This window comes from Streptomyces sp. NPDC004542 (genome assembly GCF_040610035.1).
In the GTDB taxonomy this organism is placed as follows: Bacteria; Actinomycetota; Actinomycetes; order Streptomycetales; family Streptomycetaceae; genus Streptomyces.
On the sequence record NZ_JBEXLP010000059.1, the window covers coordinates 1 to 47,104 of the forward strand.

The 47,104-nt window shown below is 69.3% G+C and carries 30 protein-coding genes and 1 pseudogene; 15 read left to right on the top strand and 16 right to left on the bottom strand.

The window, feature by feature from the left end:
• Nucleotides 1–302 precede the first annotated feature (302 nt).
• The 5 genes from ABZX30_RS26450 to ABZX30_RS26470 all read right to left on the bottom strand — a co-directional run bounded on the left by ABZX30_RS26450 (nucleotide 303) and on the right by ABZX30_RS26470 (nucleotide 8,031).
• Nucleotides 303–1,865 carry an alpha-L-arabinofuranosidase B gene (locus tag ABZX30_RS26450; RefSeq protein WP_355937690.1) on the bottom strand — a complete coding sequence of 521 codons (1,563 nt, stop codon included), beginning with the start codon at nucleotides 1,863–1,865 and terminating at the stop codon, nucleotides 303–305.
• Nucleotides 1,866–2,306: 441 nt separating this feature from the next.
• Nucleotides 2,307–4,304: a glycosyl hydrolase gene (locus ABZX30_RS26455; RefSeq protein ID WP_355937692.1), complete on the bottom strand. Its 1,998-nt coding sequence runs from the start codon at nucleotides 4,302–4,304 to the stop codon at nucleotides 2,307–2,309.
• A gap of 509 nt (nucleotides 4,305–4,813) precedes the next feature.
• On the bottom strand, nucleotides 4,814–5,668 hold the full coding sequence (locus ABZX30_RS26460; protein ID WP_355937694.1) for a carbohydrate ABC transporter permease: 855 nt from the start codon (nucleotides 5,666–5,668) through the stop codon (nucleotides 4,814–4,816).
• Complete coding sequence (locus tag ABZX30_RS26465) at nucleotides 5,665–6,624, bottom strand: sugar ABC transporter permease (RefSeq protein ID WP_355937695.1); 960 nt, start codon at nucleotides 6,622–6,624, stop codon at nucleotides 5,665–5,667. The genes ABZX30_RS26460 and ABZX30_RS26465 overlap by 4 nt, the downstream gene beginning before the upstream one ends.
• Before the next feature lie 87 nt (nucleotides 6,625–6,711).
• Nucleotides 6,712–8,031 (bottom strand): ABC transporter substrate-binding protein, encoded by a 1,320-nt coding sequence (locus ABZX30_RS26470; RefSeq protein ID WP_355937697.1) that lies wholly within the window; start codon nucleotides 8,029–8,031, stop codon nucleotides 6,712–6,714.
• A gap of 285 nt (nucleotides 8,032–8,316) precedes the next feature.
• Between ABZX30_RS26470 and ABZX30_RS26475 the strand changes: the two genes are divergently transcribed.
• From ABZX30_RS26475 to ABZX30_RS26500, 6 genes and pseudogenes are all read left to right on the top strand, one after another.
• Nucleotides 8,317–10,722, top strand: a complete 2,406-nt coding sequence (locus ABZX30_RS26475) for a glycoside hydrolase family 2 protein (protein ID WP_355937699.1) — start codon at nucleotides 8,317–8,319, stop codon at nucleotides 10,720–10,722.
• Nucleotides 10,719–11,750, top strand: a complete 1,032-nt coding sequence (locus ABZX30_RS26480) for a LacI family DNA-binding transcriptional regulator (RefSeq protein ID WP_355937700.1) — start codon at nucleotides 10,719–10,721, stop codon at nucleotides 11,748–11,750. Before ABZX30_RS26475 ends, ABZX30_RS26480 begins: the two co-directional genes overlap by 4 nt.
• 364 nt (nucleotides 11,751–12,114) lie before the next feature.
• The gene (locus tag ABZX30_RS26485) at nucleotides 12,115–13,527 is read left to right on the top strand and encodes a GH1 family beta-glucosidase (protein WP_355937702.1); all 1,413 of its coding nucleotides are present in this window, start codon (nucleotides 12,115–12,117) and stop codon (nucleotides 13,525–13,527) included.
• A 437-nt stretch (nucleotides 13,528–13,964) separates the two neighbouring features.
• Nucleotides 13,965–14,090 (top strand): hypothetical protein, encoded by a 126-nt coding sequence (locus ABZX30_RS26490; protein ID WP_355937704.1) that lies wholly within the window; start codon nucleotides 13,965–13,967, stop codon nucleotides 14,088–14,090.
• Between the two features lie 198 nt (nucleotides 14,091–14,288).
• Nucleotides 14,289–14,897, top strand: a complete 609-nt coding sequence (locus tag ABZX30_RS26495; protein ID WP_355937706.1) for a hypothetical protein — start codon at nucleotides 14,289–14,291, stop codon at nucleotides 14,895–14,897.
• Nucleotides 14,898–14,943: 46 nt separating this feature from the next.
• Nucleotides 14,944–15,490: pseudogene (locus ABZX30_RS26500) on the top strand (AAA family ATPase); the annotation flags it as partial.
• A 120-nt stretch (nucleotides 15,491–15,610) separates the two neighbouring features.
• Here ABZX30_RS26500 and ABZX30_RS26505 read toward each other — a convergent pair.
• The 4 genes from ABZX30_RS26505 to ABZX30_RS26520 form a co-directional block, all read right to left on the bottom strand.
• Nucleotides 15,611–18,481: a DUF3962 domain-containing protein gene (locus tag ABZX30_RS26505; RefSeq protein WP_355937707.1), complete on the bottom strand. Its 2,871-nt coding sequence runs from the start codon at nucleotides 18,479–18,481 to the stop codon at nucleotides 15,611–15,613.
• An 84-nt stretch (nucleotides 18,482–18,565) separates the two neighbouring features.
• A complete protein-coding gene (locus ABZX30_RS26510) occupies nucleotides 18,566–22,003 on the bottom strand; it encodes a signal recognition particle (RefSeq protein ID WP_355937709.1) in 3,438 nt (1,145 codons plus the stop codon).
• On the bottom strand, nucleotides 21,996–23,171 hold the full coding sequence (locus tag ABZX30_RS26515) for a hypothetical protein (RefSeq protein WP_355937711.1): 1,176 nt from the start codon (nucleotides 23,169–23,171) through the stop codon (nucleotides 21,996–21,998). The genes ABZX30_RS26510 and ABZX30_RS26515 overlap by 8 nt, the downstream gene beginning before the upstream one ends.
• Nucleotides 23,168–24,814, bottom strand: coding sequence for a PD-(D/E)XK nuclease family protein (locus tag ABZX30_RS26520; RefSeq protein WP_355937713.1), 1,647 nt, complete (start codon nucleotides 24,812–24,814; stop codon nucleotides 23,168–23,170). The genes ABZX30_RS26515 and ABZX30_RS26520 overlap by 4 nt, the downstream gene beginning before the upstream one ends.
• Nucleotides 24,815–24,950: 136 nt before the next feature.
• On the opposite strand from ABZX30_RS26520, the gene ABZX30_RS26525 reads away from it, so the two are divergent.
• The 7 genes from ABZX30_RS26525 (at nucleotide 24,951) to ABZX30_RS26555 (ending at nucleotide 38,854) form a co-directional block, all read left to right on the top strand.
• Nucleotides 24,951–25,826, top strand: a complete 876-nt coding sequence (locus ABZX30_RS26525) for a hypothetical protein (protein ID WP_355937715.1) — start codon at nucleotides 24,951–24,953, stop codon at nucleotides 25,824–25,826.
• 90 nt (nucleotides 25,827–25,916) lie between these two features.
• Nucleotides 25,917–27,035 carry a hypothetical protein gene (locus ABZX30_RS26530; protein WP_355937717.1) on the top strand — a complete coding sequence of 373 codons (1,119 nt, stop codon included), beginning with the start codon at nucleotides 25,917–25,919 and terminating at the stop codon, nucleotides 27,033–27,035.
• Nucleotides 27,032–28,549 (top strand): hypothetical protein, encoded by a 1,518-nt coding sequence (locus ABZX30_RS26535; protein ID WP_355937719.1) that lies wholly within the window; start codon nucleotides 27,032–27,034, stop codon nucleotides 28,547–28,549. Before ABZX30_RS26530 ends, ABZX30_RS26535 begins: the two co-directional genes overlap by 4 nt.
• Nucleotides 28,546–29,910, top strand: a complete 1,365-nt coding sequence (locus ABZX30_RS26540) for an AAA family ATPase (RefSeq protein WP_355937720.1) — start codon at nucleotides 28,546–28,548, stop codon at nucleotides 29,908–29,910. The genes ABZX30_RS26535 and ABZX30_RS26540 overlap by 4 nt, the downstream gene beginning before the upstream one ends.
• Nucleotides 29,911–29,988: 78 nt before the next feature.
• Complete coding sequence (locus ABZX30_RS26545; protein ID WP_355937722.1) at nucleotides 29,989–33,207, top strand: BPTD_3080 family restriction endonuclease; 3,219 nt, start codon at nucleotides 29,989–29,991, stop codon at nucleotides 33,205–33,207.
• Nucleotides 33,208–33,212: 5 nt separating this feature from the next.
• Nucleotides 33,213–35,969: a site-specific DNA-methyltransferase gene (locus ABZX30_RS26550; RefSeq protein ID WP_355937724.1), complete on the top strand. Its 2,757-nt coding sequence runs from the start codon at nucleotides 33,213–33,215 to the stop codon at nucleotides 35,967–35,969.
• A gap of 119 nt (nucleotides 35,970–36,088) precedes the next feature.
• Nucleotides 36,089–38,854, top strand: a complete 2,766-nt coding sequence (locus ABZX30_RS26555) for an ATP-dependent DNA helicase (RefSeq protein ID WP_355937726.1) — start codon at nucleotides 36,089–36,091, stop codon at nucleotides 38,852–38,854.
• Nucleotides 38,855–39,029: 175 nt separating this feature from the next.
• Here ABZX30_RS26555 and ABZX30_RS26560 read toward each other — a convergent pair whose 3' ends face one another.
• Nucleotides 39,030–39,218: a DUF397 domain-containing protein gene (locus ABZX30_RS26560; RefSeq protein WP_355937728.1), complete on the bottom strand. Its 189-nt coding sequence runs from the start codon at nucleotides 39,216–39,218 to the stop codon at nucleotides 39,030–39,032.
• The gene (locus tag ABZX30_RS26565; protein ID WP_355937730.1) at nucleotides 39,215–40,150 is read right to left on the bottom strand and encodes a helix-turn-helix transcriptional regulator; all 936 of its coding nucleotides are present in this window, start codon (nucleotides 40,148–40,150) and stop codon (nucleotides 39,215–39,217) included. The genes ABZX30_RS26560 and ABZX30_RS26565 overlap by 4 nt, the downstream gene beginning before the upstream one ends.
• Before the next feature lie 169 nt (nucleotides 40,151–40,319).
• On the opposite strand from ABZX30_RS26565, the gene ABZX30_RS26570 reads away from it, so the two are divergent.
• Together ABZX30_RS26570 and ABZX30_RS26575 are read left to right on the top strand one after the other, a co-directional pair.
• The gene (locus ABZX30_RS26570; protein ID WP_355937732.1) at nucleotides 40,320–40,835 is read left to right on the top strand and encodes an ATP-binding protein; all 516 of its coding nucleotides are present in this window, start codon (nucleotides 40,320–40,322) and stop codon (nucleotides 40,833–40,835) included.
• 165 nt (nucleotides 40,836–41,000) lie between these two features.
• Complete coding sequence (locus ABZX30_RS26575) at nucleotides 41,001–41,795, top strand: hypothetical protein (RefSeq protein WP_355937734.1); 795 nt, start codon at nucleotides 41,001–41,003, stop codon at nucleotides 41,793–41,795.
• An 830-nt stretch (nucleotides 41,796–42,625) separates the two neighbouring features.
• Here the strand turns inward: ABZX30_RS26575 and ABZX30_RS26580 are convergent.
• The 5 genes from ABZX30_RS26580 to ABZX30_RS26600 form a co-directional block, all read right to left on the bottom strand.
• On the bottom strand, nucleotides 42,626–43,111 hold the full coding sequence (locus ABZX30_RS26580) for a hypothetical protein (protein WP_355937736.1): 486 nt from the start codon (nucleotides 43,109–43,111) through the stop codon (nucleotides 42,626–42,628).
• Nucleotides 43,108–43,437 (bottom strand): ribbon-helix-helix protein, CopG family, encoded by a 330-nt coding sequence (locus ABZX30_RS26585; protein WP_355937737.1) that lies wholly within the window; start codon nucleotides 43,435–43,437, stop codon nucleotides 43,108–43,110. The genes ABZX30_RS26580 and ABZX30_RS26585 overlap by 4 nt, the downstream gene beginning before the upstream one ends.
• Before the next feature lie 160 nt (nucleotides 43,438–43,597).
• A complete protein-coding gene (locus tag ABZX30_RS26590) occupies nucleotides 43,598–44,047 on the bottom strand; it encodes a hypothetical protein (protein ID WP_355937739.1) in 450 nt (149 codons plus the stop codon).
• Nucleotides 44,044–46,467, bottom strand: coding sequence for an AAA family ATPase (locus ABZX30_RS26595; protein ID WP_355937741.1), 2,424 nt, complete (start codon nucleotides 46,465–46,467; stop codon nucleotides 44,044–44,046). Before ABZX30_RS26595 ends, ABZX30_RS26590 begins: the two co-directional genes overlap by 4 nt.
• Before the next feature lie 219 nt (nucleotides 46,468–46,686).
• On the bottom strand, nucleotides 46,687–47,104 hold a 418-nt coding region (locus ABZX30_RS26600), incomplete at its 5' end, for an HNH endonuclease family protein (RefSeq protein WP_355937743.1).

Genomic DNA, 47,104 nt, shown 5'->3' on the forward strand with positions numbered 1-47,104 from the left:
GGCGCGGCGTGACGTAGGTGCCGGTGCTCTCGACCGTACGGTCGAGGCCCTCGTCTGCGCATCATCAGTGGTGGTGTCCGAGGGACGAATCGTGCGCTGCCGATACGCTCGTCGCCACTCGGGGACGGCTCGACCCGCGGACGCAGCTCCGCAGGAGGCTGGGTTCGCCAGGGCGGTCCGGGACGTGTGGCGGGCTGTGGTACCCCGACGCCGGCTGCAGCCCACGCTGCGACGGCATGGGGTACGGACTCAGCCCTTCGTCGTCGGCCGGAACCTCCCGCAGCGCATCGGGCACGTCCTGGTCAGGCCCAGGGGCCGGCCACCACCCAGCTCGTGTCGTCGGCCCAGAGGGTGGCGGCGTCCCAGGTGTGGGAGCCGCCGTGGCTCGCGACGTAGGCGTCGTTGTTGTAGTGGCGGATGAAGTCGCTGGGGTAGTTGGCGGAACGGAGCGAGATGCCCTGGCCGTTGTGGCTCGCCTGGGGGCAGAACGTGGCGTCCTGTGTGAACAGCGCGCTGCCGTCGTCGCTGTCGATGCGCAGCCGGAAGTCGTAGTGGCGCAGGTACTGGCCCGGTTTGTCGACGGACTCGAAGGAGAAGCAGGAGGAGTCGCCCAGGCCCGCCCGTACGGTCCAGGTGGCCGCGCTCTTGTCGGCGGAGGCACTGGACGAGGACACCGTCGCGATGGCTGCGTAGGCGTCGGCGCTGTTGTGCTTGAGGTACTCGGTGGTGCAGCAGGAGGTGGTCGCCCGCAGCGACACCTTCGAGCCCGGTGTGAGTCCGCCTGCCGTGGAGGACGCCGCGTAGCCGACCGAGTTGATGTTGGACTGTACGGCGTTCTCGGTCGCGTCCGACGGGTAGCCGGAGGTCATGACTCCCTCGTAGAAGGTGCCGGCGGAGCTGTTGCTGTTGTCGCCGCCGATGCCGAGGATGATGGCCCCTTCCTTCTTCATCGGGTTGTAGCCCGAGACATTGGGGCGCGTGCCGTTGTAGTAGGTGGACAGGCCCCCGGACTGCGCGTTGCCGCCGCGGATGGCCCAGTGGTTCGGCTCGCCCTTGACGATGGCGGTGAGAAACCGGTGGCTGACGCTGGGGTCGTTCGCGTTGTAGCCGGCGTTGACTCCGGAGAAGAGGCCGTTCTCCAGGTCCGCCATCACCCAGGGGCCGTTGCCGGTGCCGTAGCCCCAGGCCTTGATGTTGCCGAAGTAGACGGCCTCCATCGTGCCGTTGCCGTTGTCCCGGCTGTTGGTCTCGGCATTGCCGTAGTCGAAACAGCAGCCGCCGTTGTAGTGGCTGCCGTCGAGGATCGCGTACATGCCTTCCGGCTGGTCCCCGGTGGCGATGCCGCTGGTGCTGTTGTCGCGGTATCCGGTGCCGGGGGCGATGAAGACGCCGTATGCCTTGTGACCGCCCACGGTGACCGGTGCGGCTGACGCTTCGGCGAGGTTGTCGTAACCGCCCGAGGCGGGGCCCGAGAAGCCTCCGGGCGGTGCCTGGGTGAGGTGGTTGCCGCGGCCGGACTGGTCGTAGACGACGGTGATCAGGCAGCTCGTTGCGGCGCAGAACGAGTCCTGCGCGGCGGCGTCGGCGTAACCGCCCGCGCTGAGCACGCCGATGTCGCGGGTGGCGCCGTCGGAGGCGCGTTTCACCTGGTAGAGGCTGCCGTTGTAGGAGGAGTACAGGGCACGGGTCGTACTGTGCGCGGCCACGCAGGGCGTACCGCCCAAGGCGTACAGGTCGCAGGGGAGCGAGCCGGCGGCCTCGGCGCTGCTGCCGGCGGAGGTCTGCGCGCCGAACAGGGCCGCTGTCAGCGCCAGCGGGGCAAGCCATCTGCTCCACCGTCGTGAGCGGGCGGAAGTCACAGGCATGGATCATCTCCTGGGAACGAGGGGACTCGACGGCGTCCCACCGTCGAGGACCGGACGCATCGAAATGTCAAGAACATGTCATTCCTGCCTGCATCTTCGGAGCGGGTCATGGAACTGCCACTGTGCGCGTCCGGAACCGTCGCGGCGACGATCAGAGTGACGAAAATTCGAACAATGGTCGCAGTGACGGACAAGCATCGATGATAGGAAGCCCCTGAAGGGTGTCAACATCTCGCGCACACCGGATCCTCCTCAGCAAGGCGCCGGTCGCGGTGAGGTGCGGGGCTCCGGCCGAGCCGGGCGGCGAGTTCGGCGACGGTGCTGCGCAGGACCGGCCGCGCGCGCCGCAGTCGGTCGGCTCCTCGGCGAGGACCGCGGGGAGACCCGCGGGACCGCCGGCCTCCCCGCCCGGAACTGCCGCCTGCGGCGACGCGGTTCACGTCATTCGGCCCGGATGTCGTCCACGTACACCACGCCCTTGGTCGCCGCGTCGTTTCCGTGGCCGAGGTACAGGTTGAACGTCGTCACCTTGGCGAGGTGGGCCGCGTCGAGTACGGCTCCGGCGTGGGCGGTGTCCCAGGGTGCGGGCGCGAACGCGCTGAAGGGCGCCTTGATCTCCTGCCCGCCGGTGTCGGCCAGCGGGACGTTGTACTCGAAGTAGACGCCGTCGGCGACGATCTGGAGCGTCGCCCCGTTCCCGGAACCGTCGCCCCGCAGCCACAGCGCCATGGACGTGAAGGCGGACCAGTCCGCGTCGACCGACTTGCCGATGCCGGTGTACCCGGCGCCGGTGAAGTCGTACGCGTAGGCCAGCCCGTAGGTGCCCGAGGACTTGTGGTCGGCCGACAGGGTGGTGGTGTTGGAGTTGACATGGCTGTACGCCTCGTTCAGGGAGACGTCGTCCCCGGCGTACCCCTCGAAGTCGTCGACCCATCCCGCGGGCAGGGGCGCGACCTCACCGAGCAGGACCTGCGCCGAGTCGGTGAGCGTCTCGCCGCCCACCCGCGCGCTGACCGTGAGGTCGACCATGCGGTTGTCCAGCCAGGCCGGGTCGATCGGCCAGACGCCCGAGTAGAAGCCGTCGGCGTCGAGGTGCAGTCGCCGGGCGGGTGAGCCGTTCACGGAGTAGGTGACCCGGCCCGCCCGCGCGGGCGTGACACGCACCCGGACGGTGGTCTCGGAGTCCGTCACGCGCTGCCGGTCCGTGGGGGTCACGAGGTGCATGAACGGAGCGTTCCCGACGGCCCTGGTGCGGGCGGAGAACACCCCCTTGAGATCGGCGGCGAAGACGGTGTACGGGTCCTGGTGGTACGTGACGAAGTCCGGCAGCAGGACGTGGCCCGGGTACGGCACATAGGCGCGGTTGCTGCCGCCGAAGTTGGCCCAGGTGAGCATGTACGTCGCCTGCCGGGCCAGCGGGTCCGCCTTGATCGCCGCCAGCAGCCCGGTGAACCAGTTCGGGTCGCGGCCCTCGGTGCCGCTCTCCCCGAACTCGGAGTACGCCGGCACCTTGCCCCGCTCGTTCGCCAGCCGGACCACCATCGCCAGGTCCTTCACCAGCGCGTCCAGCCAGGCGTCCGATCCGGCGGAGCCGTCGTAGGCGTCGTAGCCGAGGACGTCGACGAACGCGTCGCCCGGGTAGGTCTTGAGGTAGCCGGTCGGGTCCCCGTCGAAGGCCGAGTTGGGCGAGTAGGCGTAGAGCAGGTTGTGCACGCCCTTGGTGTCGCGCAGGTACTCGACGGTGTAGCGGTACACCTCGATGTACTCGGCGGAGGTGGCGTGCCCGGCGCCCCACCAGAACCAGCCCCCGTTGTTCTCGTGGAAGGGGCGGAAGATCACCGGGATCGGGGTGCCGTCCGCCCGCCGCGCGCCCTTGACCGCGCTCGCGATGCGGTCGAGGAAGGCGTTGAACTCCGCGTGCTTCGAGCCGCCGGGGAGGATGTGGCCGACCACACGCCCCGAGGTGTCGTAGAAGTTCTCTCCGGTCACGAAGTTCGGCATGTGGGCGCTGAGGGTGTTGATCCCGCCGCGGGCGTCGCCCTGTCTGAGGGACCGGCTGAGCGCGGCGATGTTCTCGGCGTCGGTTCCACCGGGCACGCCGGGGCGTTCGTCACCGTCGAGGATCAGGGTGTCCCAGCCGAAGACCGCGGGGTAGTCGCCCACCGCGGCCTTGGTGTCGGACGCCTTGCCGTCGGCAGTGGTGAAGGTGAAGCCGTAGGAGAGGTCGTGCTGGTGTCCGAAGAGGATGCCCTTGCCCTGCTGCCGCTTCAGGTAGGCGAACAGCGCGCGGGTGGCGGGGGTCGCCCTGTCGTCGACGATCCGGACCGGCGTCGGCGCGCCGGCGGGCGCCGCGGAGGCCGGCGGTGTCCCGCCGACCGCGGCCAGGGCGACCGTGGTGCCGATGATGAACGCGCGTCGGTCCAGGGGGGAGTTCGGCATGTACGTCTCCTTCGACGTGGCGATTTCTCGTACGAGGACGTGCGGAGAGGCGCGGGAACGTGTGGGACGTGCGGAGAGGCGCGGGAACGTGCGGAACTGCGGGACCTGCGGAGAGGTGACTCGCCCGCCGGGGCGGGCAGCCCCCACGGCGGTGCGGGGTGCCGTCGGGCACGGGCCGGCGCCCCCGCCGCGAGCGGTGGCCGGTGCCGGGCGGGGCGGGGCGGGGACGGGGTGCCGTCCGTCCGCCAGGGCGTGGTCCGGAGCGGTGCACCGGGGCGTACGGTCGAGCGGGCGGGGCGGCCAGCGGGCGGTGCGGCCAGCGGGCCGGACCGGAGCAGGCACGACAGCCGGTGTCGCGGGTCGACGGCCGCTGTCGCAGTGGCCACGCCCGGCGTCGCCCGGTGCGAGCGCCGGTGTCGCGGGTGGGACCGGCCGACGCCCTCGGCCGGCCCCGCCCGCAGCTCGAAGCGGGCCGAGCGTGGGCCGAGCGCGGGGCGTACCGCCCCGGTTCACTTCGTGGCGCCCCGCGCGAACCCGTTGTAGATGTAGCGCTGGAGGAAGAGGAAGACGACGAGCGTGGGCACGATGACCAGGATCGCGCCGGCCGAGATGTCCTCCCAGTGGGCACCGAAGGGGCCCTTGAAGCGGAACAGAGCGGTCGACATGGTGCCCAGGTCCTCGGAGGGCATGTAGAGGAACGGGATGTAGAAGTCGTTGTAGACCGTGATGCCCTTGATGATGACGACCGTGGCGATGGCCGGCTTGAGCAGCGGGAAGATGATCCGCCAGTAGATGGTGAGCGCGTTCGCGCCGTCGAGCCGGGCGGCCTCGTCGAGGGAGACCGGTATGCCGCGGATGAACTGCAGGAAGATGTAGATGGACACGATGTCGGTGCCCATGTACAGCAGGATCGGCGCCCACCGGGTGTCGAAGAGGCCGAAGCTGTTGACCACCTGGAAGGTGGCGACCTGCGTGGTCACACCCGGCACCAGGGTGGCGACCAGGAACAGGGCCATGACCAGCTTCTTGCCGCGGAAGTCGAAGCGGTCGATGGCGTACGCGGTCATCGAGCCGATGATCACCGTGCCGGTGATGGAGAACAGCAGGATGAACGCGGTGTTCCCGAACGCCGTCAGCAGCTGGCCGTCCCGGAACGCGGTGACGTAGTTGGAGAAGTTCAGCCAGTTGCCGGGGAGCTGGAACGCGCCGCCGCCGTTCGTCGCCTCCTTCGCCGTCTTCAGCGAGGTGAGGAACACGACGGCGAGCGGGATCAGGACCACCAGCGAGGCCAGGACCAGGGAGAGATAGATGAGGGCCGAGCCGATGCCCCGGGGGCGGCGGCCGTCCACCGCGTTGGCGCTCATACGAGATCCACCTTTTCGTCGGGCACGAGGCGGCGCTGGATCCAGGTGATCAGCAGGATGATCAGCAGCAGGACGACGGCGGCGGCGGAGGCCAGCCCCGTCTTGTTGAACTGGAACGCCAGCTTCACCGTCTGGATGACGAAGGTCGTGGTGCCGGTGGCGCCGCCGGTCATGATGTAGGGGATCTCGAAGACCGACAGGGAACCGGACACGGCGAGGATCACGCTCAGGCTGACCACGGGCCGTATGCTCGGCAGGATCAGGTAGCGGAACTGGTGCCAGCGCGAGGCGCCGTCGAGCTCGGCGGCCTCGTACAGCTCGCCGGGGATGGACTGGATCGCCCCCAGGAAGAGCACGAAGTTCAGACCGGTGAAGCGCCAGACGGACACGCCGGCCAGGGAGACGTTCGCGGACGTCGGTGTACCGAGCCAGGCGTGGTCGGTGCCCGCGCCGAACCAGGACAGCACCGAGTCGAGGGTGCCGCCGTCCTGGAAGAAGTACAGGAAGACGAACCCGATGGCGACGCCGTTGATGAGGTACGGGAAGAACAGGATTCCCTTGAAGAGGTTGCGCAGCCGCAGGTTGAAGCTGAGGACGGTCGCGAAGTACAGGGCGATGACGATCTGCACGGCGGACGCGGCCAGATAGTAGAAGCTGACGAAGAACACCCGGAACAGCTCGGGCCGGGTGAACAGCTCGACGTAGTTGTCGGTCCCGGTGAGGTGGATCTCCGGGCTGACGCCGTCCCAGTCGGTGAAGCTGTAGTAGATCATGTTCGCCACGGGCACGTAGGTGAACGTGATCAGCAGCACGAGCGGGACCAGCAGGAACAGCCACGGGGTGGCCCTGCGCAGCGCTCCGCGGCCGGGACGGGAAAGGGAACCGCCCGTCGTCCGGCCGGCGCCGGTGCTCTCCTTGTCCACGCGTGCGGTGGACCTGTGGGTGGTGTGGGTCATGTCGGCCTTTCGGTCGTCCGCGGAGGCGGTCGGCGGGCCGGGCCCGGTGCGGAGAGGTCCGTCACCGGGCCCGTGCCCCGCTCTCCGTCAGGAACCCGCGGTCTTCTCCGCCTCGCTCCACTTCTTGTCGAGCTCGGCGAAGTAGTCCTTCAGGCTTCCGCTCTGGACACCGCGCGCCATGTCGACCAGCTTCTGCCGGTAGTCGGGCTTGGCCAGGCCGATCTCGGCCGCGTTGTCGATGGCGTTGACCTGGGTGCTCTTGGCCTCGGACCGCTCCAGCAGGGTGACACCGTTGTCCTCGAAGGGCTTCAGGGTGTCAGGCAGGGCGCCGGACTTGAGCGTCGGTATCGAGCCCTCGTTCTGCGCGAAGCCTGACTTGTCGGCGAACCAGTCGACCCACGCCCGCGCGGCGGCCTTGTTCTTGGAGTGGATGCTCACCGCTTCCTGGTAGTCGGGCGAGAGCATGCTGCAGAACTTGCCGTTCGTCTGCGCGGGGAACGGCATGAAGCCGATGTCGTCGGGGTTCTTCCCGGCCGTCTTCGCCGCGGCCTGCATCTGGCTGATGGCCCAGGAGCCGAGCTGCATGGTGGCGATCTGGCCGCGGGCGATCATGCCCTTGGAGTTCTCCCAGTTGGTGGTCGTGGGGTCCTTCTCGATGAGCTTGTCGTGGACCACGTCGTAGAGCAGCGTGTCGATGGCGTTGAGGTCACTGCCCGCGGCCCACGGGGCGGTGGAGGTGGCCAGCTTGTCGTTGGCCTCGGCGTCGCAGGTGACCGAGCCGACGCTCGCGGCGCCGGCGGTCAGCGGCCACTGGTCCTTGAAGTTGGTGTAGTACGGCACCGCGCCGGTCTTGGCCTTGATGGCCTTGAGGTCGGCGACGAACTCCTGCGGGCTGGTGGGCCAGTCGGTGATGCCGGCCTTCTTCCAGACGGCCTTGTTGTAGACGAAGCCGTCGGCGTTGCCGACGGTGGCGAGGCCGTAGACCTTGCCGCCGACGGTCGCCTTGCCGGTGAAACGGTACTTCTTGCCCAGTTCACCGGCGTTGCCGAGGGAGGCGAAGAAGGAGGGGTAGTCCTTCTTGGCGATCGCGTTCGGGATCATCAGCACGTCACCGTAGTTGTCGGTGTTCATGCGGATCTTGACTTCACCCTCGTAGTCGGTGATGCCGTCGAACTTCACCGTCACCTTGGGATAGATCTTGTTGAAAGCGGCCGCGTACTTCTTCAACGTGCCGTTCTGCACCAGGTCCGTGCGGTGCGTCAGGACCGTGATGGTGCCGGACACCTTCGCCGGGTCGGTCGCCGCGTCGGCGGACTCGCCCTTCGTCGCCGCCGCTCCGGTGCACCCGGTCGCGGTGAGCGCCGTGACGGCGATCAGTGCGGCGACGGCCAGCGTCTTCCTCCCCATATACCCCAGCTCCTCTGTCTTGCGGCTCAGGCCCGCCTTTGGGCTGTCGGCACTATGGCACCGACCAATTGAACCGGTAAAGCTCATCCCCTCGGCGTGATACCTAATCGTTACGCGAGGGTTTCGGATGGGGCGGAATTCGACCAGTTAGACACGTACAGAACCGGTCAAAGAGGCATATACCGCAGAGGACTATACCGGTTTATGGACATCGCTTCCCAGGACAGCTAGGTTGGCGTGCGCCACGACCAGAAACGACCTTGCATCAGGTGAGGGGAGCCGCACATGAAGGACGTCACCCTGCTCAGCGACGGGTGGGGGCTGAGCCATGAGGACACGGTGCTGCCCGCCCGGGTACCGGGCTGCGTGCACACCGATCTGCTGGCCGCGGGACTCATCCCGGACCCTTTCATCGGCACCAACGAACACGAGGTGGCCTGGGTCGGCGACCGCGCCTGGACCTACGTCGCCCGGCTCACGGCCGACACCGCGCACGAGCGCACCGACCTCGTCTTCGACGGTCTGGACACCGCGGCCGAGATCACCCTGGACGGGGAGACGCTCGGCCGGACCCGCAACATGCACCGCACCCACCGGTTCGACGTCACCGGCCGTACCGGAGAGCTCCAGGTGCGTTTCGCCCCGGCCCGCGAGGAGGCGGAGGCGGTACGGAAGACGGTCGGCGACCGGCCCAACGTCTATCCCGAACCGTCCCAGTACATCCGCAAGATGGCGTGCAGCTTCGGCTGGGACTGGGGCCCGACCGTCGTCACCGCCGGGATGTGGCGGCCCGTCCGCCTGGAGCACTGGTCGACCGCCCGGATCTCCCAGGTCCGGCCCCTGGCCACGGTCGACGGGACCCGGGGCCGCGTCGAGATCCACCTCACCGTGGAACGCACCGCCGCCGGCACCGGCCGCCCGCTGACCGCGCGGGCGTCGGTGGCCGGGGTGGACAGCGAGGTCGTCTTCAAGGACGGCCACGCGGTGCTCGCACTCGACGTGCCCGACCCGAGGCTGTGGTGGCCGCGCGGCTACGGCGAACAGCCGCTGTACGACCTGACCCTCACCCTCGCCGACGGCGACACCACGCTGGACACCTGGCAGCGCCGGATCGGCTTCCGCACGATCGAGCTCGACCGCAGCGCCGACGAGCACGGCACCGGCTTCACCCTGGTCGTCAACGGCGTACGCCTCTTCGCACGCGGCGTGAACTGGATCCCCGACGACGTCCTGCCCTCCCGCGTCACCCCGGAGCGCTACCTCCGCCGCCTCACCCAGGCCGCCGAGGCGAACATCGACCTCGTCCGCATCTGGGGCGGCGGGATCTACGAGGACGACGCCTTCTACGACGTGTGCGACGAACTCGGGCTGATGGTCTGGCAGGACTTCCTGTTCGCCTGCTCCGCCTACCCCGAGGAGCAGCCGCTGCGCGGCGAGGTGGAGGCCGAGGCGCGGGAGAACGTCGTACGCCTGATGCCGCACCCGTCGCTGGTGCTGTGGAACGGCAACAACGAGAACCTCTGGGGCTTCCGGGACTGGGGCTGGGAGCCCGAACTCGCCGGTGACTCCTGGGGCGAGGGGTACTACCTCGGTCTGCTGCCGCGTGTCGTCGCCGAGCTGGACCCGACCCGGCCGTACACGGCGGGCAGCCCCTGGTCCGGGTCCTGGGACCACCACCCCAACGACCCGGCGCACGGCACCCACCACTCCTGGGAGGTGTGGAACCGCCGCGACTTCGCCGAGTACCGCGACAGCGTGCCCCGGTTCGTCGCCGAGTTCGGCTGGCAGGCGCCGCCGGCCCTGGCCACCCTGCGCCGCGCGCTGCCCGGCGAGGACCTCGCCCCCGACTCTCCCGGCATGCTGCACCACCAGAAGGCCGAGGACGGCAACGGCAAGCTGAACCGCGGTGTGGAGCGCCACTTCGTGCTGCCCGAGGGGACCGGGGACGGCTTCGACCGCTGGCACTACCTGACCCAGCTCGTCCAGGCCCGGGCCGTCGCCGCGGGCATCGAGCACTGGCGCTCCCACTGGCCGCGGTGCGCGGGCACCGTCGTCTGGCAGCTGAACGACTGCTGGCCGGTCAGCTCCTGGGCGGCCATCGACGGGGACGGCCGGCTCAAGCCGCTCTACCACGAACTGCGGCGCCTGTACGCCGACCGGCTGCTCACCCTGCAGCCCTCCCCCGAGGGCGTCGTGCTCGGCCTGGTCAACCAGTCGGCCGAGCCATGGCGGGCCGAGGTGACCCTGCGCCGGACGAACGCCGACGGGACGGTGGCGGCGCAGGTGCCGTTCACCGTGGAGGTGGCGGCGCGTGACGCGGTACGCACCCCGCTGCCCGTGGACGCGCTCGGCCTCCCCGGGGACGGGCAGTTCCTGGTCGCCGACGTGGACGGACTGCGCGCCGTGCACTTCCCCGTGCCGGACCGGGAATTCCCCTATCCGCGTCCGGGGTTCGACGTCCGGGTGGAACCGGTCGCCGGCGATGCCGCTACAGTCGATGTCGTGGTCACAGCGCACACCCTGGTACGAGACCTCTTCCTGCAGCCCGACCGTCTCGCCCCGGACGCGGTGGCCGACACCGGTCTCGTCACGCTGCTCCCCGGCGAGGAGACGAGGATCCGGGTCGTCGGCTGGCCCGACCCCGACGCCGGGCGGGTCCGCGCGTCGCTCTTCTGCGTGGAACCGGCGTGAGCGCACCCACCCAGCGCGTCACCATCAAGCATGTCGCGGCCCGGGCCGGCGTGTCGAAGGGAGCTGTGTCGCTCGCCTTCAACGGCAGGCCCGGGGTGTCCGAGGCCACCCGGGACCGCATCTTCGAGGCGGCCCGGGAACTGGGCTGGGCCCCCAACGCCCGCGCCCGCTCCCTGTCGACCGGCACCAAGGTGGACACCATCGGCCTCGCGATCTGCCGGCCGGCCCGGCTGCTCGGTCTGGAACCCTTCTACATGGAGTTCATCTCCGGGGTCGAGAGCGTGCTGGCCGAGCGGTCCTGCTCGCTCCTGCTGCACCTGGTGCGGGACGTGGACGAGGAGATCGCGCTCCAGAAACGGTGGTGGCAGGGCCAGCAGACCGGCGGATCGATCCTGGTCGACTTCCGCGAGAACGACCCCCGCGTCCCCGCGCTGCGCGCCATCGGGCTCCCCGCCGTGGCGGTCGGCCACCCGTCGCTGACGGGCGGCTTCACCTCGGTGTGGACGGACGACGCCACCGCCGCCACCGAGGCCGTGCGGTATCTGGCGGCGCTCGGCCACCGCCGTATCGCCCGCGTCGGCGGTCCCACCGGGCTCGGCCACAGCGCCATCCGTGCGAGGGCGTTCTCCGAGGCCACGCGGGAACTGGGCGTCGCCGACGACCTCCAGATCGCCACCGGTTACGAGGGCGAGGAGGGGGCCCGCGCCACCCGTTCCCTGCTGCTCATGGCCGAGCGGCCGACGGCCATCCTGTACGACAACGACATCATGGCCGTCGCCGGTGCCGCCGTCGCCGCGGAACTGGGCCTCTCGGTGCCGCGCGAACTCTCCCTGCTCGCCTGGGACGACTCCCAGCTGTGCCGGCTGACCCACCCGCCGCTGTCCGCGATGAGCCACGACGTGCACGGCTTCGGCGCCGACGCGGCGCGGACCCTGTTCGCGGTCATCGACGGCGGGGAACCCGCCTCCCACCAGGTCGCGACGCCCTCGCTCACCCCACGCGGATCGACGGCGCCGCCGCTGAGGTGAGGACGGAGCCGGTGCTGCCGGGGCACCGGCCGCAGGGTGCGGGCCGCGGGGTGCCGGCCGCGGTCAGGGGCGGGCGGCGGCCCCGGACCGGGCCGGGTGTCCTCGAAGGTCATGCGCCCCGGACCGCGGCCGGCGCCGGGGCCCCCGCCGTCAGGAGCCGCCGGCCACCCGACCCCGGGCGTGCAGCCAGGCCAGGTGCTCACGCGGGGTCGCGTGGCGGGGCGGGCGGGTCCGGTCGACCGGTGCCGACCGAGCGGCTGCGGGGCGGCTCCGGGGCGGTCTGTGCGCGGCCGTTGACCACTATGCCGAGCGCGTGACAACGTTGTCCACCCCTGGTTCAGCAGTCAAGCCGAGGTTCGGTCACATGTCGCTCCCCTCTCTGCCGCCCGGATTCGTCCTCGGAGCCGCCACCGCCGCATACCAGATCGAAGGCGCGGCCGACGAGGACGGCCGGGGCCCCTCGATCTGGGACACCTTCACCCGGACCCCGGGCCGGGTGTACCGGGGCGACACCGGTGACGTGGCCTGCGACCACTACCACCGGTTCCCCGAGGACATCGCCCTGCTGCGCGAACTCGGCGTCCACTCCTACCGGTTCTCGATCGCCTGGCCGCGGATCCAGCCCACGGGCGCGGGCCCGGTGAACCCGAAGGGGCTCGACTTCTACGGCCGGCTGGTCGACACCCTGCTGGAGAACGGCATCGAACCCGCCGTCACCCTGTACCACTGGGACCTGCCCCAGGCCCTCGAGGACCGCGGCGGCTGGCGGGTACGCGAGACGGCCGAGCGGTTCGCGGAGTACGCCGCCCACGCGGGTGCCGCACTGGGTGACCGGGTGCCCCGGTGGATCACCCTCAACGAGCCGTGGTGCAGTGCCTTCCTCGGTTACGGGGACGGGCACCACGCGCCCGGTGCGGCCGAGGGCACCCCCGCGCTCGCCGCCGCGCACCACCACCTCCTCGGCCACGGACTCGCCCTCGCGGCGCTGCGGGCCGAAGGTGTCCGCGAGGCGGGCATCACCCTCAACCTGGACCATGTCATCCCCGCCACCGGCTCCGCCGAGGACGCCGCGGCGGCGGTGCGCGCGGAGACACAGCGCAACCTGGTCTGGACCGAGCCGCTGCTGCGGGCCCGCTACCCGGAGACGGAGGACGAGACCTGGGCCGAGCTGATCCGGCACCAGACCTTCCGCAGGGAAGGCGACCTGGCGGTCATCTCGGCGCCGATGGACTTCCTCGGGATCAACTACTACGCGCCCGCCGTGGTGCGGGCCGCCCCGTACCGTGAGCCGGACCCGGCCCACCGTACCGCCATGGACAACGCGTTCGCCGGTGAGGCGCTGCCCGGCGCGCGCCTCACCGAGATGGGCTGGCCGGTCGCCCCGGACACACTGGAACACCTCCTGCTCTCGCTCCGCCGCCGGTACGGGGCGGACCTGCCGCCGGTGTTCATCACGGAGAACGGATCGGCCGAGGCCGACACGGTGTCCGCCGACGGCGTGGTCCACGACACCGACCGGATCGCCTATCTGGCCGGTCACACACAGGCCGTCGCCCGTGCCGTCGAGGCGGGCGTGGACGTCCGCGGCTACTACGTGTGGTCGCTCCTGGACAACTTCGAGTGGGCATACGGCTACAGCAAGCGCTTCGGCATCGTCCACGTCGACTACGCGACCCAGCGCCGCACGCCGAAGAGCAGCTTCCACTGGTACAAGCGGCTGATCGCAGCGCAGCAGGCGGCCCCCGACCGGGTCCGGGACCCGCACCCGGAGAGGTGACCGCATGCCGTTCCGGCACCCCGGAGCGATCGGCTACGGCTGTCCATTTTGGGCAGTGCTGCGACATTCCCCTTGCTAGTAGGTACGCAGCCCGACCTCTACCGGGCATTTATGTGCCGCGTCTGGCAGAACACGGGCACTAACTGCCTCCTGGCGCGCCAGCCGGGCGGCAACCCGCTCATCGACAACCGCGTCATCCAACGGTGGCCCTTCGCCGCATCCCGGAAGAACGCCGGATACCGTGCCCGCGCCACCTCCTCCTTCGGTGGCCGACGCGGCCGGCAGCGCCGTACTCGCCAGCCCTGCCGGTCCCGCCAGCCCTGCCGGTCCCGCCAGTCCGGCCAGTCCGGCCGAGGCCACCGTCGCGATGAGGAACATGTTTGCCGGTGGGGGGGGCTCCGTTGTTGCGTTGTCGGGCCATCCGGTTGGCTTCCGCTGTGCTGTTCGAGATGCACGACGAATGGATCGCCTTACCTCGCCGCCATCCCCCCGAAGGCGATATGGGCGACATCTACCGCAAACTCTCTTTTGGCTCCTCCGCGCCACCGAACGCACCGCAATGAAATCGCCAGTTGGTCCCCCACACCATGCCGAGGGACACTGCCCGGCGGGTGCGCGTTCCCGACCGAGTGGCACTCGCTTCGACATCCTTCCGCGCAGGTCGCCGGAAGCCATTTACCCAAGGATTACTGGGCAGTTGACCTCGGGGTTTCGTGGTAGCGTTCCTGCTCGGAGGGACAGTGCGACCTGAAAGGGAAATCGTGAACACGGAGAAGATCGCCGCTCGCCGCCTCTCGCTGGAAGAGGTGACGAAGCTCGGCGTGAAGGACAGGATCTTCGTTTCCGCCGACACGGCAGAACTCAAACTTCCCGACTGCTATGCCCCTGCTTTCCTGACCAAGTCCGGTGGGGATTTCGAGGGCGGCTCGATCACGGCGAGAACCGTATTCCAGGAAGAGGTCTCCTGCCTTCCCGACGACGAGAACGAAGCCGGAATCTACGTGGCCGACGAGAACGGCTCGGTGACCATCGAGGTCCTCCAGTCCGCCGGCGTCGTGCTGGACCTGGCACTCTTCGTCCCCGGTGGGGACAAGGGGGCCCTCACGGCCCTTTACGCTGCGGCCCGGCAGGCGTTCGGCGCCGACATCGTGCAGATCTGGCGCCAGGGCCTCAAGGAGGTTCCCGACGTGAAGGTCGACATCTTCGAGGAGCAGATTCCCCGGGGGCGCAAGGGGAGCGACAGCCCCAAGCGTGACCGTCGCGCGATCGACACCTACCCCACCCGTGCGGACTTCATCGAGTTCTCCGCGGGGTGGAAGCCGGTCGTCGAGGTTCACAGGCCGGTTGTCGACGACACCCCGACCATCTGACGCGGCGTTGCCTATCGGCTCGAACCGGGACGGCAGGGGAACGCGGTACACCCTGTCGCGTGAGGAGAGCTTCGCGTTCACACGCAAGCGGGGGCGCGGCCGGCGTATCACGATCGCCGGCGAGGAAGCGCGCGTCGTCGACGAACGGGCGGGGCAGACGAAGGACAGCGGCAGCTTCGGTATCCGCAGCCTCAGCAGCGATCTGTCCACGCTGCCCCGGCTCGGTCCCGCCGACGGCGGCGACGAGGTGACGCGGGTCGCGGACCGGCTGTCGTCGTTCCGGGTCTTCGACGTCGACGTGGCGGCGGCCAGGCAGCCGACACGGCTGCGGCCTGCGCCGGCTGACCCCGCTCGCCGACGCGTCGTACGGCACGGCCCGCCTGCTGGGACTGCTCGCCCTGCTCTACGACCCGAACCCGCCGGCGTTCACCTGTATCGAGGAGATCGACCACGGGCTGCACCCGCAAGCCCTGGAACTCGTCGTGCAGCGGCTGCGCGAAGCCGCCGAGCGGACGCAGTTCATCGTGGCCACCCACTCCCCCGCGCTCGTCAACCGGCTGCGGCCGGAGGAGTTCGTGGTGTGCGACCGCGACGTCTTCTGACACGGGCAGCCGAGCCCGTTCCTCAGCCACACCTACGCCCCTGAGGTAGTAGAGGCCTTACCCGCTGGGGAGCCGAGGGGTGAGACTCCCTCGGCTCCCCAGCAGGAAGCTTCATTCGTCGTCATCCCCGTCGTCCAGGTCGAAGTCGAAGGCCAGCTGGCCCGACAGAGCGTCGTCCGGCGTGGCCGCAGCCTGGGGCTCCGTCGGGTCCAAAGCCTCCTCGATCTCGTGAGGCAGAGCGTAATCGTCCGCGAGTCGCGCGAGGTGGAGGATCAAGGGCAGAGCCAACCCCTCGCGACCAGCACGGTAGTCCTCGCTGAAACGCTGCTGGTGGACGAATGCGGCCCATGCTTCCGCATCGTCACCGGGCTGAAGGCACGCGACGGTCAGTTCGAGGAGGTCCGGATTCCAGGCGTTCGCCGTCGGCCGGTAGGCGTTGTTGCCCGAGGCGTTGGTGTGCGGAGTGAGTTTGGCGTCGTCGTTGGTGAGATTTGGCTGCGAGCCGGACTTGCCGGTCGTGCTGTAGAAGACGCGGTCCGAGTCACCCCGCACTCCGGGCCGCCACAGCCCCATCGCGATGCCCCCACGTTGCTGGCCCTCCAACTTGGGAGAGAGTTCCTCCGCCTCGGCCCAGCACTGTGCCGTTTCGTCCCGGCTGCCATCGGCGATCCGAACGATACGAAGCTGCTTGCCGTACAGACCGATCCGCTGAAGGGGACCCCCGTCGAGGCCGAGCCTGTCCCGTTCCAGCCCGTCGTTCCTCAGCCATGGCCAGCGCTTCCGGACGTCCTGGGCGTGGGTCAGAACGAGCGTCGGGGTACTGCGCAGCTGCGCGAGGGTCTTCTTGACGAAGGCCGCCATGAGGGCCGACTGCTCCGCGCTGTTCTTCCTGCCTTCGACCCTTCCCGTCAATGACTTGAGGAGTTCGGGGTACGGCACCCATGCGTGCATGTCGGCCGACTTGCCCAGCACGCATTTCGCGCCTGGTCGGATGAGCACCGCGATCGGCGTGAACTGCTGCTTGCCCGTGGGCCCGTCAAGGCGGCGTTCCACGAGGTGGAAGGCCACCTGGTTCAGGTTTGCGGGGATGAGCGTGTCACCGAGCGTGTGCTGAGGCACCAGCCGCATGCCAGTCTGGCGCAGGCCGTCCGACCAGGCCGCGGCGGCACGCAGACCTGCATCGGCGAGAGCCTCCTCCGTCTCCGCTTCCGGTTCCGGTGGACGGATGAATTGGGTCACCAGGCCTGCGTCCGCGCAGCCGAGGCGGATCGCGTGCTTGGGGTCGGTCCGTCGCTTGGCGTGGCGGAAGGCATCCTGCCCGTCGAGCTCCACGAAGGCCAGCCGCACCCCGGGGACGGCTTCCCGCAGGGCGGCCATGGCCCGCGCGACACCGATACGGCGCTCCTCGATGGCCTTGTCGTGTTCCTGCCCCCGGCGCGGCACGCCGTCGCCTCCCAGCGGTGCACCGAGAGCGCCCAGTGGCCGCGCGTGCAGCCGGACGGTCAGCTCCTTCGCCTCCCACACCCAGGTATCGGGACCCTGCTCACGCCGGTACCCGGCCAGCCCCAGCCCAGTCTCCGCCGCTGCGATCATCTGATCGCGGATGGCGTCGTTCTGGTGGAGCACGACCGCGGTGAGGTCTTCCCCTTCGAGAGCTTCGGCCAGGCGTGCCCGCAGAACCTGAGCGTTGTGGGCCGCGTTCAGCTCACGCTGGTCCAGGATGACCGCGCGCTCTTCGGGATCCTTCTCTTCCATGTTCTTGGGAATGGACGGCAGCTTCTTGAGCTGCTTCTTGGGCGGCCGCGCGTACGCGCTGCGCTCGAGCTTCGGAACGGAGACGAACTCGGGAGCGATCGCCTGCTCCGCCCACTCGATCAGCCGTCGGCGTTCACTGGGCATCAGTCCGGTGCCGATCGTGTGCCTGCCCATGGCCGCCTGGTGCCCGATCGCGATCCGGATGCCGTCCCGGCCGTGGATCCAGTGGTCGGCCTCCTTCACCAGCCGGTCCGGGGACGGCAGTGCGTCGAGTGCGCTGATCCCGGCGAGCATTCCTTCTGCTCCGCCCTGACGCCAGTCCGTGGTGCCGTTCTTCCACTCCAGCATGGCGACGGCGAAACGCTGCGGCTGCGGGCCATCGTGGACGAGGGAGTCGTCCGGGAGCAGGTACGCGGACACGCCCTTGCCGTACGGCATGTAGACCTTGCCGGTGACGAACCGACGTACGCCGGCGGCCACGTGGACGCGCGGGACGGGTGAGAAGGGAACGGTGCGCACGGTGATGCGGAGGGTCGCCGCGTAGTAGGCCGGCTTGCCGTCGCCGCCACCACGCCGCCCGGGTACGTACTCGATCACGTTCGACATCAGCTCGGCGCCCCCGCTTCCCTGCCCCCTGGCCCCCGTGCGGCCGGCGACCTGTCGGAACGACAGCTGCTGCCCGTGGTGTTCGTACGGTCCCTGGCGCGCGATCCTTTCGGCGAGGACGTCGGGAAGCAACCGGTACACGTGGGACGCGGGCAGAGCGGTTCCTCCGGGCGACACCTTCTGCTCGAGGAGGTCGACCCTGCCGGGCCGCCAGCTGAGAGCCGCGGTGTCGAGGTCACGAAAGCAGTTCATCAGCAGGGCCGCGGTCTCGGGATCGCCGGCCTCGCGCGGGAGGCTCCTGAGCCAGGTGGCGATGTAGAGGTTCGTCACCGCCATCGGGTACGCGTCCTGGCAGTACAGCCAGGGGTTCTCCGAACCGAACCGTGCCGTGGAGTCGACCGTGACGATGTCCGGCGCGGTGGCGCGCATCAGCTGGTTGACAGCCGCTGTGGGTACGCGGCGCCGTCGCTCGGCCTGCCCCTCTGTCATTCCGCCGTGGTAGAGGCGCAGGAGTGGTTCCTCCCAGTGGGCGGGCAGGGAGAGCGTGTGCATCGGGACGACGAAGGGTTTCCGTGCCGGGTCGGGCAGGTACGCCGCCGGACGGTTGTACTGGTAGGCCATGGTGTCGGTTCTCCTCGGAGCAAGGCGTGAAGTCTTCGGACGCGACGCGAACACGTCGGGGGTGCGGTGTGGTGACGGATGCCGTCAGCCCATGTCCACCAGGGCGCGGTAGAGCGGTTCGTACAGCTCACGGACCAGGGACTTGTCGATCGGGGCAAGGTGCCGCTCCGCCGTGTTCCCGTCCTCGAAGAAGGGGGCGAGCACCTCACGCATGCTCGCCAGCAGGCTGGTGTCTGGGGTGTCCGTGTCCTGGAATCCGGCTTCTCTGGGAGAGAAAGCCGCGTCGACGAAGACCACCCGGGCCGGCACGCCGCCGCGCACCAGACGACCGATGACCTGCCACATGACGACGAGCTGATCCCAGGTGAACGCCGTCTTCTCCTCGTCCCGCAGGCTGGACCAGGCCAGCCGCCGGGTGAGGAAGCGGTTCCACTGACGGCGTGCGCGGCTGCGGAACGCCACAGCCGCCTGGTCGGGGGTGGCGGCGGCGAGCGCGTTCTGCCGGAAGGATCCGTCAGCATCCCGGAGTTGGCGTACGGCCCAGTCGTTGATGGACTGGATGGCGAGCGCGATGTCGTCGGGCCGAGGGTGTGGGCGTGCCAGGAAGTAGACCGTGCCGATGGCCGCCTTGCCATCGCGCAGGACGATGTTGTGTCCCCGCTCCACGGCAAGCAGCGGCGCGACGAGAATGTCGCCGCCGACCGAAGGGAAAGCCTTCACGTCACCGCGGGGCAGCGTCCGTGCGGCGGCGTCCTCCGGCAGCCGGGTCCAGGCGGTGTCGGAGTCCGCGTCGTCGGACACGAGTCGGGTGACGCGGCCGTTCCACTCGGGGATCTGGTTGAGGTACTCGGCGGCCCGACGTGCCTCGTCGTAGCTGCCGACGAGCAACAGGATGCGGCGGCGGTCCGGATCGTCGATCTCCTTCAGCTCGGCGTCCAGCATGCTCTCGGCGTCGGGCAGGCTCCGGTCGGGCACCGCGAGCTGGTGCAGCATGTGTAGAAGGGCCTGCGGCCGTTCTTCGGGGTCGCAGCCGGACAGGCGCAGCGGCTTGGGCCGGTCGCTTCCGGGCCAGTACAAGAACTCCTTGCGGAACTCGCTGCCCAGGACGGCTTCGACTTCCTCATCGTGAGGACGCAGAACAGCACCGACGTCGGCATGCACGTGGTACCTGCTCGACGTGCCCGCCCAGCTCGTTGCGGACATGAGCAGGACGTGCGGGCCCGGGCGGCCGTCCACGGCGCACAGGTCACCGAGCCGCATGAGCAGTTCGCGGCCCACGCCGTTGCAGTGGAAGAAGCGGAGTTCACCGCTGCGGTCACCATCGCGCTCACGGTCGTCGTGGCGGAACTGGAAGCCGAGCACGTTACCCATGGGCGACTCGGGGATGACCGCCTCGTAGTCCTTGGGGGGCCTGCGGGAGAGCACGTTCGAGGCGCTCTCGAGATTGAGGGCGGCCTCGACGCGCGGCCACAACGTGGTCATGAAGTCGAGACGGCTGTGCAGAGCGGAAAGGAGCAGGGTGAACTCGAAGCGCCGGGCCTGGAGGTCGGCGTCCGCGAGCACCGTGCTGTCGTCTCCGACGATGTCGGTGAGGGTGTCGCGCAGCATCTCACGCGTCCGTGCTCCCTGGGGCGCGTGCAGGAGTTCCAGGGCGAGGTGGACGAAGGTGTTCACCAAGGGTGTCACTTCATCGTCGTCTCCCGTGCTCTGCTGCTCGTGCAGCGGGTCGTCGCGGAACCGGCCGAGCGCACCGTCCAGCGTCCGGGCCGCCGTAGGCGGGCGTTCGCCCTCCTTCCGCCCCGGGAACCAGCTGTCCAGCAGCAGGTTGTGGAGGGTGAAGGCACTGAAGTAGTCGACGCTGATCCATCGCCTGAGCTTGTCGTCCTTGACGAGCAGGGCGAAGAGGCGGTCGGTGGCGGCGCTGACCGTGTTGACGGCGTTGGTCCAGTCGTCGACGTCACGGGCGGACAGCTGGAGCCGGCCGTCCCGGGCCATCTGCTGGAACTTGTGGACGGCGACCTCGTCGAACCAGGAGTTCGGGGCCTTGCCCACCAGAGTGCTGGCCGGCGCGAAGGCCGTGTCGAGCTGCATCTGCACCCGGTCGGCCTCGTCGACGATGATCAGGTCGCTGAGTCGGCACGCGAGTTCGAGGTACCGGAGCTGTTCCTGGTGCTGGTGCAGTGGGACGGAGCTGTGCACGAGACCGGCCGGGGTGGCGACCCACACCTGTGCGTCGACCAGATCACGAGCCCCGCGGTGGCGCGGACAGCGGTTCCACAACGGGCACAGTCTCCGCTGCGGCTTCGGGCCTTGTGCGTCACGCTGCGTGCTGTACTCCTCGTCGAGGAGGGGATCGCCGTCCGTGGCCTCCTGCTCGGGGACGGTGTACAGCGTGATGCACGGTGCTTCACGGACGCCGAGCGGGCGGCGGGCTTCCAGGCCGCGCAGCACGTCGACGGGGCAGGCGCTGCTGAGGTAGGCGAAGCCCGCGTGGTCGTGCCCGAGCATGGTGGCGGCGCCGGCCGTGGCGGTGCGGCGGTGCAGCCGGTTGATGTTGCGCTCCCTGGTGGAGTGCCCGAGGATCGGCGCCGCCCGCACACCGAGCCGGTCGAACTGCTCCACCACGGCGAGCGTCTCGGCCACGTCGCCGACGACGATGGTGACCCGGCGGGGTGTCCGGGTCACGAGATGGTAGGTCAGGATGTCCCGGAGGGTGGACTTGCCGGCTCCCACCATCCCCACGAGGTGCAGCAGCCGGTCGATCCTCAGCCGTCCCTGTTCTGTGAAGCGGCCGAGTTCCGCGTCGCGCACGAGCAGTTTCACCCGCCGGAGCCGCCCGGCCCAGCCGCCCCGCGCCCCCTCCGGTGCCGTCGCCTCGACGGCGTCCATCTCGTCGGCGGCCTTCTCGAGCTCTTCCCAGGTGACGTCGACGGGCTCTCCACGCCCGGCCGGTGGTGCGTCAAGCGCGTGGGCGCGCGGCAGGGTGTCCGTCAGCAGTTCCTCGTCGAACACCACGGAGTGGGTACGGTCCTGCACCCGGAAGGTGTGCTCTCCCTCCTCGGCGAACGGAATGGACCGCGTCGCGAACCGCGGAGCGGTGCTGAGCAGTTCTTCGAAGATCTCGAAACGGCGTGCGGCGCGCGACGGCTCGCGACGGCGTGGTACGGAGCCGGGTCCGTCGATGTCGTATCCGCGCAGGTGCTGGGGGACCTTCAGGTAGTCGATCAGCGCCTCCGACCAGGCGTGCCGTCGCCGCATGTCCCACAGATAGTGGCGGGCGCGCAGAACACGAAGCCGCTGTTCGTCGGTGCGGACGTCTCCGAACACCTCGCTGTACGGGTAACCGCCCAGCAGCGGCCAGACATCGGCGGCCGTGCGGGTGGGCGTCACGTCCTCCAGGAGGTACAGGCCCAGTTCGACGTCGAGAAGGTCGCCGGGGCGGAAGCTGCCGAGGTTCACCGGCCACACCTCGGTGAGCTGCTGCGGCGAGCAGCGCCGGTGCCATCCTCTGCGGTCACGCACGGCGTCCTCCTTCGGTACGCGGGTCCCCCGCCTTGTCACGCGGGGTGGAGATCTCATCGGCGACCAGCCGCAGGAAGGCCCGGTCGTCCAGCAGGGTGACCCGATCGGCCAGGTCCTCCGGCAGGTTGCGGCGGAACTGCCGCCCGTACGCCTCGTTGTCACGGAAGCGGTAGCGGGGCACGACGAGGAAGGCCCGGTCGTACGGCGGCTCGCTCCTGAACGGCGTGAGGGAGCGCGCCAGGAGAACGGGGTTCACCCGGTCCTTGACGTCCACCGCCCAGTGCCGTCGCCCCGGCAGGGGGACGCGCAGGTCGTACGCGTCGTAGTTGGGCCACATCTCGGCGGTGATTCCGAACTTCTTCTTCAGGGCGGTTTGCAGATCGGTCTCCGCGAGCCCGGGGCTGGTGATGAACATCCGCAGGGGGCGGCTGAGCTGGAAGACTCCGCCCTTGTCGGCACGGAGCGGCGTGCCGTCGTCCGAAGTGCCGTCGCGGCGGCACCGGTCCAGTTCGCAGCGGTGGCCGCCGTGCAGCAGCGGCACCATCAGGCAGCGGCAGCGAGCGCACTGCCGGTATGTGCCGCGCCGCAGGTAGGAGGCGGGTACGGGCTCGTAGCAGCGCTTGATCACGTCGTGCAGCAGCATTCCGCAGTCGGGATCGCCGCCGAGCAGTGCCAGCTCGGCGCCGGTCAGCACGGGCCTGGAGGTGAGCAGGGCCCGGAACGCGGTGTAGGCCTGCGGGGCCTTGGCCGCACGGCACACGGCGAGTGCTTCCCGGATGCGTTCGTTCTCGAAGAGCTCGGCGGCAGGGTCGGCCGCGCTCACCTCCCACTCCAGGCACAGCTGGTGCGGCAGCCGGGTCTCCGGATCGACGAGCAGGGCCGTGCCCGGAAAGTTCTCGGGCGGCAACTCCAACGGCCACTCGATCAGCGGCCGTTCACAAGCCCAGCGGACCATCTGCGGCACACTGCCCGGCGGTTCGTCGCCCCGGCGCAGGCAGTGCAGGACGAGGCGGTTGTACGCGTTCTGCACCTTCGCCGGGTAGACCGGGTTGGGTACCGTCCTCTGCCGGGACAGGCACGCCAGGGCGCTGGCGATCTGTCGGAGCAGGCCCTCGTCCGTGCCGACGGCGTCCTCGGACCGTGCATCCCTCATGTCGGTCGTGGTCACGCCTCCCCCTCTCTCGCGACGGCGCCGTCGGGCGCGGCAGCGGCGCTCGGACACCACCGGGACACCGGGCAGAACCGGCAATGCGGGCCGGGGCGGGCGTCCCATGTCTCGTCCTCCCGCCACGGTCCTGCGTACCGCCGCAGAACCGACAGCGCCTTCCGCTTCTGGCCGGGGTCCGTCGGGTCGATCACGTGCGGATCGGAACCGTCCGGCCGGAGGATCTCCACCTCGACACGCGAGCCGTCCGGATCGCCGCCCAGCGCGCCCTGAGCCAGGAGCGTGACCGCCAGGGCGAGTTGGGGGTAGGTGTCGAGAGGGTCCTCGTGATGGTGGCGCCGTTTCCGTGTCGTCTTGAGCTCCCGCCACACCCACGAGCCGTCCTCCTGGTAGAGCAGGTCGGGTTTGGCGATGACGACGGCCTGCGCCGCGGTGTCGTGGACGACCCGGAGGGCTTCGGGCTCGACCCGCTGGATGAGGGCGGCGTCCTGGAAGGGACAGGCGTCGACGTGGTGGAGCAGCATGTCCCGACCGGCCGCGGCGTCCTCGTCGGAGACCCGCCAGCGGCCTTCTGTCCAGTTCTCGCCCTCCGGGGGCATGTCGCCGGCCGCGCACGGCGGCCATCCCGGGCGACGGTGCAGCTTTTCGATCCAGCCGTGCACCGCCTGGCCGAGCCTGGCCGCGCTGCCGTACTCGTCAGCCTTGGGCAGGTGCAGAGAACGGAGGAATCCCTGTGCGGGGCAGGCCGCGTGATAGCGCAGATCGCTGACCGACACCTTTCTCAGCGGTGCCACCCTCGCGGGAAGGCCGAGGACACCCGGCCTGCGCGGCACGGCCTCGCAGCCCGTGAACTGCTTGCAGTCGACGCAGGATGAGCCGGGTACCGGCCTGCCGCCCGCCACGATACGGGCCACGTGCGCGTGCCCGTGCTCGGCGTAGTAGGCCTCGGCTTCCTCGGCCGTCCCGTCGAACTGCACGCGCGGCCGTCCGTCGGCGAGCCCGACTTCGACGACACGCACCCGCTCGGGCCGGGCGGCGGGTCCATACGGCTGGAACGCGCGCGCCCACTTCCGAGGCCAGGCCGCCTGGCGCCCGTGAACCGCCACGTACACGGCGATGGCGATCCCGCCGGGCTCGGAGTCCTTGGCCTCGCCGTGCCGCAGCCGCCGGTACTCGCGCAGTCGTCCGTCGGCCGACTCGTACCTGCGCCACCAGGCGTACATCTCCCAGAACTTGCCGTTCTCCCGCTGGGCCACCCAGTACGGGCGGACCGGCTGCAGCCGCTGCTCACCGTTGCCGGTGCACGCTTCTGTGTACGTAAGGAGGGCGTGCTCGGCATACGTCAGGTGACCGGGGTGGAGGGCGGGGGTGCGGGAGCGCAGCCCCGCCAGGGCCTGGTCGGGTGTCTCACCGTGGAACTCGACCCGGTCGACGGCGTCCATCACCGGCCCGAGGGTGAACGTCTCGAGTTCCGGCTTCGGAAGCCGGAGAGGCCGGGCCGGCCGCAGACCGGGCCGGGCCTTGGCAGCGGCGTGCGAGGGGCAGGTGTGCTCCTCGCTCCCGCCCGTACCGGGCCCCACGCGCACGAGGCCGTCGTCCCCCGTCAGCCAGTGCGGCTTGTGCCATGCCGTCGTGTCGTGGCTCATTGCCTCCCCCTTGTCTCAGAACAGACGGCACCCTTCGGTCGGGCCGGGTGCGCCGCCGCATTCGACCGTAGCAGGTAATCTTGGAACTCATTGGAAGTTCTTGGCACAGGTTGGTTGCTGCGCTAAGCTGCCCCGCATGGCGGCATCACTGGAGGAACTCGAGCAGCGCCTGTCCCACCTGCGCACCGAGCTGCGCGGTGCCGTGCGCGCACGGGACAAGGCCGAAACCGCGCGCATCCGTCGCGCGCTGCGCGAAGCCGAGGCCGCCTGGGAGCACGCCCTCGAGACCGAGGCGGAAGCGGACGGCGAGGCACTCCCGGCCGAGCCCCCGGCCTCGCAGACGTCGGCAACCACAGGCGCACCACGCCGCACGGAGCGCCCGACGCACGGCTCCATCCCGATCCGCGAACAGGTCCACCAGGCACTCACCCTGCTGGGTGCCCCTGCCTCCCCGAAGCTCATCTCGTCCACGTACGAGGCGTTCTTCACCGAGTCGCTGGTCGCCACCAAACTCGCGTCCCTCCGCCGCGACGAGGAGCGCTCCTTCACGGCGCAGGGCTATGCCCGCCCGTACTACATCTGCGCGGCACTGACCCACGACCGCCTGGTCCCCGCACGCGGACTCCTGGCCCTGTCCACCTGGCCCGTGGAGCGGCGGATCATCGGCCCGCTCAGCCCGCGTGCCGACTTCCTCACCCATGCGGTGGGAACCGCCGAGCAGATCCAGCGACTCACCACCGCGGGGCATCCGGCCCCCGACGCGGCCTGGCGGCTGCTGCGCCGTTTCGCCCTCACGATCCCGGGCGCCTACGACGCCGCGGCCCCGGAACCCGACCCCGCCCGCGTGATCGCAGCCGCCCACGCCGAAGCGGCCGTCCACCGGCAGGAGGACGACCAGCAGCGGCAAGCGGCCGCGCAGCGCGCCCGTACCCAACTCTCCGACGTACAGCAGCTGTTCGGTGCGGCACCGATGCGTGACGCCCTGCGCGACGCGAGTGGGACCCTGTCCTGACGACCCCTTCACGACGGCGATGACGTCGCACGCATCGCACGCCGGTGAGCTCACGAAGACGTACCCGAAGACGTTCCCGAAGTAGAGACGATGCCCTCGCAGCAGTCCGAACCTCCCGACAACCGACTCGCACGGCTGCGAGGACCGCAGCCCCCTCAGCCGTACACCGCCCGCAAGATCACCGCCCTGACCGCCAATCCCGCCTGCGGCCGCCGCGCCGTCCTCGACGCCGCCGGTGTGGACAAGGCACTGCTAGCCCAGCAGGTCGGATACGAGCCGCGCTTCGGCCAGTCACCCTTCTCCCTCGCTCGCGAACAGGCGTTCCACGACCTCGTGAAGTGGGGCAGCTACGCCGAGCTCATCCGGCTGCTGCGCGAGCAGCTCTCCGTCCCCGTGGCGGAGGCCCACGTCGCCGACCTCAACGAGGTAGGAGGCAACACGGACCTACACCTGCGCGAGTGGGAGACCCGCCGCCTCATCGCACACGTGGCCTCCGGCCAGGACGTACGGCTCATCCTCGACCGTCCCGTGCTCACCCTCGAAGTCGCCGGTCAGACGGCGTACTTGGAGCCGGACGCACTCACCCACCGCATCGGGGGGAAGTTCCACGTCGTCCTCATCCGCTCGTTCGCGGCGATCGACGGCCAGGCCAATCCGACCGCCGTCGCCGAGACGGCCAAGCAGGCCGCGGTGTACGTCCTCGCGCTGCACCGCGCCTTCGAGACGGCCGGCCTGCCCACCGAGCAGATCTCCCACGAGTTCCTGCTCGTCTGCCCCAAGGACTTCTCCAACCGCCCCTACGGCCGCCTGATCGACCTCCGGCAGGAACTCGACGCCCTGCAGTTCCAGCTCTCGCGGCTTCGGCGCGCCGAGGACCTCGCGGCCCAACTCCCCGAGACGGCGACTCTGGACACGACCCGAAGCGTGGACGAACTCTCCTCCTCCATAGACGCGTTGGACGCGTCGTACACACCCTCCTGCCTGTCCTTCTGCGAAATGGCGCGCTACTGCCGCGACGAGGCCGACGGATGCGCCTCGCCGGCCCGCCTGGGCAACGGCGTGCGCAACGACCTGCCGGGCATCGACTCCACCCGCACCGCGCTCGACTACCTGGACGGCGTCGCCGCCCCCGGAGAGGCCGAGGCGGAAGCCGCCGACCTGCTGCGCGCCGCCGCCCGGCTGCGCCGACTCCGCCGGGGGGCCGCATGAGCGTCCTGTCCACCGTCGCGACGATCACGGCATCCCGCACCGGCCGTGCCGAACCGCTGACGACCGTCCGCCACCAGCACCTGGACAAGAAGCCGTTCGTCCTGGTGCCGCTCACCCTCGCTGGCGAGGCATGCGCGCCCCTGGCCGCGCTCGCGGGTACGGACCCCGAGCACCCGACCCTCCTCACCGTCCGCCAGCCGCGCAACCGCGCCGAACGCTTTCGGTTCGCCGAGCGCCTCGCCGCCCTCCTCCTCGCGTACATCGACGGGTGCCGGACCGAGACGGAGCCCTACACCGTCGGCCGCGGCAAGGAGAAAGAGGAACGCCTGCGCTTCCAGCGGGCCCCGCAGCTCCTCGTCCCGAACGGCGAGGGCATCGCGTACGTGCGCCTGCTCGGCCGGCTGACCAGACTGCGCGCCATCGAGGGGCCGTACGCGGTCGACCCGTCCGTGCCGACCCTCGGCAAGTGGCTGACCTGGTTCGCGGACCTGGCCGAGTTCCCGGACTCCGGTGTGATGCTCGCGATGACCCGGCTGCTCGCCGCCAACTGGGCCACGGGCCAGAGTTCTTCCGAGGACTCCCACCTCGCGTCCCTGCTCGCCTGGATCGATCCGCCGGAGGGCAGCGACGGCGCGCGGGCGGCACGGGAGGCGGAGGACCCCGCCGTGTGGCCGCCGGCCGGTCCGTCCACCGACCCGGTCTTCGACCGGACCCTGCACGAGTTGATGACGCGCTACGACGAGGCGTCCGACGACCGCGGACGCGAGGCGGTCGGCCGCCAGATCGACCGTGAACTGAGCGGCCAGATGCTGCCCACCTGGCGGCTGATGTGGCGCGGCGTGGAGCTGCTCCGCGAGCTGCCGGAGGGCGCCCACGTCCCCGGCCGCTGGGCCCTCGACCGGCGCTGGTTCTCCGAGTACGCCGAGTACCTGGACGCCGACGGCCGCCCGCAGGCCCGCCGCGACCAGGCCGTCCGAGCCGCCCGCCGCCTGGCCCGGCTGGAGGACGCGGTCACCCGCTATGAAGCGCAACGCGCGTACGACGACCCGCTGGTGATGGCGGAGTACGAGCTGACCGGCGAGGCGTTCACGGGCACGGTCACGGCCAGGGACGAGGACCGCTTCGTCCCCGGCGACCGTCCCGGATCCCAGGTGTGGCGTCCGACGATCATCCTGCGCACCGGCACCGACGTCCGCGTCGATCTCGCGGTCGGCACGGAGGTGAAGTCCCCGGCCCGGCCCGGCCAGGAGGCCCGCATCCTCGAAGTCAGGCGGGAGGACGACGGCGGCCACACCGTGGTGCTCCAGCTCAAGGGCGGTTTCGCGAGGAAGCGCACACCGCCGGCACCGCCCGGCACCCTCGCGGAGGCCGGCGAGCAGCTGACGTACACCACGCTCAATCCCACGGCCATGCCGTCCGCCCTGCCCGACGAGGAGAACACCCCCTGGACCCACGGCGGTCCGCCGCAGCCGTACGAGCCCACCGACGAGGACGCAGAGGAGACCTGGGAGTGACCGCCCTCCTTCCCGACACCGGGGAGCCCGAAGCCCTCACCCCCGGCGAACGCGCGGACCGGGCGGTCGCGGGGATCCTGACCAGCCTCGACACCGCGCCCGGCCGGGGCGTCGTGGTGGACTCCCCTCCCGGAGCCGGAAAGTCCACGCTGGTGGTGAAGGCCACCGGGCACCTGACGTCCGCTGGCCACCAGCTCATGATCGTCGCGCAGACCAACGAGCAGGTCGACGACCTGGTGGACCGCATCGCGCGGGAGCACCCCGGCCTGGCGCTCGGCCGCCTCCATGCCGGCGGCCACGTCCTCCCGCCCCGCGTCACCCGGCACCCCAACGTGACCGGGAGCAACCAGGTGACGGACCTGCGTGACCTGCCCGTCGTGGTGTCCACCGCGAAGAAGTGGTCGTTCGTCACCCCGGACAAGTGCGCGCCGTGGCGGTGGGCCATCGTCGACGAGGCGTACCAGATGCGCTCGGACGGGCTCCTGGCGACGGCCCCACTGTTCGCCCAGGAAGACTCGCAGGTCCTCTTCGTCGGCGACCCCGGCCAGCTCGACCCCTTCGCCACCGTGGAGACCGACCGCTGGCACGGCCTGACCTGGGACCCCCTGCGCAACGCGGTCGACGTCACCCTCGCCCACAACCCCGACCTCCTCCGCCACCAGCTCCCCGTCTCCTGGCGCCTGCCGGAGACGGCGGCACCCCTGGTCGAGCGAGCCTTCTACCCCTTCTACCGGTTCGTCCCCGGCACGACGACACCGGAGCGCGTGCTCTCGTACGCCAGCCTGCCGCACGGCTCCGGCCCACTGGACGACGTCCTCGCCCGGGCCGCCGACTCCGGCTGGGGCCACCTGGAACTCCCCGCCCGCCACACCCTGGACCAGGACCCGCAGGTGGCGGATGCCCTCGCGGCGACGGCGGCCCGGCTGCTGGAGCGCGGCGCGCTGGTCAACGGGGAGCCCCTGACCGCGTCGCGCATCGCGATCGGCACGGCACGCACCGTGCAGGCGGACGCGGTCCGCTCCCGCCTCGCCGCCCGCGGCCTGACCGACATCACCGTGGACACCGCCAACCGCCTCCAGGGCCGCGAATTCGACGTCACCCTGGTCTGGCACCCGCTGTCCGGCCGCCACGACGCCTCCGCCTTCCACCTGGAGACGGGCCGCCTGTGCGTCCTGCTGTCCCGACATCGCTTCGCGTGCATCATGGTGGCCCGCGCCGGCATCCGCGACCTGCTGGACCGGCATCCGCGGAGCAGTCCTGTGTACCTGGATGTGCCGCCGAAGTTTCCGGATGGCTGGCGGGCGCATCAGGTCGTGATGGGGCATTTGGAGCGGGTGGAGCACCGGGTGCGGGCGGCGTGAACATGGCACGAATGGGGTCATTGTCGGTGGCAGGCTGTACGGTCCACGAAGGCGTGGCGTGAGGGAGATATCCAGAGCATGGCAGCAGTGATCGAGAACCCGATCATCAATTCGCCGTACGCGGAACCGGCCTGGCACTGGGAGCTGGACCAGCGGGGCCAGCCGACCGGCGAGCGGGTACCCGGCCGCCGCCCGAGCGAGACCTGGATGCCTGTACCGCGTGCCAGGAAGGGACGCAAGACCGGCGCCGGCGTCCAGCACGAGCTGTTTCTCGACGGCATCCTGGAGGAGCGCAAGGGCCAGGACGTCATCGGCAACATCCGAGCCGAGGTCTCTCGCTGGCGCCAGGCGGGGTATCCGAACATCACGCCCACGACGCGTCGTCTTCTGGAGTACTGGACGGACGGCACCCGGGAGCGGAAGCTGTTCTTCGCCCAGGTGGAAGCCGTGGAGACCGCCATATACCTGACCGAGGTGGGCACGAAGCTCGGCAAGACGTGGATCAGCGCCCACCTGGACGAGGCCAATCAGGAGCACAACGCCGGCCTACCCAGAGTCGCCCTGAAGATGGCGACGGGCGCGGGCAAGACCGTGGTGATGGCGATGCTGATCGCCTGGAACACCCTCAACAAGGTCGCCGGCCCGCAGGACCGCCGGTTCGCCAAGCGCTTCCTCCTGGTGGCGCCCGGTGTGACCATCCGGGACCGGCTGCGTGTGCTGATGCCCTCCGACCCGAACAACTACTACAAGGAGCGGGACATCGTCCCCGCAGACCTGTGGGGTGCGCTCGGTCAGGCTCAGGTGGCGATCACCAACTACCACACGTTCATGCTCCGGACGACGCGGGAGGGTCAGGGACTCGCGTCCAAGACCAAGAAGCTGCTCCTGGCCAGGTCCAAGGACGACCCCTTCGTCGAGACGCCCGCCATGATGGTCAACCGGGTCCTGCGCGATCTGGGCGGGAGCAAGGGCGAGATCATCGTATTCAACGACGAGGCTCACCACTGCTACCAGACCCGCGGGGCCGCCCTGGAGGGGGCCATCACCGTGGACGAGCTAAAGGGGGAGGAGAAGAAGCAGGCCGAGGAGGAGAACAAGCACGCACGCCAGTGGTTCGACGGCCTGAACCACATCATGCGCAAGACCGGCATCAAGACCGTCTACGACCTCTCCGCGACCCCCTTCTACCTGAACGGCTCGGGCTACCCAGAGGGCACCCTCTTCCCGTGGGTGGTCAGCGACTTCGGACTCCTGGACGCCATCGAGTCGGGCCTCGTCAAGATCCCGCGTGTACCCGTGGACGACGACGCGGAACACAAGGACGTCTCGTACCTGAACCTGTGGGAGCACATCAGGGACAAGATGCCGACGCGCGCCCAAAAGCCGGAGACGCTCGCGGACAAGACGCTCCCACCTGTACTGGAAGGTGCCGCCCACAGCCTGTACCGGAACTACGCGCAGGCGTTCGCGCGGTGGGAGGAGGAGACCCGGGGCACCGGATCCACGCCCCCGGTGTTCATCATCGTCTGCAACAACACGACGGTCTCGAAGTGGGTGTACGACCAGATCGCCGGACGTGAGCTCCCGGACGCCGACGGACTCGGCAAGCCGGGCATGCTGGAGCACTTCTCCAACTACGACGCCCAGGGCCGCCGCTATGCCGTCCCGCGCACCATCCTGGTCGACTCGGCGCAGCTGGAGTCCGACAACCCCCAGCTCGACGCGCAGTTCAAGGCAGCGGCGGCCGAGGAACTGGAGGCGTTCAAGGAGGAGTACCGCACCCGGTTCCCGGACCGCGACGTGGAGGCTCTGAAGGACGCCGACCTGTTGCGCGAGGTCCTGAACACTGTCGGCAAGAAGGGCAAGCTCGGGCAGGACGTGCGGTGCGTCGTGTCCGTGTCCATGCTGACGGAGGGCTGGGACGCCAACACGGTCACGCACATCCTCGGGGTCCGAGCGTTTGGCAGTCACCTGCTGTGCGAACAGGTGGTGGGCCGCGGCCTGCGCCGCATCTCGTACGCGGTCAACGAGGAGGGGCTGCTGGAACCGGAGTACGCGGACGTCTACGGCATCCCGTTCCAGTTCATCCAGACGGATCCGAACCGGGAGCTGAAGTCCAAGCCTCGACCGGAGCCGAAGCACGTCCGGGCCATGAAGGACCGGGAGGACCTGCGCATCACTTTCCCTTGCCTGGAGGGATACCGGGTGGAGGTGGAGGAGGCGCAGTTCTACGCGGACTTCACCGAGGCGGAGCCGTTCAAGGTCGACGAGGGCGTCGCCACGCGGGCCGATGTGGAGGGCATCGTCGGAGAGCAGGCCCGGCACACGCTGGTCGACGGCCGGGACATTCGTGTGCAGCAGGTCTCCTTCCAACTGGCCAAACACGCACTGGACTTGCTGGAGGATCCGAAACTCGGACGTAAGCCGTGGATGTTCCCGAACCTGGTACGGCTCGCCAAGGACTGGATCACACACTGCGTCGGCACGGACAACCAGCGTGCCCTGGCGATCATCTCCCAGGTCTCCGAGGAGCGGCAACGGGCCGCTGAGTTGTTCTTCGCCGCGCTGAACCGCCAGGAAGGCGACAACACGTCCAAGGTGCTGCCCATCTTCGCGCGCTACGCGCCGGAAGGCTCCACGGACAACGTGGACTTCTACACCACCAAGGCGGTCTACGAGGCCGACGAGGACAAGTCGCCGGTGAACTACGTCGTGCTCGACGGGATAGACGGCAACACGTGGGAGCAGATCCTGGCCACGCTGCTCGACGGCAACAAGAACGTGCAGTCGTACGTCAAGAACGACCACTTGGAGTTCGCGATCCCCTATCTCTTCGCGGGACGCACGCACCGGTATCTGCCCGACTTCATCGTCCGGCTGAAGCCCCGGGACGAGGACGACGAGCAGCTCCACCTGATCGTGGAGGTCTCGGGCTCGCGCAAGTCGGCTGGCAAGCGGGCGGTGAAGGCGGAGACCGCGCGGATGTGGTGCGCGGCCGTGAACAACCACGGCGGCTTCGGCAAGTGGGGCTATGTCGAGCTGTCTCAGAACCCGACCACATTCAAGTCCGGCCTGGCGGCCGCGATCGAGTCGCTCTACGGCGACGGGGCGCTGACGGGGCTGTGCGAGGAAGGGCTCAAGAGCCTGGACAGGCTCAAGAGCGACGATGACGAAGCGGACTGGGGCGACGACGACTACCCCTGGGACGACGACCTGTTCAGCGCGGCGCGCGAGGCCGAGGGCGAATCCCGGCAGCGGCGGCAGCACGACGGCAACGACGACGAGGAAGGGAAGTAAGCACGATGGCCGCTCCCCGGAAGCGCATTGCGAAGACCGCCGCGAACAGCACCAAGGCCGTGCAGGCCATAAAGCATGAGGAAACACGAGTGAACAACCCGACGGCGGACGCGTTCGACCTGGTCACGGAGGCAGTCGAGGCTGCCATGACCTGGCGCGGCAAGCGCGACTTCGCCAAGGACCCCCAGCTTGTCTGGAAGGGCAAGGACGAGCAGGACGGCGAGGACCTGGAGGTCCCGGCCCCGCCGATCTTCCGGCAGGAGCGGATCGAACCGCGTTACCTCGTCAAGCAGCTGATGGACGAGACGAAGAGGCGGCGGGAGAGCCAGGGAGGTGAGAGCGCCGGGGAGGAACTCTCGCTCTTCGGTACCGAGTTCTTCGACGACGGTATCCCGGATGAGCTGGACAAGGTCGACTGGTACAACCACCAGATGAACTGGACCAACCGCATGATCCTGGGCGACTCGCTCCAGGTGATGGCGAGCCTCGCGGAGCGGGAGAATCTGCGGGGCAAGGTTCAGATGGTGTATATCGATCCGCCGTATGGGATCAAGTTCAATTCGAATTGGCAGGTATCTGCGCGGTCGCGGGATGTCAAGGATGGGAATCTCGCATCAGCGACCCGTGAAGTGGAGCAGCTCAAGGCATTCAGGGACACGTGGGACCTGGGTATTCACTCGTATCTCTCCTACCTGCGCGATCGTCTCTATGCAGCGCGGGATCTACTGACCGAATCAGGATCGGTTTTCCTGCAAATCGGCGACGAGAATGTTCACCTCGCCCGAGCGCTTCTGGATGAGGTATTCGGGGTTGAAAATTTCGTCACACTAATCACCGTAAAGAAGACCTCTACCGGGACAGGTGATTTCCTAGCCAGCGTCTCTGATTACGTAATCTGGTACGCGAAAGACCGCCCGCTTCTCAAGTATCGACAGATCTATAAGGTGAAGTCAGTTGGGGGCGAGGGGGCGGCTGCCTACAACCAGCTTGAGCTTCTCGACGGGAGGCGCCGACGCGCTACCAAGGAAGAAAGAGAGGACCCGTCGCTCGCACCTACGGGAGCGCGTTTCTTCCGCCCTTCGCCGCTCACCAGCGACTCTGTTGGGCGAGACAAGGGTGAAGGTGCAGCAAGCTGGTTTCCCGTAGAGCTTAACGGTCAGGCGTTTCTTCCTTCGATCAAGGTTCGCTGGAAGACGAATGAAGTTGGAATGAACCGCCTTAAGGCGGCAAACCGATTGGTCGCCACAGGGCGTTCGCTCAACTATCTCCGCTACTTGAACGATTTCCCAGCGTACCCCATCAACAATCTGTGGGAAGATACTCAGTCCGGCAGCGGCATGGACAAGATCTACGTAGTCCAGACCAACACCAAAGTCATCGAACGCTGCATGCTCATGGCCACAGACCCTGGCGACCTCGTCCTCGACCCCACCTGCGGCTCCGGCACCACCGCCTACGTCGCCGAGCAGTGGGGCCGCCGCTGGATCACCATCGACTCCTCCCGTGTTGCCATCGCCCTCGCCCGGCATCGCCTGATGGGCGCCAAGTACCCCGCCCACCTCCTCGCCGACTCCCCCGAAGGAAAGGCCAAGGAAGCCGAACTCAGCCAGCAGCCGCTCGACCGCTCGCCCTCGAAGCACGACATCCGCCGTGGCTTCGTCTACGAGCGTGTCCCGCACATCACCCTGAAGTCCATCGCGAACAACCCCGACATCAAGGAGGGTATGACTCGCGACCAGATCGACAAGGCGATCAAGAAGCACGCCGAGTTCGAGACGCTGTACGACCGGCCCTACGAGAACAAGAAGGCCGTCCGCGTCGCCGGCCCCTTCACAGTCGAGTCGCTCTCGCCGCACCGCTCCGTCTCCTTCGACCAAGACGTCCCCGCCTCCGAGAAGGCCGCCGAGATGATGCCGTCCGGCGCCTCGTACGAGGAGACGATCCTGGAGCACGTCAAGAAGGCGGGCGTGCAGAACGGCTACCGGAACGAGCGGCTGGAGTTCGAGTCGGTCGAGCCGGTGTCCGGGCGGATACTGACCGCCGTCGGCATCCGCAAGGACGCCGAGGAGGGGACACCGGCCCGCGTCGGTATCGCGCTCGGTCCCGAATACGGAACCGTCGACTCCCTCTTCATCAAAAACGCGGCCCGTGAAGCCCTTCGCTTCGGCAAGATCGACCTCCTGCTCATCCTCGGTTTCTCCTTCGACGCGAACGCGACCGAGGCGACCAACGAGATCAACCAGGAGCGGGGCGAGTTCTCCGTCATCCAGCAGCGTCAGGTCGGCAAGATGGCCGTGCTCAACGTCCGTATGAACCCGGACCTCGCCATGGGCGACGAACTCGCCAACACAGGCGCCGGAAACCTGTTCACGGTCTTCGGCGAGCCCGACATCGAGCTGACGGAGACGAGCGACGGCCAACTCGTCGCCGAGATCAAGGGACTCGACATCTACAACCCGACGACGGGCGACGTCCGCGCCGAGGGTCCCGACGACATCATGATGTGGTCCATCGACACGGACTACGACGCCGAGGCCTTCATCGTGCGCCACGTCTACTTCTCGGGCGAGAACGGGAAGTCCACGGGGCTCAACCCGTACGAGCGGCTCGGCAAGGCGCTCAAGGGACAGATCGACGACGAGGCGCTGTCCACCCTCTTCACCACGAAGTCCCGCCCCTTCCCCAAGCCCGAGTCCGGACGCATCGCCGTCAAGGTCGTCAACTACTACGGCGACGAAGTCCTCAAGGCCATCGACATCTGACACCACCGGGTGGGGTGCGTACCGCCACGGCACGCACCCCACCCGCCACCGACCACGCCACACGAAGGCACCACGTCACCGCACCAGCACCAGCACAACAGCCAGTTTCGGGGGGAACAGTGCAGTTCACGGACGCCCAGCGCACCGCCATCGACACCCACGACGACAACCTCCTCATCGTCGCCTGCGCCGGTTCCGGCAAGACGGAAGTGATCTCGCAGCGGATCGCCCGCCTGATCGGACGGCCCGGTGTCCAGCCCAGGAACATCGTCGCCTTCACCTTCACCGAGAAGGCCGCAGGCGAGTTGAAGGAGCGTGTGCACACACGGATCCGTGAACTCCACGGCGAGGTGCACGGCCTCGCCGAGATGTACATCGGCACCATGCACGGCTACGCCCTCGACCTGCTGCACAGCCACGTGCCCGAGGCGTTCAAATACAACGTCCTCAACGACGTGCAAACCCGCCTGATCATCGACAAGTACAGCACCCAGTCAGGGCTGACCACGACGAACGCGATCGTCCAAGGCACCCCGAAGCCCCTGCGGCGCTGGGTCAACTCCAAGCTGTACCAGCAGGTCATGTCGATCCTCCGGGAGGACGACGTAGATCTGGACGGGCTCCGACCCGACGTGGCGGACGGGCTCGACAAGTACATGCGACTGCTCAGCGAACGCGCGTACTTCGACTACACAGCAATCCTCCACAACACCGCGGTCCTCCTCAACGACGACAACGACGAGGGCGACGAGTCCGTCCTGAGCCTCCAGCGGCATGTCAAGGAGACGGTCAGGTACGTCGTCGTCGACGAGTACCAGGACACCAATCCGGTCCAGGAGCAACTGATCCGCGGGCTCACCCGCCACGGGGCGAACCTCTGCGTGGTCGGTGACGACGACCAGACGATCTACCAGTGGCGCGGCAGTGCCGTCGAGAACATCCTCACGATCGAGAACCGCTACCCGGGCGTCCGCCGAGCCACGCTGAACGAGAACTTCCGCTCCAGCCCCGCCATCGTCGACCTCGCACGCCGAGTCGTCGAGCAGATTCCGCCTGGCGAACGCCTCAACAAGGCGATGACGGCCGCCGGCCACCAGACCTTCGACCGCGGCGACCTGCTGGCACTCGAATTCCCGGACACGGAGGCGGAGGCGGGCTGGCTCGTCGACCGCATCGAGCGGCTGCGCGGCGTACCGTTCCAGGACCGGGAAGGCAGCGAGCCCCGGGGACTCGACTGGTCCGACTTCGCCGTCCTGTTCCGCTCCGTCAAGGCCGACGCCGGCCCGCTCGTCGAAGAACTCCGACGCCGCGACATCCCGTATGTCATCAAGGGCCTGACCAAGCTCTTCGAGACACCGGAGGTCCAGGCGGCCGTCAGCTGCTTTCGGTTCGTTGCGGGGGAGGCCGACGAGCAGGACGTGATCGACGCATGGGTCGACGCCGGCGTCGGGCTCACGGAGGGCGATGTCCGCGCCGGACTCCCCGTGCTCACCGCGGCCATGCGGTGGGACGCGTCCAAGCCCTGGGACTCCACCACGCTCCAAGGCGTCTTCCTTGATTTCCTCGAAGCCGTCGAGCTGCGCGAGGAGCGTGTTCCGCGCGAGCGGGGCGAGCTCGTCTACTACAACCTCGGTCGCTTCTCCACCGCGATCGGGGACTTCGAGCGCATCCACCTCACCAGCGAGCCCCAGCAGCGGTTCGACGCGTTCGCCAAGTGGGTCGAGTACCAGGCTCCCGACTACTACGAGGAGTCCGACGGGGACAACGGCTACGCCCAGCCCAACGCCGTCGTTATCGCCACCGTCCACCAGGCCAAGGGCATGCAGTGGCCCGCCGTCTTCCTTCCTGCCCTGCGCCAGAACACCTTCCCCGCCTCCCGCCGGGGCGGTACCAACGTCTTCCATGTGGTGGAGGCGGACCTCGTTCCCGGTGCCGACCGTTACCGAGGCACCAAGGCCGACGAGCGACGCCTCTTCTACGTCGCCGTCACCCGCGCCCAGAAGTACCTGGCACTCTCCTTCGCCCCCACGGAGAAGCGCACAGGCAAGAAGCGTTCGGACTTCTTCAACGAGGCCACGCAGGTGCACACCGTCCTGACCCGCGAGGTCCACCCTTCCCCCGACGGACGGCTCACGCCAACCCCCATGCGCGGTATCCCCGAGGTCGTCATGTCCTTCTCGGACCTGAAATACCTCTTCGAGTGCCCGTATTCCTTCAAGCTCCGTCTTCTGTACGGCTTCGACTCGCCTCTGCAGAAGGAACTCGGCTTCGGCAAGTCGCTCCACGACGTCATGGCGGAGATCCACAAACGGGCCATCGAGGGCGACATCGCTGCCCCGGAGGAGGCGGAGGACCTGGTTGACCGTCACCTCAACCTCCCCTTCGCGAACAAAGCGGCGGCAGACCAGCTCCGCCCCGCCGCCGAGACGGCCGTGCGGCGCTACCTGGAACGTCACGGCGCGACCCTGCACCAGACGAGATACTCCGAGCAGCCCGTCGAGATCCACCCGGTCCCCGGCGTCACCGTCACCGGCCGCGTCGACCTGATCAAGCGACTGGACACGAACGAGACGTCGGTCGTCGACTTCAAGTCGAGCGAGCGCGCTCAGGCCGAAAACCTCACCCGTGACCAACTGCACCTGTACGTACTCGGATACCGGGAGCTGACGGGCCAGAACGCGGATGTCGTTGAGGTCCTCAACCTTGATAAGGCGGGACGTGACACGCGCGAAATGGTGGACCCCGAGGTCATGACCGACCTCAGCAAGCGGGTCACGGAGGCTGCGGACTCCTTGCGCACCAACCGGCTACCCCGCCTGGACAGTTGGTGTTCGTCCTGCGCCGGCTGCGACTTCGCTGGCGTCTGCCGAAGTCGCGAAAGCTGACGGAACTCTGCCATCCCACCTGAGAGCCCGTTCCCGGCCTGTGCCAGGGCAGGGAAGGGCCCCGGCCCCAGTTGGGCGTACGCAGTTCGGTACGCGGCATTGCCGCCGGTGTGATGCGGGATCGGGCGGCACCGCTCCCGCATCACCGGTCATCGTTCGTCGACGCCTACGCCGCTCAAACCTCCGTCACGAACCCCACGAACCGCGACCACCCCTCACGCCCCACCGCGAAGTGAGAGCGCGCCACGTCCTTGGAGTCCCGTACACAGATGGCCTGTTCGGTGAGGGCGACCTCGACGCAGTCGTCACCCTGACTGCCGCTGTAGCTCGACTTGAACCACGCCAGTTCCGGCCTCGTGCTCATAGCTCTCCTCGGAGTCGCTCCAGCAGACCCCGCGAGTCCTTGGCATTCAGGGCCTGCGAGCGCAGTGTGTCATAGCGCTGGTACAGCAGGCTCACCTCTTTCGGGTCAGAGATCAGGCGGCCGTTCTGCTGCCCTTCGGAGTACGCGAGCCGCTGGCCCTTCGGGGTCTCCACAAGCCGCACGGGACCGTCCAGGCAGGCGTGGAGCCCGGCCTCCAACGGCACGATCTGAAGCGTCACGTTGCGTGGTGCGCTCCGCTCCAGCACATGGTCGAACAGCTCCAGCATCTGCTCTCTGTCCCCGAACCGACGCCGGAAGACGTGCTCTTCGACGATGAAGCTGAACGGCGTGGTCGGCCGCTCGAAAAGCATCCGCTGCCGCTCCATCCGCCTCGCCATGAAGTCCTCCAACTGGTCGTCCGGCGCCACCGGAACGGTCCCCTCGAACACGGCCCGCGCATACCCCTCCGACTGCAACAACCCCGGCACCAGCCTGCACTCATACGTACACAGACTCACCGCCACCCGCTCCAGCCGGGCCCATTCCCGGAACCAGGCCGCGAGTCCCACATCCCCCCGCCCCCGCGTCACGTACTTCGACGACTTCCGCAGCGCCCCGGTGTTCCCGAGGAGTTCCTCCGAGCGCACCACGTACGACTCGTCGGGCATCCGCCGCCCCAGTTCCACCGACTCCACGGTGTGCTTGGAGAAGCGCACCAGGTCCGCGAACTCGGCCCTGCTGTACCCCGCGTGCTCGCGCAGCGCCTGCTGGACCGCACCCCAGGTCCGCAGGCTGTCCGAGGGGTCGGGCTCGCGGTCCGGATCACAGGCGGCCAGGTCGGCGCCGTCAGGACCACCGTCGTGACTGCCGTCGCGGCCGTTACCGCCGCCGTGGTTGCTGCCTACGCTGTCGATGTCGATGCCGCCCGTCATCCGCGGCCACCTCCGGTTCCGTACACGTACTGTCCGTCGTACCTGCGCCCGACGGCACCCAGAGTGACGGACCGCGCCCCGTACCGTCCACGGAATGTGCCCGTACGCTGACGTACCGTACGGGCCGGGCACCTGGAACACGCCCCCGCGCGCCCGTCACCGTGGCCTCATGAACGGAACCACCCCCCAACTCTCCGCAACCGTACGCATGTTCTCCCAGCTCCTGTCGTCCACCCGCCGCGGAGCCCGCCTCGCCCGTCTGCTCGCCGTCGAACAGCTCCGCGCCTGGGAAGTGTCACCTGGCGTCACCGAGCGCGCCGAACAGATCGTGGCGGAACTCGCTGGCAACGCCGCCCTGCACGGCCGCGTCCAGGGACGCGATTTCCGCCTCGTCCTCACCCTCGACACCGGCACCCTCCGCATCGCCGTCACCGACGCCCGTGGCGATCAACTCCCGTCCCTGTCGGCCTCGGCAGACGTCGGCCCTCTCCCCGACGCCGAGTCGGGTCGAGGCCTCCTCCTGGTCGCCGCCTTGGCCGACCGTTGGGGCACGGACCCGTATCCGCCCGGCGGCAAGCGGGTCTGGGCCGAATGCGCCTGTGGCCCCACGGCCCGGACACGCACAGCGGGCGTACCTGACCGCGACGGCCGGGCGTGGTTCACCCGCTACGCGGCACGCGGCTGAGCACAACCTTCGTCCATGATTGAGGAGTTCAAGTCCGACGTCTGGGTGTACCGCCACCCCAACGGCTCCAAGCTTGAAACCGGTAGGTGCCGTTGGGGGAAACCGTCCCAGAACCGGCAGCCTGAGGGGGAGACTTGGGGCCCAACGACCCAAGGAGTTCAAAGCATGGCAACAGATGCCCACGACGGACCCGTTTCGGCAGCAGACGGACGTGGGCAGCGAGTCCTCGACCTCCTGGACAAGGCAATCGACAGCCAGAGCCTACTGGTGCGCAAGAACATAGCGCGGGCCCGCCAACGGACCCCAGAGGCGACGCCGGCACAGGTGATCCGCAATCTGGAGCGGATGTACGTCAGCGCCTTGACCGGAACCGGTGCTGCAGTTGGAGGAACCGCAGCCGCGCCCGGCGTCGGCACGGGAGTCGCACTGGCACTCTCGGCAGGCGAGGCTCTCTCGTCCCTTGAACTGAGCGCCCTCTTCGCACTCTCGCTCGCCGAGGTCCACGGAGTCCCCATCGACGAGATCGAGCGCCGCCGAACAATCGTGATGGGAATCATGCTCGGCGGGAGTGGCTCCGCCACCATTACCAAGGTCGCCGAGCGTACGGGGCAACACTGGGGACGTCAGGTTGTCGCCAGGGTGCCCGTCGAGACGTTGCGTCAGATCAACAAGATCCTGGGAAAGAACTTCATCACGAAGTATGGGACCAAGCAGGGGATCATCGTTCTCGGTCGAGTGGCACCGTTCGGTATCGGCGCTGTGATCGGTGGTGGTGCCAACGCCGCCATGGCCACTCTGGCCGTAAGGGCCGGTCGTCGCGCCTTCGGCCCGCCCCCGACGTCGTGGCCAGGGCTGACCTCCAGCACGCCGCCAGCGGGCGAGGTCACGCGGAACGTCCCGTCCGCGATATCCCACGTGATGCGAGCCGACACCGGCAGGACACGGCAGCAGGCACGGTAGACATCAGCTCAACCAAGGGGGTGCTTGTGGGCGACGGAGGGTTCAACCGCACGTGTTTGAAGTGCCGCAACTCCATCGAGGTCGACCAGGACGGGCGCGTGGTCGCCCATGACAGGCCGATAAGTCGTTTCCCCTGCTATGCCTCCGGTCAGCTCGCCGCACTTGTGTCGGTCGAGTGGGGGCCCGGGCCTCGACGTAGCCGGCGGACTACGGGCAGGGACAAAGGGCGCGGGCGTGCCTTGCGGAAGAAGACCGAGTACCTCAAGCCCCCCGAGTGGCTGCCGAATTATCGGGGTGAGCACCTGCCGACAATCGGCCTGCCCGCCAAAGGGTGGTTCGGTGTCTGGTTCCCGGCTCACACGATGTGGGAGCACGAGCGGAAACTGTCCGGCTGGGTCAGAAGCGATAGATCGTTCCGGTGGGACAGCCGCGAGGGGTGCTGGACGGTGGCCAGCGCTCACTTCCCCCACATCAGCCGGGAGCTGCTCCGCAGGTACCCGAGCGTCCTCATCGGCCGTGAGTACAACCCGCGTGAAAGGTGCAACTCTTCCTGCCAGAACGCCCAGGGCTTTCTGTGTACGTGCTCCTGCCGTGCCAAGTACCACGGCCGCGGTAAATGGCGAAGCGGGTGGAGGACCCTCGGCGAGTTCAGCGGTCGGCGCGCGGGGAGGCCGTGGCACTGGATGGCCGTCACCGTTGCCAGCTGATCGCCTCGGCACCCGCTCGCGGAGCGAGCCTGCGCAGGGCCGAGCCCCGCGCCCCGCTCCTGCCGACGGCTCGTTCACCGCCTGCGCGACCATCCGGGCGGGGCGGAGAGTGACTCCCGTCCGTCAGACGGCGACCACATGCACGTCCGTCGGCGCGAGGACCGTCAGGTAGGCGTGGATGTCCCCCGGGTCGGTGGTGAAGATCACCGCGCTGCCGTGCCGGGCCGCTGCCAGGGCCACCCAGGCGTCCACCGCGTCCGGCCGCTTCTTCGCCGGCAGGGCCGCCCGCCCCAGCGCCGTACCGATGCGCCGCCAGTCCGCGAGGTCCGGGCCCGTCGCGCAGGCCAGACACTCCGGACGGCCCGCCTTCGTCTCACGCATGGGCGGCTCGGACGTGCGGGCCTGAGGGACCGTGCAGTCCTTCAGGAGGCCGGACAGGGCGTGCACCAGCGCCGGCTGGGGGCGCCACACCTGGGCGAGGACCGGTCCGAGCACCAGCGCCCGGTGCGGGACCGTGCGCAGTCCCTCGTGCAGAGCCACCGCCTTCGCTTTGCGGTCGGCGAGTGCGATGAGCATGCCGGTGTCGTAGACCGGCACCCGTGCGCTCACGCGGCGTGTCCCGGACGGCGGCCTTGCCGGTCCCGGCCGTGTACGAGCCCTAGGGCCTCCTCGACCTCGCGGCGTTCCTGCTCCGTCAGCTCAGCGGCCGGTTCCGGGGCAGGTTCGGGGGGCAGCCCGTCCGCTGCCCGCTCTGCCCGGGCGATGAGTGCGTCCACCTCGGCGAACTGTTCCTCTATGGCATCGCTCTCGGCCATCTGGCGCGTTGCGGCATGCACCAGGTAGGCCGAGACGTCCATGCCCGCCCGTTCCGCGTGCTGCCTGATACGTTCGGCCTGGTCCTGCTCCAAGCTGATGGTGATGCGCGTCTTTGCCACAAAGGCATCGTAATACGCGTATGACGGCAGTGCGAGTGCGGCCGGTCGAGGTGGACAAGCGGGCACGCCCCCTCTCCCCGGCGCCCCGTCCCGTACCGCCCCGCCTACCGGCGTCCGCCGCCCGTCCCACGCGGCGGACCTGCGGTCCGACTGCGATCCGTCACTGCGTCCGGGGCGCCAGCGCCCCGATCACCCGCTCGACGTCGTCCCGCCACGCACACAACTCCGCGTGCGTGGGTGCCAGTTCGTACCCGTGGTAGTGGCAGGCCCGGCTGAGGCCGGCCCAGGTCGCCGACCAGCGGCGGGCCGTGTCGGGGTCGGCGTAGGACTCCAGGCACAGGGCCTGGGCGTGCGGCGGGCAGTGGGCCAGCTGCGGTTTGCGTGCCTGCCAGTAGCGGCGCAGGGCCTCTTCGAGGGCGTGGCGCAGCAGCAGTGCCACGGCGCGTGGCCAGACTCCCGTGGTGGAGGCGGTGGCCGTGCCGAGCAACCGGTCCGCGCCCGCGAGCAGTTCGTCGGGGGTCGAGGTGGGCGGCGGCGGAGGCGGGAGGGGTGCGGGAAGCCGGGGCGGGCGCGCGGTCGGGACGGGTGTGGCCGGACGGATCGTGGTCACAGGGATCGCACCGCCTTCGCGAGGTCCGCGGTGCGGCGGATGATCTCCTCCACGTCGTCGATGGGCACGGCTTCGTGGGAACCCTTGTTACACCACCGAACGTGGTCGGTGGCCTGCTGGCCGTAGGCCCGGGTGAGGTCGGTCATGGTCTCGCCCACCCGGTCGGTCTCCCCGTAGAGGGCGAGGGAGGCCAGTTCGGTGAGCTTGTGTGCCTTGGCGATGCGTCGCTCGATCTCGTCGTGGGACAGGCCCGTGCCGAGGAGCCGGCGCCGGGCCGGTTCGAGGAGGGCGGCCTCCAGGGCGGTGCGGCACAGGCCGGGCAGAACCCGGGCGACGACGTCCCCGGGCAGATCGCGGGTCCTGGCGAGCGCCTTCGCGTCGTACAAGGCCTGCTTGACGGGGTCGTCGCCGGACCGGACGCGTACGGCGGAACGCTCACGGCGGTCGACGGTGAGGACGGTGGCGGGCAGCCGCAGGTACTTCAGAGCCTGCGGCAGGCGAGTGTCGTGGGTGAAGACGACGACCTGGCGGTGCTCGGCGAGGAGCGCGAGGACGCGGGCGAGGCCGTCCACCTTGGCGGGGTCCATGGACTGCACCGGGTCGTCGATGACGAGGAAGCGGAAGGGGTTCTCCGGGAGGAAGGTGCGCGGAAGGAAGAGGGACAGGGCGAGGGAGTGCAGTTCCCCCTGACTCATCACGCCGAGCGCGGGGGCGTCGATGTCGTCGACGGTCACCTCGAGGGCGACCTTGCGCTGGGTTGCGGAGCCGCTCAGACGGACCGGGCCGAGGGCGACGTTGCTCTGCTGGCGCAGGTTGGACCAGATGCGCTGGGCGTCCTCCGCGATGGGCCGCATCCGGTCGGCGCGGATCTCGTCGTGGGTGGCCCTGAGCCATTTCTGGGCGGCCTTGACGCGGGCCAGGTGCGGGGCCGCCTGCTCGGCCGCGTGGGCCTTGTCCAGCCAGGCGGCGAGCACCCGCGCGACGTCGCGCCAGGTGTCGTCCTGGTCGGCGAGGCGCGCCGCGGCCTCCTGGCGGGTGACCCGTGCGGCGTCGGCGGCAGTCCGTGCGGCGTTCTCGGCGGCGGACTCCAGCACGGCCGGGTCGGAGACGGTGCGGCACCGCAGCCAGTCGTCCCAGGCAGCGGCGATCTCGGACGGCAGCCAGTCGGGCGGCGGGACGGCCAGGTCGCGGACGGCCTGCGCGGCCGCGTCGAGTTCCCGGCGGGCGGCGAGGACTTGCTCGGCCTCGGCGCGCAGCCGGCGTTCCTGCTCGGCGGCGTCCCGTGCCCATTCCTCGTCGAGACGGGCTATGCCGCCGCACACCGGGCAGGTGTCGAGGGCGGGGTGGGCGCGGTGGTGGGCGAGCGCGCGGGCGAGGAGTTCGGCGCGGCGCAGCGCGTCCTCGGCGGACGTGCCCCGCAGGTCCTCGGCGGAGGCGATGGCTTCGCGCAGCGGGGTCACCGCCGTGGCGACCGCCTCTATGTCGGGTCCGGTCAGGGTGGAGCGGCGGCGCAGGTCGAACAGGAGGGCCTCGTCCACCGGGCCGGTCCCGACGGCCAGTTCGGCCGCCCGCGCGAGGTCCGGGCGCCGCCCGCTCAGTGCGGTGTGGGCTGCCCGGGCTCGGGGGTCGTCGGTGCCGTCCAGGAGGGTGAGCAGGGCGGGGAGTTCGGCCTTGGCTTCCTTGGCGGGCGCCTCGTACTCGCGGGCCAGCTCGCGCAACCGCTTGTCGCCGGCGGCGAGTTGCTCCAGACCGAGGATCGAGGCGACGGCGTCGTACATCTCGCTGGGCCTGCCGCCGATCACCTGGCCGAGCTCGGAGTACGACAGGAAGGGGCGGTAGGTCGCCAGATCCTCCTGCCAGCCGAGGCCCGGGAGGGGAACGGGGTCGTGGCCGGGCCGGTCGAGTTCGGCGGTGGAGTCGGCGACGTCGTCCCCGTGCCAGGTGCGCAGCACGGTGGCCGGCTCCGGTTCGCCATCGAGGCGCAACTCCACGGCGACCTGGGGTTCCTCGCCGTGGTGGAGGTTGCGCCAGCTCTTGCGCCAGATGTCGCTGCGGCCGCGCCAGCGGGCGTTGTCGCCGGTCAGCGCGATCTCGACGGCCTCCGCGAAGCTCGACTTCCCGGAGCCGTTGCGGCCGGTGACCAGGGTGAGTCCTGGGCCGGGGGTGAGGGGGAGACGTGTGGTACGGCCGATGCCGCGGAAGCCGCTGACCGTGACGGACTGCAGGTAGGCGCCCGGCATCCGGCCGCGCGCCCCGCCATCGTCCTGGAAGGCGTGGAGCAGGAGGGCTCGGGTGTCCTCGTCGAGGTCCGAGCCGGCGAGCCGCCCGGCGATGAGACTGGCAAGGGTGCCGGACGACGGCACCTGGGCGGGCGGCCCTGCGGGAGACGGGTCCGGGGCGGGATCGGCGGGAACGGGCATGACGGGACTCCCGTGGAGGCGACGACTGCGGAGCGTACGGCCGGACAGGCCGACGGCAACTGAACGACAGGGGACACACGGGAGCAGCGTTGTAACGCGGGGCCGTGAGACCTGAGTTGTGGACGACCATAGCCCACACAGACCCAACAATGGAACTCTTTGGAATTTCATGGAGATCATTGGATTCGGGGCCGGGGTATGACGCCCCGGCCCCCGCGCTCACAAACGCCACTCCTCGAAGAGCACCCCCAGCAGCTCCTCCTGCCTGGCCTTCAGCACCACGGGGGTCCACTCGACGTGCTGGAGCACCTGGCTGGTCAGCGCGAAGGGGACCACTCCCCCGCGGCCGGTGAAGTACTTGGCCTTCTTGGCGGCGAAGTCGTAGTTCTGGGCCGCCGAGTTCTTGGCCCGGTTCAGCAGCACCAGGTTTCCCAGGCGGTGTGTCCACTGGGCACGCTGCTCCTCGTCGAACAGCCCGACCCACTGCGAATCGGCCTTCGGGTTCTGCGGCAGCACGTGCTCCACGGTGATGAGCGGGTGGTTGAGGTTCCCCTCGTAGCGTGGAGTCCGTGACAGCAGGGGATGTTGGTTGTCATGGCGGAGAAGCGTCGGAAGTTCACGGCGGAGTTTCGTGAGG

Bases quoted from the DNA above. Each gene is read 5' to 3' on its own strand.
- ABZX30_RS26450 (WP_355937690.1), bottom strand. From the start codon at position 1,865: ATGCCTGTGACTTCCGCCCGCTCACGACGGTGGAGCAGATGGCTTGCC.
- ABZX30_RS26455 (WP_355937692.1), bottom strand. From the start codon at position 4,304: ATGCCGAACTCCCCCCTGGACCGACGCGCGTTCATCATCGGCACCACG.
- ABZX30_RS26460 (WP_355937694.1), bottom strand. From the start codon at position 5,668: ATGAGCGCCAACGCGGTGGACGGCCGCCGCCCCCGGGGCATCGGCTCG.
- ABZX30_RS26465 (WP_355937695.1), bottom strand. From the start codon at position 6,624: ATGACCCACACCACCCACAGGTCCACCGCACGCGTGGACAAGGAGAGC.
- ABZX30_RS26470 (WP_355937697.1), bottom strand. From the start codon at position 8,031: ATGGGGAGGAAGACGCTGGCCGTCGCCGCACTGATCGCCGTCACGGCG.
- ABZX30_RS26475 (WP_355937699.1), top strand. From the start codon at position 8,317: ATGAAGGACGTCACCCTGCTCAGCGACGGGTGGGGGCTGAGCCATGAG.
- ABZX30_RS26485 (WP_355937702.1), top strand. From the start codon at position 12,115: ATGTCGCTCCCCTCTCTGCCGCCCGGATTCGTCCTCGGAGCCGCCACC.
- ABZX30_RS26505 (WP_355937707.1), bottom strand. From the start codon at position 18,481: ATGGCCTACCAGTACAACCGTCCGGCGGCGTACCTGCCCGACCCGGCA.
- ABZX30_RS26520 (WP_355937713.1), bottom strand. From the start codon at position 24,814: ATGAGCCACGACACGACGGCATGGCACAAGCCGCACTGGCTGACGGGG.
- ABZX30_RS26525 (WP_355937715.1), top strand. From the start codon at position 24,951: ATGGCGGCATCACTGGAGGAACTCGAGCAGCGCCTGTCCCACCTGCGC.
- ABZX30_RS26530 (WP_355937717.1), top strand. From the start codon at position 25,917: ATGCCCTCGCAGCAGTCCGAACCTCCCGACAACCGACTCGCACGGCTG.
- ABZX30_RS26535 (WP_355937719.1), top strand. From the start codon at position 27,032: ATGAGCGTCCTGTCCACCGTCGCGACGATCACGGCATCCCGCACCGGC.
- ABZX30_RS26545 (WP_355937722.1), top strand. From the start codon at position 29,989: ATGGCAGCAGTGATCGAGAACCCGATCATCAATTCGCCGTACGCGGAA.
- ABZX30_RS26550 (WP_355937724.1), top strand. From the start codon at position 33,213: ATGGCCGCTCCCCGGAAGCGCATTGCGAAGACCGCCGCGAACAGCACC.
- ABZX30_RS26560 (WP_355937728.1), bottom strand. From the start codon at position 39,218: ATGAGCACGAGGCCGGAACTGGCGTGGTTCAAGTCGAGCTACAGCGGC.
- ABZX30_RS26565 (WP_355937730.1), bottom strand. From the start codon at position 40,150: ATGACGGGCGGCATCGACATCGACAGCGTAGGCAGCAACCACGGCGGC.
- ABZX30_RS26570 (WP_355937732.1), top strand. From the start codon at position 40,320: ATGAACGGAACCACCCCCCAACTCTCCGCAACCGTACGCATGTTCTCC.
- ABZX30_RS26575 (WP_355937734.1), top strand. From the start codon at position 41,001: ATGGCAACAGATGCCCACGACGGACCCGTTTCGGCAGCAGACGGACGT.
- ABZX30_RS26595 (WP_355937741.1), bottom strand. From the start codon at position 46,467: ATGCCCGTTCCCGCCGATCCCGCCCCGGACCCGTCTCCCGCAGGGCCG.